Annotated in this window: 47 protein-coding genes (1 of these 47 running past the window's edge); 7 read left to right on the top strand and 40 right to left on the bottom strand. The window is 55.3% G+C overall.

The window, feature by feature from the left end:
- Positions 1–661 carry the 5' end (the start) of a helix-turn-helix domain-containing protein gene (locus ACI5FR_RS29930; protein ID WP_405461317.1) on the bottom strand. It extends 1,625 nt beyond the left edge of the window, so the window shows 661 of its 2,286 coding nt (coding positions 1–661); its start codon is at positions 659–661; its stop codon lies beyond the left edge, outside the window.
- A 25-nt stretch (positions 662–686) separates the two neighbouring features.
- Positions 687–1,481, bottom strand: coding sequence for an IclR family transcriptional regulator (locus ACI5FR_RS29925; RefSeq protein WP_405461315.1), 795 nt, complete (start codon positions 1,479–1,481; stop codon positions 687–689).
- A 237-nt stretch (positions 1,482–1,718) separates the two neighbouring features.
- Here ACI5FR_RS29925 and ACI5FR_RS29920 point away from each other — a divergent pair, with 237 nt between their 5' ends.
- A complete protein-coding gene (locus ACI5FR_RS29920) occupies positions 1,719–2,156 on the top strand; it encodes a copper amine oxidase N-terminal domain-containing protein (RefSeq protein WP_405461313.1) in 438 nt (145 codons plus the stop codon).
- Between the two features lie 38 nt (positions 2,157–2,194).
- Here ACI5FR_RS29920 and ACI5FR_RS29915 read toward each other — a convergent pair whose 3' ends face one another.
- The 3 genes from ACI5FR_RS29915 to ACI5FR_RS29905 all read right to left on the bottom strand — a co-directional run bounded on the left by ACI5FR_RS29915 (position 2,195) and on the right by ACI5FR_RS29905 (position 3,594).
- Positions 2,195–2,593: an ester cyclase gene (locus ACI5FR_RS29915; protein WP_405461311.1), complete on the bottom strand. Its 399-nt coding sequence runs from the start codon at positions 2,591–2,593 to the stop codon at positions 2,195–2,197.
- Positions 2,594–2,614: 21 nt separating this feature from the next.
- Complete coding sequence (locus ACI5FR_RS29910) at positions 2,615–2,968, bottom strand: ester cyclase (RefSeq protein ID WP_405461310.1); 354 nt, start codon at positions 2,966–2,968, stop codon at positions 2,615–2,617.
- Positions 2,969–3,042: 74 nt separating this feature from the next.
- Complete coding sequence (locus ACI5FR_RS29905; protein WP_405461309.1) at positions 3,043–3,594, bottom strand: NADPH-dependent FMN reductase; 552 nt, start codon at positions 3,592–3,594, stop codon at positions 3,043–3,045.
- A gap of 204 nt (positions 3,595–3,798) precedes the next feature.
- Between ACI5FR_RS29905 and ACI5FR_RS29900 the strand changes: the two genes are divergently transcribed.
- On the top strand, positions 3,799–4,566 hold the full coding sequence (locus ACI5FR_RS29900) for an ArsR/SmtB family transcription factor (RefSeq protein ID WP_405461307.1): 768 nt from the start codon (positions 3,799–3,801) through the stop codon (positions 4,564–4,566).
- Between the two features lie 58 nt (positions 4,567–4,624).
- Here ACI5FR_RS29900 and ACI5FR_RS29895 read toward each other — a convergent pair whose 3' ends face one another.
- From ACI5FR_RS29895 to ACI5FR_RS29800, 20 genes are all read right to left on the bottom strand, one after another.
- Entirely contained in the window at positions 4,625–4,894 is a 270-nt protein-coding gene (locus tag ACI5FR_RS29895) for a YciI family protein (RefSeq protein WP_405461306.1), read from the bottom strand.
- Between the two features lie 96 nt (positions 4,895–4,990).
- Positions 4,991–6,127: an alanine racemase gene (gene alr / locus ACI5FR_RS29890; RefSeq protein WP_405461304.1), complete on the bottom strand. Its 1,137-nt coding sequence runs from the start codon at positions 6,125–6,127 to the stop codon at positions 4,991–4,993.
- The gene (locus tag ACI5FR_RS29885) at positions 6,121–7,515 is read right to left on the bottom strand and encodes a UDP-N-acetylmuramoyl-tripeptide--D-alanyl-D-alanine ligase (protein WP_405461302.1); all 1,395 of its coding nucleotides are present in this window, start codon (positions 7,513–7,515) and stop codon (positions 6,121–6,123) included. The genes alr and ACI5FR_RS29885 overlap by 7 nt, the downstream gene beginning before the upstream one ends.
- The gene (locus ACI5FR_RS29880) at positions 7,512–8,597 is read right to left on the bottom strand and encodes a D-alanine--D-alanine ligase (protein WP_405461300.1); all 1,086 of its coding nucleotides are present in this window, start codon (positions 8,595–8,597) and stop codon (positions 7,512–7,514) included. The genes ACI5FR_RS29885 and ACI5FR_RS29880 overlap by 4 nt, the downstream gene beginning before the upstream one ends.
- Positions 8,598–8,740: 143 nt before the next feature.
- Positions 8,741–11,212 (bottom strand): carbohydrate binding domain-containing protein, encoded by a 2,472-nt coding sequence (locus ACI5FR_RS29875; RefSeq protein ID WP_405461298.1) that lies wholly within the window; start codon positions 11,210–11,212, stop codon positions 8,741–8,743.
- A 258-nt stretch (positions 11,213–11,470) separates the two neighbouring features.
- A complete protein-coding gene (locus ACI5FR_RS29870; protein ID WP_405461297.1) occupies positions 11,471–14,209 on the bottom strand; it encodes a DUF6528 family protein in 2,739 nt (912 codons plus the stop codon).
- Positions 14,210–14,916: 707 nt separating this feature from the next.
- Positions 14,917–16,296 (bottom strand): extracellular solute-binding protein, encoded by a 1,380-nt coding sequence (locus tag ACI5FR_RS29865; RefSeq protein WP_405461295.1) that lies wholly within the window; start codon positions 16,294–16,296, stop codon positions 14,917–14,919.
- A gap of 104 nt (positions 16,297–16,400) precedes the next feature.
- Positions 16,401–16,847 (bottom strand): GNAT family N-acetyltransferase, encoded by a 447-nt coding sequence (locus tag ACI5FR_RS29860; protein WP_405461293.1) that lies wholly within the window; start codon positions 16,845–16,847, stop codon positions 16,401–16,403.
- A 337-nt stretch (positions 16,848–17,184) separates the two neighbouring features.
- Positions 17,185–18,003, bottom strand: a complete 819-nt coding sequence (locus tag ACI5FR_RS29855; RefSeq protein ID WP_405461291.1) for a serine/threonine protein kinase — start codon at positions 18,001–18,003, stop codon at positions 17,185–17,187.
- A gap of 15 nt (positions 18,004–18,018) precedes the next feature.
- On the bottom strand, positions 18,019–18,453 hold the full coding sequence (locus tag ACI5FR_RS29850) for a hypothetical protein (protein ID WP_405461289.1): 435 nt from the start codon (positions 18,451–18,453) through the stop codon (positions 18,019–18,021).
- Positions 18,454–18,733: 280 nt separating this feature from the next.
- Positions 18,734–19,189 carry a hypothetical protein gene (locus ACI5FR_RS29845; RefSeq protein ID WP_405461288.1) on the bottom strand — a complete coding sequence of 152 codons (456 nt, stop codon included), beginning with the start codon at positions 19,187–19,189 and terminating at the stop codon, positions 18,734–18,736.
- A gap of 67 nt (positions 19,190–19,256) precedes the next feature.
- Complete coding sequence (locus ACI5FR_RS29840; RefSeq protein WP_405461286.1) at positions 19,257–20,456, bottom strand: MFS transporter; 1,200 nt, start codon at positions 20,454–20,456, stop codon at positions 19,257–19,259.
- Positions 20,457–20,718: 262 nt separating this feature from the next.
- Positions 20,719–22,218 carry an ABC transporter substrate-binding protein gene (locus ACI5FR_RS29835; protein WP_405461284.1) on the bottom strand — a complete coding sequence of 500 codons (1,500 nt, stop codon included), beginning with the start codon at positions 22,216–22,218 and terminating at the stop codon, positions 20,719–20,721.
- A 39-nt stretch (positions 22,219–22,257) separates the two neighbouring features.
- On the bottom strand, positions 22,258–23,154 hold the full coding sequence (locus tag ACI5FR_RS29830; RefSeq protein ID WP_405461282.1) for a carbohydrate ABC transporter permease: 897 nt from the start codon (positions 23,152–23,154) through the stop codon (positions 22,258–22,260).
- A 14-nt stretch (positions 23,155–23,168) separates the two neighbouring features.
- A complete protein-coding gene (locus ACI5FR_RS29825; protein ID WP_405461281.1) occupies positions 23,169–24,128 on the bottom strand; it encodes an ABC transporter permease in 960 nt (319 codons plus the stop codon).
- 211 nt (positions 24,129–24,339) lie between these two features.
- On the bottom strand, positions 24,340–28,128 hold the full coding sequence (locus tag ACI5FR_RS29820; RefSeq protein ID WP_405461279.1) for an Ig-like domain-containing protein: 3,789 nt from the start codon (positions 28,126–28,128) through the stop codon (positions 24,340–24,342).
- A 125-nt stretch (positions 28,129–28,253) separates the two neighbouring features.
- Positions 28,254–30,617, bottom strand: coding sequence for a helix-turn-helix domain-containing protein (locus ACI5FR_RS29815; protein WP_405461277.1), 2,364 nt, complete (start codon positions 30,615–30,617; stop codon positions 28,254–28,256).
- Positions 30,618–30,823: 206 nt separating this feature from the next.
- Positions 30,824–31,207 (bottom strand): VOC family protein, encoded by a 384-nt coding sequence (locus tag ACI5FR_RS29810; protein ID WP_405461275.1) that lies wholly within the window; start codon positions 31,205–31,207, stop codon positions 30,824–30,826.
- A 101-nt stretch (positions 31,208–31,308) separates the two neighbouring features.
- Complete coding sequence (locus tag ACI5FR_RS29805) at positions 31,309–31,587, bottom strand: ArsR/SmtB family transcription factor (protein WP_405461273.1); 279 nt, start codon at positions 31,585–31,587, stop codon at positions 31,309–31,311.
- Positions 31,588–31,739: 152 nt separating this feature from the next.
- On the bottom strand, positions 31,740–34,316 hold the full coding sequence (locus tag ACI5FR_RS29800; protein ID WP_405461271.1) for a LamG domain-containing protein: 2,577 nt from the start codon (positions 34,314–34,316) through the stop codon (positions 31,740–31,742).
- Positions 34,317–34,800: 484 nt separating this feature from the next.
- Between ACI5FR_RS29800 and ACI5FR_RS29795 the strand changes: the two genes are divergently transcribed.
- From ACI5FR_RS29795 to ACI5FR_RS29785, 3 genes are all read left to right on the top strand, one after another.
- Positions 34,801–35,106 carry a DUF5658 family protein gene (locus tag ACI5FR_RS29795; RefSeq protein ID WP_405461270.1) on the top strand — a complete coding sequence of 102 codons (306 nt, stop codon included), beginning with the start codon at positions 34,801–34,803 and terminating at the stop codon, positions 35,104–35,106.
- 86 nt (positions 35,107–35,192) lie between these two features.
- Positions 35,193–36,065 (top strand): AraC family transcriptional regulator, encoded by an 873-nt coding sequence (locus tag ACI5FR_RS29790; RefSeq protein WP_405461268.1) that lies wholly within the window; start codon positions 35,193–35,195, stop codon positions 36,063–36,065.
- Positions 36,066–36,117: 52 nt separating this feature from the next.
- Complete coding sequence (locus ACI5FR_RS29785) at positions 36,118–37,587, top strand: sulfatase family protein (RefSeq protein ID WP_405461266.1); 1,470 nt, start codon at positions 36,118–36,120, stop codon at positions 37,585–37,587.
- A gap of 283 nt (positions 37,588–37,870) precedes the next feature.
- Here ACI5FR_RS29785 and ACI5FR_RS29780 read toward each other — a convergent pair whose 3' ends face one another.
- From ACI5FR_RS29780 to ACI5FR_RS29750, 7 genes are all read right to left on the bottom strand, one after another.
- Positions 37,871–38,605 carry a LamG domain-containing protein gene (locus tag ACI5FR_RS29780; protein ID WP_405461335.1) on the bottom strand — a complete coding sequence of 245 codons (735 nt, stop codon included), beginning with the start codon at positions 38,603–38,605 and terminating at the stop codon, positions 37,871–37,873.
- 100 nt (positions 38,606–38,705) lie between these two features.
- Positions 38,706–40,229 (bottom strand): extracellular solute-binding protein, encoded by a 1,524-nt coding sequence (locus ACI5FR_RS29775; protein WP_405461264.1) that lies wholly within the window; start codon positions 40,227–40,229, stop codon positions 38,706–38,708.
- Between the two features lie 59 nt (positions 40,230–40,288).
- Entirely contained in the window at positions 40,289–41,155 is an 867-nt protein-coding gene (locus ACI5FR_RS29770) for a carbohydrate ABC transporter permease (RefSeq protein ID WP_405461262.1), read from the bottom strand.
- 33 nt (positions 41,156–41,188) lie between these two features.
- Entirely contained in the window at positions 41,189–42,142 is a 954-nt protein-coding gene (locus ACI5FR_RS29765) for an ABC transporter permease (RefSeq protein ID WP_405461260.1), read from the bottom strand.
- 363 nt (positions 42,143–42,505) lie between these two features.
- Complete coding sequence (locus tag ACI5FR_RS29760) at positions 42,506–44,107, bottom strand: response regulator (protein WP_405461258.1); 1,602 nt, start codon at positions 44,105–44,107, stop codon at positions 42,506–42,508.
- Positions 44,104–45,843: a sensor histidine kinase gene (locus tag ACI5FR_RS29755; protein WP_405461256.1), complete on the bottom strand. Its 1,740-nt coding sequence runs from the start codon at positions 45,841–45,843 to the stop codon at positions 44,104–44,106. Before ACI5FR_RS29755 ends, ACI5FR_RS29760 begins: the two co-directional genes overlap by 4 nt.
- Positions 45,844–45,954: 111 nt before the next feature.
- Positions 45,955–46,737, bottom strand: coding sequence for a helix-turn-helix domain-containing protein (locus tag ACI5FR_RS29750; protein ID WP_405461254.1), 783 nt, complete (start codon positions 46,735–46,737; stop codon positions 45,955–45,957).
- Between the two features lie 132 nt (positions 46,738–46,869).
- Between ACI5FR_RS29750 and ACI5FR_RS29745 the strand changes: the two genes are divergently transcribed.
- Together ACI5FR_RS29745 and ACI5FR_RS29740 are read left to right on the top strand one after the other, a co-directional pair.
- Positions 46,870–47,226 carry a Rieske (2Fe-2S) protein gene (locus ACI5FR_RS29745; protein ID WP_405461252.1) on the top strand — a complete coding sequence of 119 codons (357 nt, stop codon included), beginning with the start codon at positions 46,870–46,872 and terminating at the stop codon, positions 47,224–47,226.
- Positions 47,227–47,242: 16 nt separating this feature from the next.
- On the top strand, positions 47,243–48,316 hold the full coding sequence (locus ACI5FR_RS29740; RefSeq protein ID WP_405461250.1) for an amidohydrolase family protein: 1,074 nt from the start codon (positions 47,243–47,245) through the stop codon (positions 48,314–48,316).
- A 532-nt stretch (positions 48,317–48,848) separates the two neighbouring features.
- Here ACI5FR_RS29740 and ACI5FR_RS29735 read toward each other — a convergent pair.
- The 8 genes from ACI5FR_RS29735 to ACI5FR_RS29700 all read right to left on the bottom strand — a co-directional run.
- Entirely contained in the window at positions 48,849–49,325 is a 477-nt protein-coding gene (locus ACI5FR_RS29735; protein WP_405461248.1) for a DinB family protein, read from the bottom strand.
- A 108-nt stretch (positions 49,326–49,433) separates the two neighbouring features.
- Complete coding sequence (locus tag ACI5FR_RS29730; RefSeq protein WP_405461246.1) at positions 49,434–50,471, bottom strand: acyltransferase; 1,038 nt, start codon at positions 50,469–50,471, stop codon at positions 49,434–49,436.
- A gap of 128 nt (positions 50,472–50,599) precedes the next feature.
- Positions 50,600–51,565: a DUF4855 domain-containing protein gene (locus ACI5FR_RS29725; RefSeq protein WP_405461333.1), complete on the bottom strand. Its 966-nt coding sequence runs from the start codon at positions 51,563–51,565 to the stop codon at positions 50,600–50,602.
- A 38-nt stretch (positions 51,566–51,603) separates the two neighbouring features.
- Positions 51,604–52,566 (bottom strand): type 2 periplasmic-binding domain-containing protein, encoded by a 963-nt coding sequence (locus ACI5FR_RS29720; RefSeq protein ID WP_405461244.1) that lies wholly within the window; start codon positions 52,564–52,566, stop codon positions 51,604–51,606.
- A gap of 206 nt (positions 52,567–52,772) precedes the next feature.
- On the bottom strand, positions 52,773–53,753 hold the full coding sequence (locus ACI5FR_RS29715; protein WP_405461243.1) for a LacI family DNA-binding transcriptional regulator: 981 nt from the start codon (positions 53,751–53,753) through the stop codon (positions 52,773–52,775).
- 175 nt (positions 53,754–53,928) lie between these two features.
- Positions 53,929–55,716 carry a PAS domain S-box protein gene (locus ACI5FR_RS29710; RefSeq protein WP_405461241.1) on the bottom strand — a complete coding sequence of 596 codons (1,788 nt, stop codon included), beginning with the start codon at positions 55,714–55,716 and terminating at the stop codon, positions 53,929–53,931.
- 125 nt (positions 55,717–55,841) lie between these two features.
- On the bottom strand, positions 55,842–56,576 hold the full coding sequence (locus ACI5FR_RS29705) for a hypothetical protein (protein WP_405461240.1): 735 nt from the start codon (positions 56,574–56,576) through the stop codon (positions 55,842–55,844).
- 178 nt (positions 56,577–56,754) lie between these two features.
- Positions 56,755–57,671, bottom strand: a 917-nt coding sequence (locus ACI5FR_RS29700; RefSeq protein WP_405461238.1) for a helix-turn-helix transcriptional regulator, incomplete at its 5' end; no start/stop codon positions are given.

The following is a 57,671-nucleotide window of genomic DNA, read 5'->3' as shown; positions in this document are numbered from 1 at the left end:
CCCCTTCGGATATGTTGGAGGACGCCAGGAACGTATCGAAAATTTGAGGCGAGACGGCGACGACCAGATAGCCGAGCAAGGACAAATCCGTCTTGTTGTAGATCGCCTTGAACAGCAGCACCGACATCTCGTTGCCCTTCCACTTGACGAAGGACCAGTAAGGAGCGCCGCCCGATTTTTGGGCCAGGTCATACCAGCCTTGCTTGACGAAATTCTCGCTCGTGAGGTAGCTCGGGGCCATCGCCATGCTGACGTTCGTATCGAACACGTTCTGGTAACGGTCGACGAGATAAATGCCGCTGATGTTATAGACGTTGTCCCACATCTGCCGAATTTGCGCGAACACCTCGGTATAGGCGCGGATCCGTTCTTCGCCGCTCAACAGATTCATGTTGCTCATGAGCCGCTCCTGCACGACCGGGCTGTAGATGAGCAGCTGGGACGCCTTCTCGATGCTCTTCAAGTAGCTGTCCAAGCTGCCGGCGTACGTCTCGATCCGCTGCTGGATCATGCCGCCCTCCCGCTGCACGATCATGTTGCGGATGAAGGTGGAGGACAGGAGCGCGAAGGTGATGAGCGTAACCAGCGCCACGAATGCGAAGCTCAGCCATAGCTTCTTGACGAGCTTCAGGTTATGGAACCCGACGATAAGCCTGTTCATGGGACTCGTACCCCCCTTTTGTCAATTATCGTTCCGAGTGCCCCATTCTCCGGCTCAATTGCGCGGCGCTGCTGCGGACGACAAGGCTCAGCTCCTGCAGCTTGGCTTCCGAGATGCCGAACCCGCTGACGCTGATCGCCGCCACCACTTCGCCTCGTTTGCCGATCACCGGCGCCGAGACGCATTGCGCCCCGATCTGGGCTTCCTCGCGGTCTACGGCGTAGCCGACCCGCCGGACCTCCTCGAGCTCCCGAAGGAACTCCTCCAGCGAGCCGATCGTATGCGGCGTCACCTTCTCGAACGGGCAGTCCTTCAGAATCTCCCGGACTTGGGACTCGGGCAGCCAAGCGGTGAGGCTCTTGCCGAGGCCGGTGTTGTAGATGACCCTTCGCTGTCCGACCGCGCCGAACAAATACTGCTGATGGTCCGGCTCTACGTTAATCAAGTACAGGACACTGTCCCGGTCCAGGATGGCCAGGTGGGCGAGGTACCCGGTCTGTCGTACGAGCTCGGCCAGCACCTTCTTCCCTTCCACGGTCAGATCCGTGGAGTTCGTGTACACCGAGCCCAGCTCGAACGCCGTAGGGCCGATGAGGTAGCGGTCCGAATCCTTCAGCTGCTCGACGAACCCGTGGTCCTTCAGCGTGAGGAGGAAGCGATGCACCGCGCTCCGGTTCAGGCCAAGCATGCGGGCGATCTCGCTGACGCCGAGGGCGCGCTTCTCGAGGATGAAGCATTTGAGGATTTGCAGCGTACGATCCACCGATTGGATTTTGTAGTAGGGGGATTCCTTGTCGGAGAGTTCTTGCCGATCGATCATTCCGCTATCACTCCGTTTCCATTCGTTAGTCTCACATATATACAAAATATATCACAATATAACACTACGTAACATATAACGTGACAAAAAAGTTGTGACCTGCATATTCGTTGCACCTGAATCCAGATCGTTTCATCTCTCCGGAATCTGGTGTATTAGTTCCTAGCTGGACCCTTGGTCGCTGCTGTGATCGAAGTGGAGTCCAACCCAAATCTAGTATCTAAGGAGGCAGGTATCATGAAAAGAACCATGAAAAAAACGATTCAGTTGCTCATCGCCAGCATGGCCGGATTCGCACTGACCGCCCAAATCGCCTGGGCCGACGTGAACCCGGCGCCGGAGCAGGAGAAACCGGCCGTGGTAGTCGAGTCGTATCAAAGCTATAAGAACGAGCTAGGTACGACGATGGTGCCGCTCCGTGTCGTTGCCGAAGCTTTAGGCTTCCAGCTCACCTGGAACGATGAGACCCATTCCGTGAATTTGGTGAAAGGCGATCGCTTTACTACCGTGTATGAAGACAAGGACGCCTACTTCTACAACAGCATGGAGCCGGTGTCGCTGAATGGGGCGGCTACGAATGGGGGCGGGACGATGTATGTGCCCTTAGCGTTCTTCCGGGAGATCCTGCAGGCGACGGCAGTCGTCGATTCGCTTGGTGCGATCGCGTTCCGCTAAAAAAATAAGCCGCCCTCGGGGGCGGCTCTTCTCCGTATTCAACCCTTAAGCTGGCTCCACATGGTCACCATATCAATCCAGCCGCGGTGTACGGCAATCTTGCCATCCACGACGCGATATTGGCGATAGAGCGTGACGTCGATCTTTTTCCCCGTAGGGGCGTTGCCGAAAAAAACACCCTGATGCGTGCCGCGCACCGTCATGCGTACAAGCACCTTGTCGCCTTGGGCGAAAATGTCTTCCACCGTGTACCGTTTGTCGGGGAAGGCATCCAAGATTTTGCCGGCGAACTGCTTCAGCCCTTCCTTGGACTGATACGCGAGCTCTTGATAATCGGCGGACAAGTAGCGATCCACGCTGTCCATATCGCCCCCATTCCAAAAGGCCTCGATAAATGCCGTCACCGTGTCCGTGTTTTGCTTCTCTAATGTAGTCATCTCTTACACCTCTCCTTTTCGTTAAGCATTGGATCCGGTCTGAATTTGGGGCAAAAGCGTTCCGGTATCGAACCAGCCGCGATGCTCGGCAACCCGGCCGTCGAGGAGACGGAATTCGCGGAATTGGGTAATCCGAACGGCGCGGCCTGTGGGCGGATTACCCGCAAATGTACCCGAATGCGTACCTGTGATCACGATCCGGGCCGCGACCTTGTCCCCTTGCACCAGAAGATCTTCCACTTCGCAGCGCCGATCGGTAAAGGCTTCCCGAAGCTGGCTAACGAAAAATTGTTCCGTAACCTCCAGCTCTCCCTGATTCCACAAGGCTTCGATAAACGCGCTGACCGCGTGTGTATGTTGTTCCAGGGTATTCATCGCAAACATCTCCTTTTTTTCATAAACGTTACTATAAAGTCACATGTTGATCAAAAAATAACCGGTCCTAACCGTCACTTAACTGCCGCGACGTTTACGGCTAGCACCTTTGTCAGTTCCACCAAGCTGCTGACCACGTCCTGCACCCTGCTTCTCACTCCCTCATCCGAAGGAGCACCGTCGGAACCGAATGAATTGGACCCATAGCCGATCGAAATCCATGCGGGACAGTTAATCCCGTGCAAATTGCGCACGATGGTTTGCAGATGCGTCAGCGAGCTGACTCCCAGCGGACCGCCGGCGGAGCTCACGGAGAGCACCGGCTTGCCTTCGACTTGGCTTCCGTTCAAGTAATCCAATGCATTCTTCAGCGCACCCGACACGGATCCATGGTATTCGGGAGTTGCGAAGATCAGTCCATCCGCTTCCGCAACTGCTCGCTGCAAAGTCAGGACGTTCGGATGAAGGCGCTCGGCATCGGGCGAATACAGCGGCAGCGGAAGCTCCAGCAAATCGATCAGCTCGACCGAAACTTGATTAGTCGTCAAAACTCGTTCGATATACCGAAGAAGGTTCGTGCTTGCCGCGTCTTTGCGGTTGCTGCCTGCAATCAGAGTTATTTTCATAAAAAACATCCTCTCGTTCATAATGGGGTATGGATCGTCTGGCATCACGCTCCTGCATGCCGCCGGCTGACAAACAGGGTGGGATGTGATAATATGTGACTATATTGTCACTCGTGATGCTTTTATCATACGTTACTATATGGTAACATGTCAACAGCCAACAACGAATGATCTGCTCTGTCGTTTTCTAAGGAGGTGTAACGAGTGGACAACGACATCTTCAAGGCGCTCGCCGACCCGAGCCGCCGTACGCTGTTGGACCTGCTGCAGGCGTCGGACGGGCGTTCGCTGAACGAGCTGTGCACGCCTTTGAATATGTCCAGGTTTGGCGTCATGAAGCATTTGAATGTGCTGGAGGCAGCCGGCCTGATTACGACGAGGAAGGTCGGGCGGGAGAAGCTGCATTACCTGAACGCCGCGCCTATCCGCCAAATCTACGAACGATGGGTGAGCAAATACGCCGAGCCTTGGGCGATCGCATTAACATCCTTACAAAACGAACTGGAGCGTGAAACGAATATGGAGAATAAACCGCGGCATGTAAACCGAATCGCCATTAAAGCGACACCTGAGCAAGTGTGGCAAACCCTCACGGATCCGGCCAAAACTTCGAAGTTTTGGTTCAACTGTTCCGTCCGATCGACATGGGAAATCGGTTCGCCTTTCGAGCTCTGGAGCGGAGAAGGGGAAAAGCGAGTGGAAGGACGCATTCTCGAGTTGAACCGTCCCCATAAGCTGGTGTTGATGTGGCGGTTTCTTACGATTCCGGATGCGGCGGACGATGCCAATTCCCGGATTACTTGGGAGATTGAGCCTCATGCCGAGCTCCCTGGCGTGACCCTCGTAACGGTCGTACATGACGAGTTCGAACGAGCGGCCCGTACGGCGCAAATTCTGGAGAACGGGGTGCCGATCATCCTCTCCGGCCTGAAAACGTTGCTGGAAACCGGATCGACGCTGGCCGGCGAATAACTTAAAGGGGCTCTCCTATTCCTGGAGAGCCCCCTTTAAGTTCAGTACGTACCTTGACTTAGTCAAGCGGGAAAGCAAGCGGATTCCACTCGCGGAGCACCAGCGTCCGGGAGCCGTTCACTACAACCGGATCGGCCTCCGCCAGCTGACGGGCTTCTGCCTCCGTCTCGGTCTTGTACAGCACCATGCCGCCCTGCTTATCCGTGTACGGGCCGGCCATGACGACTTTGCCTTCCTTGAACAGCCGATTCAAATAGTCCAAATGCGCAGGTCTTGCCTGAGCGTTCAATTCCGGATCGACGATAGTCAACATTGCCACGTAGATCATTCGATTCCCACTCCTCACCTTGTTTTTCCGGACCCACGGTTGTACGCATACCCGACATTATTGAATATACCGCTCCGGCAACAAGGAAGGCAAACCTTATTTTCCCCTCCGGTACACCCGCTTCGTCCGGCTTGCCAGCATGGTCAATACGTGCTGGGGGATCGTGCCGATATAGGCGGAGGCTTCGTCGAGCGTAATCCGTTCTTTCGGCGGCCCGCCGATGAACGTAACCGGAGTTCCGGGCGGGAAGTAGCGGGGGAGTCGCAGCATCAATTGATCCATGCACACATTGCCGACGATCGGGACTCGTTCTCCATCTACCGCCAGGCAGAATCCACGGAAATCTCTGGAGACTCCGTCCGCATAGCCTAGGGGAATGGTGGCAATCCATTCGTCCCTAGGTGCCGTGTACGACTGGTCATAGCCAAGCGTCTGGCCGCGTTCGAGCCGCTTCACGTGCAAGATACTCGTATGGAAAGCAAGGGCCGGCTGCAAGTCCACGGGATCCCGGTCTCGGACTTCCGGGTCCCGGGTATCGATCCCGTACAATGCCGCTCCGACTCGCACCATATCGAGGCTATGCTCTGGATAATGCAGCGCGGCGGCACTATTGGAGCCATGCTCCAAAACGCCGTGGAAGCCCGATTCCCGGACCCACTGCCGCATCTCGCCGAACCGATCCCACTGCATCAGATGCGGTGTCGGATCCGTCCGATTGGCAGACGCGTAATGGGTGTAGATACCCTCTACGAGAATATCGTCCGCCCAGAGGAGCGGGACCATCTCCTCGTATTCCCTCTTGTCGCGGATGCCCAGGCGGCCCATCCCGGTATCCATCTTCACATGCACTCGCAGCGGTTCGCGCAATGTCTTGTACGGCCGCATGAGCTCCAGCCAGGATTTTTGGAAGACCGGCACGGCAATGTCATAGCGGACCGCGACATCGACCAGCTCAGGCAGAGGTGGGGTCAGCGCCAGGACCGGAGCGGCAATGCCGTGCTTGCGCAGCCGGACCGCTTCCTCCAGGTTCGTGACGGCCAGCCCGTCCGCACCGGCGCGCAGCGCCGCTAATGCCGTCTGGACGGCTCCATGTCCATATCCGTCGGCTTTCACGACGGCCATGAATCGGCACCCGTCCGGCACTCGATCGCGGATCGTCCGTACATTCCGTTCGATCGCCTGCAGGTCGACCTCGATCCATGTATGAAGCCGTTCCGGACGGAGCGTCAGCATAGGCGCACCTCCTGCTGGAGCGCCTCTACGATCCGTTCCATCCGAAGCGACCGAGATCCCTTCACCAGCACGAGGACGTCGGCCTCGGTCAAGCTCTCCAATCGGGCGATCGCTTCCTCCGGATGGCGGCAATGGACGACGCTTCCCGGCGGGAAACGGGATTCGGCTTCTTGTGCGATGAGCGCGGCCATCGGGCCGAGCGTCAGGAGCAGCTCGATCCGGCCCGCGTCCAGCTCTCTCCCGATCTCGCGGTGCAGTTCAGCCGCCTCCTCGCCCAGCTCCGCCATCTCCCCGAGTACAGCTGCGGTACGCCGTCCCTGGCCGAGCGTATACAACGTCTGCAGCGCCGCACGCAAACTCGTCGGGTTGGATTTGTAGGCATCGTTCAGGACGGTGAGGCGGCCTATCGTGATACGTTCCTGACGCATCCCGGTTGCTTCCACTTGCCGCAACCCGGCCTGAATGCGGTCGTAGGGGATGCCGAAATACCTCGCCACAGCGATGGCGCCCAAGGCATTGACCGCCTGATGCCGGCCCAGCATCGAGAGGTGCAATCGGGGACACCAAGGATCGGAGAGTGTGAAGCTGGTACCGTCGATCGTCTCGCTGCACGAGGTGAGATGCCAAGGGTGATGGGCCTCCTCGCCGAAGGAGGTTGACCGGAACCCGGACAAGGCATGCTCCTCCAGCAAGCCGGTCAGCCGGGGATTGTCGGCGTTGTATACGAACAATCCGCCCGGCTTCAACCCTTGCAGGATCTCGGCCTTCGCCTGCGCAATCTTATCGCGGGAGCGCAAGTCGCCCAAGTGGACTTCGCTCACGCTGGTGATGATCGCCGCGTCAGGCTGAGCGAGACGGGACAGGCTCTCGATCTCGCCAAGGCCCGACATGCCCATCTCCACGACCGCCATCTCGGTATCCTCGTCCAATTGCAGCAAGGTGAGCGGCACGCCGATGTGATTGTTCAAGTTGCCTTGCGTCTTCTGGGTGATATACGTCGTCCCTAGTAGGGACGCCAACATATCCTTGGTGGACGTTTTCCCATTGCTGCCGGTGATGCCGACAACCTTCACCCGCAGCTGCCTGCGGTAAACCGCGGCTAATTCCTGAAGGGCTGCGAGCGTGTCCTCCACGTACAGCAGCGGGACGCCCTCCGGCGGGTCAGCCTCACCGCGGTTCCAGAGGGAGGCGGCCGCTCCGCGCTCGATCGCCTCGCGGACATAGTCGTGCCCGTTGAACCGGGGCCCGATCAAAGGAATGAACAGGCTGCCCGGCCCGATGCTCCGAGTATCGGTCGACACTCCCGTGACCGGAAGTCCCTCATGACCGGCGTCGAGGGAGGAGTGCCGGATCATGACGGCGATCTGGCCCAGTGTGCGCCGGATCATATCGCCTCCCTCCCGTATCGGATCGACTGCTTATGCTGATGCCGCTCAAGCGCGAGTCCGATCAGCCGCTCGATCAGCTGCGGATACGTCGTACCGTCCGTCCGCTCCCAGAGGGCGGGAAACATGCTGATCTTCGTAAAGCCCGGCATCGTATTCACTTCGTTCAAAAACACTTCATCCCGGTCGGTCACGAAGAAGTCCACCCGCATCAGGCCGGCGCCGTCCAGCACTTGAAACGCCTTCAGGGCGTAATCCCGCAGCTGCTCGTGTACGCGGTCCGTCCCCTGCGCCGGGATACGCTGCACCAGGTTGCCGCTCATGTACTTTCGTTCGTAGTCGAAAAACTCCGGCTCCTTCTCGAATTCGCCCGCCACCGAGCAGACCGGGTGCTCGTTCCCGAGAACGGCCACCTGCAGCTCGCGGCCGAGCACTTCCCGCTCCACGACCAGCTTCCGGTCGTAGGCGAAGGCGGCGTGCACGGCATCCCGCAGCCCCGGCCGATCTGCGCAACGGCTGATGCCGATGCTCGAGCCCAGATTGGCCGGCTTGACGTAGCATGGATAGCCGAGCTCCTCTTCGATGCGGGCGACGATGGCGTCGGGGGCTTCGGCCCATTCGTGCCGCAGCACGGTCATGTAGGCCGCTTGCGGAATGCCGGCCTCGGCCAGCAAGCGTTTGGCCGCCGCTTTGTCCATCCCGACGGCCGAGGCCAGGACGCCGCTCCCGACGTAGGGCACATTGAGCAGCTCCAGCAAGCCCTGCAGCGTCCCGTCCTCTCCGTTCGTCCCGTGAATGACGGGAAATGCGACGCAGGGCTGTTCCGAGGCGAAATACCGGATCAGCAGTCCGCCCATCCCTGTCGCCACATCCCCACCGGTACATTTGATGCGCAATAGCTCGTAATGGTCGATTTGTCGTTCCACCCGGCCGTAGCTGCTCCAGACGCCTTGCGGCGAGATATAGATCGGGTGGATGTCGTACTTGGCTTTGTCCACGGCGTTAATGACCGTTTGGGCGGTTTTCAAGGAGACGTCATGCTCCGCCGATTTGCCGCCATAAATGACATATAGGTTCGTTTTCATCGTTCTCCTCCACCTGGTGTTGATGATCGCCGCTTGTCTAACTGGCACTATCATAACAACCAGTTGTTCAGATTCCCGAAAAAAAACCTAAAGAAATCTGAAGAAATCATGAAGGAAGGTTATTCCGAACCCTGTAATAAATTCTAGAACGCATACCTCCAAAGATCGTTGTCGTTCGAGAAATAAATATTACCGAATTCATCTTGCGCGAAATGAGTCGGATCGATGCCAGCAGGGGTGGGGATGGTGGTAACCGCGTAAGTATCCTTATCGATCACGAACAAATTGGAGCCGATGTTGCCGTATACATGATCTCCCTTGCCGATTTCCATGAAAGCATCCGCAGATACGAAGGAAGCCTGGGTGATCGTATAGTTGATCGGATACTTCTGGCCTAGATTGGTGATGGCATTCGTGACCGGATCGTAGCGCATCAGATAGCCTTCCGCCCAAAACAGCACTTTGCCTTTCGTATCCACGGTTACGCCCGTTATCGCCTGAATGTCGGAAGCGCCTACTCCAGGCAGCGTATACGTATTCGTCACGCCGGTAGCCACATTATAGCGGAAAAAGGTGGCTTGCTGCGTTGTCGGGGTGCTGCCGGCCCCGCCCCATACCGAAGTGCCGCCATAGACGTAGCCGTTCTGATAAGCCAGGCTGATGATGCTCTGGTTGGGGACGATATTCCGATGCGTGCTGTGCGTATTCGCGGCCACATTGTAAATGGTGAGCGCCCCGCCCAACTGCCCGTAGTCTGGAACGGTTCCCATATATACGTTGCCGTCTCCCGCAGCCAACCCGAACGGACGATCCTGCTGATCGGCCGCCAAGTCGAACAACTGGGTCTTTACACCTGTAACCGGATCATATTGAACCAGCTTACCGCCAGGGTAAATGCCTTGATACAGTTTATCGCCGTAGGTAATCATGTTCTCCGCTTGGCCAAAGCCGGTCAAGGTCTGGGTCAAATCGCTGCGAAGCGGAGAATATCGGCCAAGCCCCCCGGTCAAATACCCCGAAGAGTATATTTTGCCGTCCGGTCCTGCGGCAACGCTTCTTATGGACGTCGGAGTATCCGGGAAATTGAGCACCGACTCAGAGGTGGCTCCAGTCTGGATGTTATACTTCAGCATCGTCATGCTGCCGCCCTTCTTGCCCAGAGTAACAACGGTGGAACCGGGCCAATTCGTCTGATCCGTCAGCTGGACGATCCCGATCTCCGGCGGATTGTACCCTACGGACACACCCAGGGACGTACTGGTCTTCGTGGCAAGGTTGTACTCATACAACACGGCATTGGCCGTATAGTACACTTTGCCGTTCACCGCAGGGGAAACGCCGAGAGAGTGCACGGCCGGAATCTCTGCGTCCACCGTCACGGTCGGAGCCGCCGACCCGTTATGCACGACGTTCAGCACGAGCATCTTGCTGCTGCGTGCGAGTCCCGCGAATACTTTGCCGCCGGTTACATCCAGGGTATAGAGGAACTCGTCGCTCGCATAACTTGCCGGCAGAATATCGTACCGGTTCCCGGAGTTGTTGTCGAAGTAGACCAGTCGGGCTCCTACCCCTGCGCCTAGATAGGTCTTATTGTTCGCGATATCGTGAGCGATGCTGCGCACATATGTTCTTGTTATTCCGTCAAAAATCGGGTTGCTGGCCTGAATTTCAAAGAATCCGCCCACACTGTCCCATTTGAAAAACTTGGCATGATTCGCCGTTCCCCCATATACTTTGCCTCCCGCGCCGGGAGTAAGCGAAAAGATATGGGACTCGCCCAAAGCAACGCCCAGATCCACGGCACTCGTATTTCCTGGCGTGTATTGATACAGCTTCCCTGTGTTTACGGCTCCGACATAAATTTTGCCGTCCGTTGCCGTCGTAGCCGCCCAGGAAACGCCGGACCCGTTAAGTGGGATGCTTCCCGTAACCGAACCGCCGTTAATATCGACCACCACGAGCTTCGCCGGCCAGGTGACCGGGTCGGAAGTAGAGCCGTCCGCAACCGCGTAGATGACGTCTTGATTAGACGCATTTTTCCCGAAGGTGGCAGAATGAATGCCCGCTTCGCCGTATACCTGCGAGCCCAAATTCGAAAAATCGGCGGTTAGAAAAATATCATCCCAATACACGGTCCCTGTATTGAGCTTATTCGAGTAAACTAAAGCCGTCGCATAGGCGGCATTGGCCGGAGATAACGCCTTGACTTTCAGGTACGTCCATTCGTTTACCGGTGTACTTTTGGATACGAACGCGGTCGAAATATAATTTTGACTGCTGTCAAAAAAGCGGATGTACAGATCGGCCGCTCCGCTTTCGATGTACGCCCTGGCATAAATCATATAATACTTATTCGCCGATATGCCCACCATGGCGCTTTCCGCTCCGTATTGGACCGTTGTGCTCGTGTCTACGATTTTTACGCTGGATGTGCCGGTATATTTTTGGGTCGTACTGGCGGATGCCCCTCCGACCCCCCATGGCGTCCAGCTTGTGAGACCGCTTTCAAAACTGTAATTGGGAATTAACTCGTCCGCAGCGCTTGCGGAGTGGATGCCGAACAGACTTAGCAAAATCAGCAGGACAGTACTTACAAGACAAGCTTTTCTCTTCATAACTTTCCTCTCCCTTATCATGGATTAGGGACTGACTGAGCTGCGATCATGCTGAGACGATCCGGAACCGGTACGTAAGACTCCCCCTTTCCGAGCAAACGGTGATGATGAATCGGCTTACACGGTATATTGTAGGGCATTCCCGTTGATCATGATGGTCATAAGCCGTGACGGTACGGTCAAAAATTAAAAGCTGAACAATAAACCGTGAAAAATGAAAAAGAGCACCCAAGGGTGCCCTCTTCCATGCTGGAAATACTATTCAATCCGAATCCCGGAAAACCGGGCCAAGCTGTACAAGCTTGCCTCCGAAGAGTAGACGGCGATGCCGGCTCGAACGTTTCGGTCCATGTTCACGCTGATGCCGGATTGTCCCGGATTTCCGTTGATCGGGGTCCAGACACCGTCAAGGAGGTAATATCCGACGAAGCGGTTCCCGGTCTTGGCGAGCTTCAGCTCCGTCGGGAAGACGGTATAGTCGCCTTCGATCCGCTCCATTGCACCTCGCTCCGTCCGGGCAGACAGGACGATACGGCCTTGCGCATTTTGAGCCAAGTACACATAGGGAGCGTTCGGATCGGATACCGACCCGCCCCTGATCATGAGCCCAGCTTGACCGTCGCGCCCGGAGGACGCCTTGTATAGCGAGTAAACCGTACCAGTAACCGTGATCGGATTCGTCGTTGCATACTCCTGATACATAAAGACGAGATCATCGCCCGACTGTTCTTCCCCCAACCCGATCCCGGTCGCCTGAATGTCGAAGCCGTCATCCAGGGGGGTAATCAGCCCATAGGCAGAGCCGATAAACTCCGCTTTCCAAGGGGACGGCAGACCGTATACGCTCAGCTCATATAAGCCGGTTTCCACCTTGCCTTCCTTCGTGGTCACCGTAGCGGTTATGAGCGCGGTCCCTGTAGCGTGAGCGGTTACGAGCCCTTGGGCATTCACGGTTGCCACCGCCGGATCGCTGCTGGTGAACTGCTTCGACGTATTGTCCAACGGGTTGACGGTGCCGTCCGGATTCCAACCGACAACCGTCAATTGACCCGATTTTCCCACCAACAGCTTGGAAGGAGACAGCAGAAGCGACAACTCGCTGCCCGTTCGGGAATACACCTCGATCTCGGCGAACTGCATATGATAGTTGCCGTTCGGATCGCGGGTCAGATTCGTTCCCTCCACCTTCACATACCGCGCCTGTGTAGGAAGGAACTCATACCGGAGCATGCCGGCCGGCTTCGTCTCCTGATGACCGACGACCACAGTGGTCCAATGCAGATTGTCCTCGGAGAGTTGAATCGTGAAATCGGTCGGATAGCCGAGACCGGCATTCCGGCCGTCGGCCCTTGGGTACAGATCGACGGTGCTGACCTTATAGGCCGTGCCCAAGTCGATAGCGATCCACTCGGTATGATTGTTCTTGATCTCATTGTAGCTGGTCCAGCCGTTGGAGGCGGACGTCGAGGTGCGCAGTCCATCGACCGCCGCGCGCTTGAACCAGCCTGACCGGCCGTAATCGCTGGACGCGAGCACCGTCCGGTTCAAGGCCAGATTCGTATAAGGCCCTATGAGCGGCGGCTCCTGGGGCAGCTGCTGAGGCACCTGGTAGCGGAACCCCGGTGGAAGCGCGTAGAGCTTGCTCTCCCCCGGCGTGAATGCTGCGGTGAGCGTTCCATTCCGGGAGGAGTAGTTCGTCGCCAACTCGCTGCCGCTTACTTTCGAGACCTCTGTCACCCGCTCGATGGCGCGTTCCGGATCGAAGCGCAAGGTGATGTTCTGCGCCTCGGTTACGGAGTTGTTCGTGACCATCACATAGATTCTACCGGTCAAGGGGTCGACGTAGCGGGCAAACGTCAGATCGGCTTGGGCCTGAACGTCCTGAACGTCCTGAACGGGCTGGACGAAGAAATAGTCGGGCAGCGGATTGCCTCCGCTAGGAACACGCCCGACGTAGTACGTCTCCACCGGACTTCCACTCACCGCGGACGAGATGCGGGCGTCCATCGGTTGATCCCAAATTCGCGCTTTGTAGAAGGCGGTTCCCGTCGCTTTACGGGTCATGGCGGGATTGAAAAAATCGACCGTATCCGTGCACCATCCGTTTACCTTGCAATCGCCGGCCGGATCTTTATTGATATCCGGTTTCGTTTCAACCACTTGGCCGTTCGGCATGTTACCGACGGCTTTGACGAACGATCGGTCGATGCCGTCCGCAGGCGTCGTGAAGGTCTTGGCTGTTTTGTCATAAATGTATACGGCGGCATTCGTGCTGACCCACAGCTTGTCGGATTCGCCAGCAAAAGGGGTGATGTCGTGCCCCCAGGGGCTGGGGAGGATGCTTCTGCGGCTCGTCTCTTCGGTAAGCGTCGGATTCGCGGGCGTCCCGCCAACGACTAGGGCGGTCACGATATGCTCCTTCTTGACCGCATCGTAGCCGATCACCCAGAGCAGGCTGCTCTCCGAATCCCAATACGTCGCATGAGCGAAATCGAGATTAAACTGCGCATACGTATGGCTGTCCGGGCCTTGCGAAGCGGTGTAGACGCGAATCCACTTGCCGTCGCTCGCCGCCACGGCCACATTCCCGTCCGGCAGCAGCTCGATCGAGTGGGGGTTGCTGCCCGCGCCCAAGTCGGCGGCCCAGATGCGCGTGCCGGAAGGGTAGGCGGCGATCGTGCCCAGCTGTCCGGCCGTAGTGACGAGCACGTTGCCTTTCAGCTTGGCGTCGGTTGGTCCGTTCCAGAGACTTGCTTCTTTCTCGGAGTAGCCCAGTGCCGTCGTCGGCTTCCATGACCATTTCAACGCCTCGGGGCTGTTCCAGTCGGCCACGGTCGGATCATAGGCTTCGATCCGATTATTCGCTTGGTTCGTGGCGGCGATCCAGCAGCAGGCCGTATCCGCGGCTTCGGCGTTGCGGACGCCCGGAAGCCAGATCATGAAGCCGGTCAGTACAAGGATTGCGGCGGCCGCAAGAAACCAGCCTGTTTTACGCATAAATTCCTGCCTCCTTCGAATGAGAGAATGATCGACATTCTCTTTCATTCTAGCCCCCTGTCCGATGCGGTTTATATAGTAACTAATTGCGATTCCTTGCTCGATTTGGACTTCTTACTGTTAGCGATGCAACGAGTGGAAGACCCTAACCTCCCTCTCTTGGAGCGCGATGCCCCCGCTTTTGGCCCAGGAGATGCGAACCGGGAGAGCTATGTGTAATTCGATTTTGCCCACTTAGAGACGCAGCCGAAGCGTTTTTCGGGATGCAATTCGATTTTGCCTATTTAGAGCGCATTCTGACAGGGTAAGGGCTCCAAAAAACCGCTCCAATTCGTCAAAATCGAGTTAAAACTCGATCGAGAGCCAAGCTGCCCTCGCGCAATTCGGCGAGATCGAACTACAGCTAGCCATAAGCGCGATTTTAACCGAAAATCGAAGATTTTGGTGCAACCGTTGCAACTGCTACTTTCTCAACAGCCTGAGGTTTTCAGGTTGTTAGAAACGTACTGCTGGTTGTAAAGCCAAGTTTACAAATAAGCCGGGGAACTTCACTAATTTCGCGCCTTATTTGTAAGTTTTGCCTTACAAGATGGGGGCAAGAAGGCGATTCGCTGATCAGGCTCAGCCGTTTCGGTCAGGTGAAGGAATAAACCCGGAACAACCCCTAAATAGAAAGACCGCTGAACATCGGTTCAGCGGCCCTTCCCTCACAAATGGTCCTCGAGCCATTTGCACGTCGACTCCAGATCCTCCAGGCCCGACCAGTACAGCTTCAAGCGATTGCGGATCGTGCTAAGGTCCTCATGCTCCAGCCGAAGCTCGGAAAGTTGCGCATAAGTAGGGACGAGCTTCTCATACACGTCAAATGCCTCCGGCCGGTTGATGCGCTCCTCGCCCTTCCACTCCGCGGCCTTCCTCATGGCCGGAATACTTACCGTCGTCTGGCGGATGTGCAGCTGAGCTTGATAGGAAGTCAGAAATTGAACTAACGTGCGGGCCGCTTCTTTTTGCTTCGAATGTTTATGGACCGCAAGCCCGGTAATGAGCAAAAGCGTCTTGGACGTATGCAAACGTGGCAGCGGCGCGAGTGCGTAAGGGATCGCTTCATGCTTAAGCCGGTTCAGATTGAAGTAGGTCGTCATCATGATCGAGATGTTTTGCTGCAGGAACAGCTCTTCCGCATCCATATCGCTTTCCGCCAGAAAGGCAGGGAAGATGCCTTGGGTTTGGATCAACTCGAAGCTCTTCTGCAGCCCCTCCAGGAACGGCGTTCCGCAGATTCGGGCCTTGCCGGACGGGTCCCGCTCCAGCTTAAACCCGCTTTGAAGCAAAAAGATCGGCCACCGATGGTCGGAATGCGGGTAAAAATAAAACGGATATCGGTTATTGCGCCCTTTCAAAGACTCGGAATACTCGATGAGCTTGTCCCATGTCCAACTCTCGTCCGGCTGCGGAATGCCGCTTTCTCGAAAATGCTCGGGATTGTAGCAAAGAATTACCGGAGAAAAAATGAACGGCTGCACATACAGGGTCGAACCGATCGAAAAGGCGCGATGTAGAAAAGGGTATGTCTCCTCCGAAGGGACCACCTGCTCGAACTCGATGTCCGGCTCCTGGCCTCGGCCGCGAAACTGCTCGAAATTATGGTGATTGATCGTGATTACGTCCAGCAGGTCGTTGCTGAAGTAAGCTTTGACCGTCTCATAATAATTCTGGTAGATCAAGGGAATCGTCTGTACGCGAATGTTCGGATGCTGGGCGTGGAAGTCCATCAGCAGCTGCTCGAGCTCGGCTTCCCGGTACATGGAGGGATAGTAGCCGAACCTCAGCAGGGCGGGCTCCTCCGCTTCCCGGTAAATGACCCGGATGCCGACAGACGGCACTCTCTCGATTAACGATTCCGAGACGAGCTGGTCGAGCCCTTTTTGGACCGAGTTTTTACTCAGCTGATACTGCTCGGTTAATTCGTTCAAGGAAGGGAGATAAGCCCCATTCGGACGGAGGCCGCTGAGGATCTCCTCTCTGAGCCGGGTTACCAACTCCTCCATACGACGGCGAAACGAGCGACGACTTGGTTTTTCGGACAACTCCCCTTCCCCCCTTCCATCAGATGTTGCATCATGCCGGTTCCCTTGATCTTAGCAAAAATGGGAAGAGAACAACAAGATCGGAATCGCGTTTGAACCAACAATCAGTCGAACGTTTTTATGAAATTTTTTTGGTCCTTTGTAAACTTGTATCCACGTCGTTCATAGATCCTGTGAGCATTGACCCGACTTGGGTGGGATAACAGCTTAATACCCGAAAATCCATTGTTCTTGCCCCACTGTTCCAGGCAATCCATTAACAGGGTGCCTACACCTTGATTTCTATACTTTTCTTTAACTACGAATCCAAGCACGTTTACTAAGGGGTCCGAAAAAAGCAATTCATAGGGGCTCCCGTGGATGTAGCCGATTACCTCATTGTCTTGTTCACAAACAAAGACGATATCTTTTGTTTTCTTAGTAATGATTTCAATTTTCTCTTTAACTTTTTCTTCAGAAAATCCAGCTAGATTCGGGTTAAAGTCGATGTTTAGCAAATAAATATCTTGCCCATCCGTTACTTTAATTTCCCTCACTCTTCTTTCCGCCATTATGGGAACGCCTCCGTTCGATGTTAGCATATACGTTTCCTTGGCTTAGTGGCGTAATGAAACCTCATGACCTGTTACACGTAGTAAAAACTAAGCCAAAGGAGGAATGAAGAAAATGCTCAAGCATTTTTTCCAAAAACTGTTAGGTTCCGTCCGACACTCCAAGTATGGACGCCACCGCTACAGTTCCAGCGGACGGAAGCACCATTACGGTCACCGGAAATCGTCGGACCGAGGGTACGGACACAACAATCATGGCCACGGCTACTACAAAAATAAATATAAAAGCTCCAGCTGATTGTAAAAGCCACTGATCTAAAAAGCCGCATTTGCGGCTTTATTTATTTTCGCATCGATTCAGCCACTGGTCCAAATCCCGTATAAACTGTTGGGTATTCAAGTATGGAGGATCGATCTGAAGCAGTTTGCGAAGCATATGCCTGGTCATCGGAGATAGAGTCAGCTCGTCCATCCATCCTAAATGTTCACTTTCAAAAGTTGATGAATCATAGCCGGAATAAATCATAAAAAGAATAAAGTGGCCCACAGCAAATAAATCGTTTGAAGGCTCAGCAGTTCTACCTAGCATTGTCTCCTCATCCGATCTGAGTTCCCTGCGAATCGGCTCCCCCAACCGGTACGCTAAACCGAAATCAATGAGGTGGATCTGATCCCCGTCCATGATGACGTTCGGTATTCGGATATCGAGATGCACGAATCCTTGTTCGTGGACATAACTCACAATCTCCATCAATCTGCGTACGAAACAAAGCGCTTCTTTTTCAGAAAACACGGCCCCTCGCTCGAAGATCAAATCTTCCACCGTCTGTCCTTTCACGTGCTCAGTTACCATATACAACCGGTTCTGATATTCGAACGACGCTAAGAGTTTCTGAATAGAAGGATGCCGCAACCGCCCCAGAACGTCAATCTCCCGGTGCAACAATTCTCGGCTGACTGTTCCCTTGCTTGGCTTCGCTTGCTTTAGAACTACCTCTTGGCCGGAATCCATATCGAGACATATGTAGGTTAAGCCATAGCTGCCAACGCCAAGGAATCGTAGTATTCGGTATTTGTTAGCGATGAGGGTGCCTTCTCTTTTGGGATAGTCGATCCAAGCCTCGTATACCCCTTTCAAATACTCGAACAGACTCATGCGGCCTCCTGAATGCTAGTTTTTTTCAGTTTCCACAGCAAAACCCTGAATATTCCCGAGGCTTACTATATCCTGTTTCGTCATTCCTTTAGTATCAAGAATTAATTCTCCTGTTACCTGATAGTTAGCATTTGGGTTTAATAATTGATTGATTTGGAAGATGGTATCACCCGATAGTATGCGCGAGCGAAGCGAGTCAGGCAAATGCATTTTTACAACTTTAACATAGGTTTGTTCGGTACTATCATTCCAAATATTTGCTGTAAACGACAGTTTTTGCATATCAAGATTTGTTGCATTCTGACTCACCGAACCCATTCCACTATTCCAACTGCTAATGACAACACCCTTATGCTGTATTTCTGGTGACTGATGGTTTTGAAGCCACAATGCCCCGACAACCACTATCAGAAGTAGAATAATCAATCCAATCGGTTTCCTATTCGACATATAAATTCTCCTTATATAGAAGTCCCTTTAGAAGATCTCCGTACATTATAATTTCGCATTCATCATAACTGCTATTGATACTATTCCACCAGCCACTCATATCCTAATTCATACATAAATTTTCCCACACCATCCTGCCTGTTTCAACGAACAGCCCGGTAGCTTGAATAAAAAAGAGCAGATGCCGTAGCACGCTGCTCTCTGTTACATATTCTCAAGCTTATACCCTCAGTTGGCCAGTTCAAGCAGGAATGGATCTTTGTTCTGTATTCCAACTCACTCACATGTGGACTTTGGTCTCCCGGATCTCACACAAAGGCGTCCAGCTCCAACCGTCCTCCGTACGTTCCCAGGTACTCGTCATCGTATTGCCGTCGGGACCAAAAACGACCCGCACCCGCTCGAATTCACCGGTAAAGCGCCAAATCCCGTCCTGCAGGCTGCCTTTGTAGATCCGGGCATTCCCCATACTGTCGAAAGCATATATCATATATTGTCTGATGGAGGTCTCATAGCCTATAATCCGAGCACTCTCCAGCCTTTGCCCATAATCCATCCGTCCGCGGTGCGATATGAAAAAGGACCCTGGCAGCCATTCATAGTATTGTTCCGTTGCCACGGTCAATCCCGGCATAATAGCTTCGCCAACCCACTTGCCTGTGAAGACGTTGAGCTTGCTTACCGCAACGTCGGGTGAGCGTAACCGGGGTTGCTGTGTGGCGTAATAATCCGACATGAACCGTTCCTCCCAATGCTGTCTCTGGTTTATCCTCATTCTAGCATGGGAGGAGCGGGGACATTTCTTATCGATTGCGGCTTTTGAATTTATAACCAATGAATAGTCCGGTAAAGACAATGACCACCCCTGACCAGAAAAACCACTGTTGCACCCCGTATCGATCGACAACGGGTCCTGCCAGCACAAGCCCGATCGGCGACGAAAGCAGCGTGATGCTCGTGACGAACGAAATCACACGACCCAAGCGTTCAGGCTCATAAGCCTTCTGAATCATCGCCATATAAGGCCCGTTGAAGAGCGGTGCAGCCGCCCCCATCAAGAACGATAAGAACACGAATCCAATGAAAGCTTTACTATCGATCACACCGCTTAGGACACAGGTGAACCCGATCAAAACCAAACTGAAGCTCATATACGTCGTGTCTTTAAATTTCGAGGCGAGAACAGACAACAAGGCGCCCCCAACAATCATTCCAATGCTGAACACGGCCTCCACAATACTGGCGCTCGTTCCCCCACGGCCAAAATGGGACAGCGTCATAAGCGGAAACAAAGTGGCTAGGGGCATAAAAACAATCCCGAAAATCGCCGTGGCGATTGTAATGATCACGATCGGCTTGACGGTGACGAACTCCTGCCAGCCGAGCTTGAATTCGAGGAAAAACGATGACTTCTGGATCGTCTCCGGCTTCGGTTGATGAATCGTGACGAGCATCAGCATGAGATTGGCCAGCAAGGCGCCGATGACATCCAAGAACAGTACGGTTCCAAGGGACGTAGCCGAGTAGACAGCGATACCGAGTGCCGGTCCGATCACGTTGGAGAAGGAAAAGACCATTTGATGCCAGCCTGCCACCCGCGTCAATTGATCTTCCGGGGCGATAAGCGGAATGCTCGCCTGGAAGGCCGGAGCATGGAAGGCGGAAGCCGTCGAGCGGATCATTAGAATCGCGTACACAACGCCTAAGCTTGGTTCTCCCAAGAAGAAATAAGCGCCGAGAAGCAAGCTGCAGAACGCTATGGAGCTATCGGCTACAATCATCGTCTTCTTGCGGTTCCACCGATCGAGCCAGACTCCGATGAAGGGTCCCAGCAGCGCTTGAGGTAAAAAAGCGGCGAGTCCGGCGACCATCAGCACCGCAGCGGACTCCGTCTTTTCCGTCAAATGCCAGATGATCGAGAATTGTACCATTGAAGAAGTTAAGATCGAAAAGAGTTGACCGCTGAATATAATCGCAAACGTTTGTTTCCATTGAGTGTTCATAGGTAGGCCTCCTTTTATTTTCCGCCGGGTATGCTGAAAAAGGTACACTACAAATAAACCCACACCATTTAAGCAAAAAAATGGCGGAGTCGATCCGTATTGTACCTGGGCTTACCTCAAGCGGATGGAAGGAGTCAAAAGGAGCACCTCCATTACAAATTCACAAACCATCTTAGCAAACCGTGCATGAAGGATGCAAGGTGAATCATCGCTTTTTTGGAGCGAAAAAGGAGCTGCTTTGCAGCACGCTCCCTTCCGAACATTATCGATTCTTTTTCTCCGCCGCCCAAGCGTCCAACTGTTTCTGGAGCTCCGCCAGTACTTTGTCGACACCGGCTTTCTTCAGCTTATCGATATACTCGGGCAAGTATTTGGCCGGATCAATCGTCCCCGTGAACAGCAGCGGCTCATATTCCGCCCGGATGGCCGCTACGTTGGCATTCTCCGCCTTCACCGGCGCATCGTTGAAGTTGAACCCGAACGTCGGCTGCACGACGGCCGATTCGTTCAGCTTCCGGGTCACGGCCCATGTATCCGGCGCTTGGCCTTCGATCAGATAGCCGTTGAACACGTTGCCGAAAACCCAATTGGCAGCCGTGTACCCGCTGTTCGGATTGATTTTCACCGTGTTGTCGCTCAGCTTCGTGTGGTGTTTCCCTTCCAGGCCGAAGCTGAGCAAATTAAACAGCTCCCGGTTCGTATTGACCAATTCGAGCAGCATCATGGCACGTTCCGGATTGCTGGAGGTGCGGCTAATGGCGGTCAGCGTGGCGATATTGGATGTGCGGGTCGTCGTCACGTTCGTAAGCGGAATGCCGACGATCTCCCTTCCGCCATTTTTCGCTTTGATCTCCGCTTCATACCCCGGCTTCATCGAGTATTCGATGGATGCGGCGAATTTGCCGTTATATCGGCTATCGATCTGCTTGACCGTGGACGCATCCTCATTGATATAGCCTTTCTCGAACCAGCGGTGCATCAATTCTACGAACTGCTTGTATTCCGCCGTGCCTTCCATGAAGTTGGTCCGATACGACGGGTCGCCGATCTTCACCCCGTAATCGTCATAACCGTAAAAGAACGGATGAAACTTCGTGAGCGGACCGACGAGCATGAACGGAACGATCCCAGGCTCGCCCCGCTTGACTTGCTCGAAGAACGGCTCCAGATCCTCATATCGTTTCACTTTGCTGACATCCAACCCATATTTGTCGGCATATTCTTTAACCACATTGATGCCGTAACGGGAAGTTACCGTTTGATAGTTCGGAACCGCATAGATCTGGCCTTGATGCTTCGTCGCTTCCCACGTAAACGCCGGGATCGCCTTCTTCGTCTCGGGAGCGTAAGCGTCGATCAGCTTGTCGAGCGGCAGGAACGCACCCTTCTTCACGTTCTCGTCGTAGTTGAACGCCCAGTTCGCCGTCCAGACCAGGTCGAATTTCTCGCCCGCGGCGCTGGCTGTGTTCAGCTTCGTCGTATAGCTGCCGAAATCGATCGGCTTCAGCTTGACAGTGGCATGAATTTTGGATTTGGTGATTTTGTTGACCTCGTCTTCAATCAGCTTCTGGTCAGGCGGCACCTGGGCAACGCCGTAATACCAGGTGAGCTGGACGTCGGGCAGCGCGTCTCCGCCCGCCGTGGCAGCCGGTTGGGCCGAGCCTCCGGTTGCCGCAGGAGCGCCGCCGTCTCTGCTGCTGCACGCCGTGGCGAAGAAAATCGTACAAGCGATCAGAATGCCGACATACCGAGCCTTCTTCATTGAAACCCCTCCATCTGTTTATTCTATCATTGATTGGGACTACCCTTTTAACGAACCTACCGCGATGCCCTGCACGAAATACTTTTGGAAAAACGGAAAGACAAACATCATCGGGCCGGCCACCATAATGACCAGCGCCATCCGCATCGATTCGTTGGGCAGCTGGCTCATGTCCAGCCCCAAGTTCTGGATGTATTCGCTGTTATTGCGGAGAAAATCGAGCGTATTCATGATTCGGACAAGCAGAAGCTGGAGTGGAACAAGCTTGTCGTTATCGATGAACAGGAGCGCGTGGAACCACTCGTTCCAATAATTGAATGCGATGAACAGACCGAGCGTCGCCAGCGCCGGCGTCGAGAGCGGCAAGATCATGAGGAAGAAGATCCGCCATTCACTCGCCCCGTCCACTTTGGCCGATTCGATCAGCTCATGCGGAATTTTGCCCATGAATCCCTTCATAATGAGTACGTAGAAGGGAGACAGCATGCCGGGAAGGATGATCGCCCAAAGCGAATCTTTCAGATGCAGGTACTGCGTCATCAGGATATAGAACGGCACCAGACCGCCGGAGAACAGCATCGTGAAAAAGATATAAACCGTCAACGGGGCTCTCCACCGATAATCTCTTCTCGAGATCGTGTACGCGACCATGCTGGTGATCAAGAGACTCAGGATGGTACCGGTCACGGTGATGAAAATGGTGTTCCCGTATGCCCGCAGCAGCACGCCGGGTGTCCGCAGGACGAATTCGTAGGCGACCAAGCTGAAGCGGGACGGAAAGAAGGAATACCCGAACGCCGTCAACGCTTTCTCATCGGTCAAGGAAACGGATACGATCAACAGAAACGGCGCCACGATTGCGATGGACAGGAGGAAAAACACCGCATGGATGATCGCATTGCCTGCCTGGTTGCGGGTTGAAGCTACTCGTTTCAAGGATGCGATACCTCCTACCAAAGGGAATTTTCTTCATTGATTTTCTTCACCGTATAGTTAGCCGCCACCACCAGCACAAACCCGACCAGCGACTGGTACAGACCGACGGCGGCCGCCATCGAGATGTCGCCGCTCACGCTGAGCGCACGGTAGACGAACGTGTCGATAATATCGACCGAGTTGTACAGCAGCGGTGAATTGCCTGATACGAAAAAGTGAAGGCCAAAATCCCCGCGGAACATGCTCCCGATCGCCATAATCAACAGGATGGTGATGAGCGGGGCCAGCATCGGAATCGTAATCTTGCGCACCATCTGGAACCGGGTCGCTCCATCGATCCGCGCGGCCTCGTAATAAGACGGATCGATCGCCACGATACCTGCGTAATAGACGAGCGCCGAGAACCCGATCGATTTCCACAAATGGGCCAAAGTAAGGATCATCGGCCAGTAGGCCGGCTCCAAATACCAGCGTACTCGTTCCCCGCCGACCGATTCCAGCAGCCGATTGATGAAGCCGTAGTCATGATGCAGGAACATTTGCGCGAGGTACATAATGACGACCCAGGATACGAAGGTCGGAAGGAACATGACCGTCTGGTAATACTTGCTCCACTTTCGCGAAATTTCGTTCAGCAGAATCGCGACGAGCAAAGCGCAGAACGTCGTCACGATCCAAAACCAGACATTGTAAAGCACGGTATTGCGGGTGACAATATACGCCTTTTCGGTCAGGAAGAAAAATTTGAAGTTGTCGAGCCCAACCCACTCGCTCCCCCAGATGCCTTGGTCGTATCTGTAGTTCTTGAAGGCAATGATGACGCCGAACATGGTCAGATAGCTGAAGATGAAAATATAGAGGATCGCCGGCAGCGCGAGAAGGGTGAGCTCCTTATCGCCGCTGCGAAACTTCCTGCGGTGTTTCGTCTTGCCCTCGGCGGCGGCGAAACGCGCGACGACTTCGGATTGGCTCATGCGGTCTGTCCCCCCTTGTCGGATAAGATGGTTCGGATTCGTCGACGTTCCGCTCCCTCATCATGGCATACCGGCAAGCGCTTCAGATATCTCAAAAATTGAATATCGTATCAATTCCGATCGCCTAATTTGAGGTTTCCATCAAAATTCGCATCCTACCGATAACAAGAGCCGCCCTTTCCATATATCCGGGCGGCTCCGCAAGGCGAAGTTATTTGTCTTTAGCCGGCATTAACTCGATCGCGTTCCCCTTGGCATAGTTATACACGTTGAAATACCCTTCCGCCGCGATCGGATTATTCGGGTCGGCGTCCCATTCATTCAGGATCACGCGGGAACCCGATTTGAGGATAAATCGTTCTCCTGTAGAGGAACGAATGACGCCGATCTCGATCTCATATTCGCCGCCGGCTTTGAATTCCGTATTCGGGATAATCCGGACCATTTTCTGCCCCGGTTTCCACGTCTGGAATTCAATCTGGTCCTCCTTAATGACAACCAGGTAGCCTTTATTGCCGTTCACCCAGGTCGGATCGCCGGTGCGGTCGGAGCGCAGCGCGAACCCATACCAGCCTCCGCCGAACGCTCCCAGCTTGGCATTGAACCGAAGAAGCGCGCTGCCGAACTTCTGCTCTTCGTAACCGTATACGCCTTCTCCCGAGATTCGGATGTTCCCTTTATGAAAATCAACCGCATCCGAATCCGTCCATCCCTTCTTGTCCTTGACGGCCTTATTCAGCGATTGAATCGGGTAATCCGGCCAGGGGAGAACCGTAACGGCCGATTCGGCTTTTATTTGGTCATTCTCGTCGGATACGGCTGTCATGACCGCCGTTCCAGGCTGATGCGCCGACACCAAGCCCGTGTCGTCTACGCTCGCCACGGCCGAATCGCTGGACATCCACCGTACCTTCCGGTTGGAGGCTTCCTGCGGCCATACGCTCGCCGCCAGCTGGCTTCTCTCGCCCATCTGAAGCGACAGCGTGCCAGGCTTCACTTCGATTCCCGTTACCGGCTCCCGGATGAGCGAGAACTTCACGTCGTCAAACCGCATGTCCGTAAATCCTTCTACATAAAAACCGACTTTACCGCTAGGACTGTGGGACGGGTTCACCCCTAGCAGACGCAGCTCCCCGCCGACGTACAGGTTGACGTTCGCTCCTTGGACCACGAGCTTGATCTCATAAATCCGATCGGGCAGGAGATCGTCTTGGGTCAGGTCGACTTCCGCCAGCGTCTGCCACTTCGAGTCGTACAACGCCCATAAGGATCCCGCTGCCGTCTTCTTGTAGAAGACATACCCGCTGCCGTTCGTCCCGTTGCGTTCGTACATCAGGAAGTTCGCGCCGACAGGCATCGACGCAGGCGTCTTCAGCTTGTATTCGAGCACATAGTCGGTGAAGTCTCTCTGCGATTGGGCATTCGCTCCCCCGGCCAGCCGATACCAATGATTGCCTTCCGAATCCGCCTCAATGCTGTGATTGGCGTCTACCGGCCAGCCGTTACCGCCGGATTCGAAATCGGTGAAGTACATTACCCCGTCGCCGCCCACAACCGTCACTTCGCATTCGTCCGATAAAGCCGGGTTGGCCGCCGACCGCGCGGTGATCACCGCCGTTCCCGGCGCCAGCGCCTGCACGCTGCCGTTCGCGTCTACAGCCGCAACAGCCGGATTGCTGCTGCTGTATGTCACCGATGCATTGGTGGCATTCCAAGGGATCGCCTCGGCTAGGACGGCCGCGGTCTCGCCCAATCCCATCGTTATGTTCGCATAAGGAAATTCGACATCGAGGAGCTCGACGGTATCCGGCGCATGGGAGATCCCGACTTTCCCCTGCGTGCCGATCAGCTCGAACGGGATCTTGACGAAGCCGGGAATTTGGCTCCATACCGGTGCGTCCTCCCGCAGCCGCAAATCACCGCCGGTCAGATTCTCGAAGCCCGGATCCTGGTCGGTCACCCAGTTGCCGGCATAATTCAGCAGGCTGTACACATCCCTCGCGCCTTGCGAATTGACCTCCGAGGACCGCTGAACCGTCGGGTTGTAGATGACGTTGTTCGTAAAACGGTTGCTGTCCGGATAATAGCGGTTCTCTTCGAAGAAGCGGCCAAGCTCCGGATATTCGGTCAAGTACGGGGTACCGATGAAATTGTTATACCGCTCGAAGATCGCCTTCCATTGCGGCATATAGTCGGTATCGATCTTGTTGCCGGGCCCGTTGCCCATGAACATCTCTTGGTTGTCGTACGGAACGAACGTGTCGATGAATAGATTATTGTCCGCCTTAATGTAAGACCCGGCATTGCTTTTGATCGCGGCATTTCCCATCTTGTAGAAAATGTTCTGCTCGATTGTCAGCCCCATCGTCAGGTTGTCGGGATACACTCCCTCCACGCCCGGCTTGTGCTCTCCGATATGATGAAAATAATTGCGCCGGATGACCGTCCCCCGCTCCTGCGGGGTCGCTCCAGCATTCATATAGATCGCGCCGAGGTCGGAGAACAGTTTGCAAATGTCGTAGACGTTGTTGTATTCGACCAGATGATCGTTGCCGAAAATCAAGATCCCCGGATGCGGCGCATCGTGAATCTCGTTGCCGGCCGCCCGGTTGCCGACTCCCCGCAGGACGACGCCGGGATTGTAAGCTTTGTTGTAGAAAGCGAAGTCATGAATATGGGAGTTCGTCACCTGATTGTTCCCCGGTGTCAGAAGAGCCGCGTCCCCGCCGTTCAGCGTAACGGCCAGCGCCCCGATATGGTGAATGTGGGTGCTGTCAATCGAATGATCGACGCCGACCAGCGCACTATCCGGAACAGGAGCCATGAACCGGCTCGGCACGTTGACGTACACGGCGCCGCCCGCGAAGTTGGCAATGTCGAGATGCGAGATCGTCACGCCGGCGCCTCCGATAATAACCGCCGCCGTATCCCGGCCGTACTCCAGCATGAGCTCTTCGAACCGGATATGGGAAGCTCCCATCGTCGTGATCATGGGCCCCTTCAGCGTCGTCACCGTGATGTCGCCGTGTCCGGTCAGGAAGGCCGCGTTCGGAAGAACATACAATACGCCGTTCTTCCGGTCGATGTAATATTCGCCCGGCGCGTCGATCTCTTCCAGCAAATTCTCGGCGAAATGGAAATCGGGGTACCAGTTCTTCTGGATGCCGGACATTTCGCCATACTGCAGCGTAATCGACCGGTTCTCGGTATCGATGCTCGCGATCTTGTTGTACGACCACTCCCAGCTGTAGCCGAAGATGCCGTCCAGCCATATGTCATCCGCTTGCGTCCAGTACCTGGGACGATCGTACTCGTACTTGAAAGTCCCTCCTCTCAACTGAAGATCCGGATCGTCCACCGTCGGCCCGGGATCCACGATATCCCCCATTTGGACGGTTCCGTTGTTCGGCCACCGGGCCAGCGTCATGCCTTTCCCGTCGACGTACAGCTGCATCGGCGGCAGCAGGCTGATATCGCTCGCCTTCCAGTAACCGTGCCTGCTGAGCTGTCCATAGTCGGTCAACCCGTGGGCCGCCAGGTCGAACTGCAACAGTCGGCTGCGCGCCTCCGGATCGATGATCCGCTGCAGCACGGCCGGGTCGGTAACAGCCTTGAAGCCGGAGCGGTCCAGCTTCGTACCGCCTGACAGCCGAACCGTCTCGCCGGGATAGGCGCGATAGACGATCGGGGAATCGGGGGTACCGGAATCCTCCTCCGTCAGCTCGAACGATTCGCTCCTCGGATAAGTGCCCTCTCTCAAATAGACGGTTACGCCGCCGGCCGGCAATCCGAACTCGCTCTTGAGCGAACGAATAGCGTTCCTCGCCATCTCCAGCGTACGGAACGGATCGCTTGGCCCGCCTGAATTGGAATCGTTCCCATCCGGAGCCACATAAAAAGCCTTCGCAGTCGTCCCTTCCAGTGCATGACCGCTCGGGGCAGCCAGCCAGCCCAGCAGCAGCCAGGCCAAACATAGTGCCGCCCAATACCGTTTGCTCATCACCAACACGTCCTTCCGTGATTTTGTGTGGCCTTGCGGTATTTATTCTGGCTGGCGGCGGACGCGGCGGCTATCCCAAAACGAAGACAATGTCCCAAGAACCGTTGCAGAATTTGCATTTCGTATCAATTTATCGAACCGTCAAGCCGTCTCTCTTCCCCGAGCGCCACATTCATCCGGAATTCTCTCGGCGTCAAGCCGTATTTCTTTTTGAACAGCGTGATGAAGTAGCTCGCATTGTTGAAGCCGAGATAATCGGCGACTTCCTTCACGCTGAAGCTGCTGCTAAGAAGCATCTCGCGCGCCTTGTCCAGCCGGTACCCGTTAATGTAGTCGCCCACGGAAACGTTCTCGTATTGTTTGAAAATGCGGCCCACGTACGCCGAAGACATTTTGAAATACGACGCCACGGATTGCAGGTTCAAATTGATGTCCAGGACGTTTTTCTCCACGAACTCCTTGATCGCGTCTACAATGATTTTGTTCTTGTCTTCTTTCTGGGCTTCCCTCTCCGCCAGGCAGACCTGCTCCAGAAAGTGCTCGATCTTCTCACGCATCTCAGCCAGCGTATCAGATCGAATGACGCTGGTCCCCAGCGTCTGCATCGCGACCGAGTTGAAATGAGCGGCGAATACAGGCTCCCGAAGCACTTGCCGGATCACAAGTACGATTTGCTGAACGGCGAACGTCATATCGTCATAAGGCAAGGCGGCAATCGCCGCAAACCACTTCTCGAGCAGAGAGCGGATCGTCTTATCGTCTCGGGCACGGATCGCTTCTCCAAGCTTCTTTTCCCATTCGATCGGAATCGTATACTCCTGACGGGTCATGTTGCCCTCAACATCCCCCGGCGTGATAACGGATCCCGGGCCATACAGCAGCCGATACATCAACTGCTGAACCGTCACCCGGTACAAGGTACTGACCGCTCTGCAATCGGATAGAGGATGGCTCACCGCTGCAGAAAACGTTCTTCGGTAATAATGGCGGCAAGTCTCGACCGATTCCGCTAGCAGTGCCCGCAGGGCGTCCGAATCCGATCTGGCGCCAGTCGTCCGCACGATCGCCACCAGGAAATCGTTCTTCATGTCCAAAACACGAACCGGGAAGGAACCGGCAATCGTCTCTTCCGTGATATTGCACACGACAAACCGGAATAAGTCGTCCTGCACGGACGACCGGGAAGCCGGCGGCAGCGTATCCGGTGTCAGCACGGCTACCATCCAGACCGGTTCCGCTCCTCCTTCCTTCGTGAACAGATGGGGAAACGCTGCGCGACACTCGCCCAGCTCCTCCTCGGTCAGCGATCCGCTGTCGGTTAGCCAGCGCCGCAGATAATAGTCGTTTACGATTTGCTGATTGCGATTCTCTTCCTGACGGGCCAGTCGGAGCTTGTTCAGGGTAAGCTCATACACGCCGGATATGTAGCCCACTTCATCGTGAGCTTTGGGAACCCCCGCCAGTGGGACGAGCGCATTGCGTCGGAATTGCTCCGTCAGCTTGCCGATCGGCTGGTACAACCGGTTCGCGACCGCGGCGGACAGCACGACCGAGCTCAGTAGAGCAAGTCCAATCAAGAGGAAGGAGATATCGCGAAAGGACTGCACCCGCCCCATCACTTTATCGTAGGGCAAGAGGCTCATAATGCTCCATTCATTCACCCCGACGCCGATTTTGGAAATCAAGTATTTCTCTCCGTTAATCCGGCGGACCGTGAAAATGCCGGGTTCTGCTGCGGAAGCGGCCGCCGACCGCCAATTGGCATCCGCGAGCCTCATCGCAGCCTCGTTGTGATAAGCCAGTACATCCCCCTTCCGATCCAAGAGGACGATCCCGTCTTGCTGCCCACCGAGGATGTTCAGATTGGAAATATTATCAAACACCCATTGCGGCCTAATATTAACGATAACCGCATTGGGAAGCGCGCCGTTCGTCGGATGGCTTTCAAGGACGAAGAAGGAGAACAGATCCACATTCTCGCTCCGTTCATTCGTCTTCATGGGCACCATTCTTCCACCGGTCGATGGTCCGGATTGCAGCAGGATGCGATGCGACATCTCTTCGAGTTCATTCAAGTGCTCGCGGGACCATGTTCCGGAGCCCCCGACGTACATGCGCTCGGCGACGCCGCTGTAGACGGCGATGGAGTCAACGAAGGAGGTCGAGTCGGCGACCGTATCCAGCATGCGCAGCGTTTGGAATTTCGTGAAGGAATCCGGATCTTTGGCGTTCATCAAATAAATCATGCTCTTGTCGAAGCTCATCATAATCGCGATATTTTGAACGATCTCATGCAAATAATTGATGTTGTATTTGATTTGGGACAATACTTTTTCATTAGCATCCTTCTGTGTCTGCAGGACGATGTTCTTGGAATAGGCGTAATAGGCGATTGAGAAAAGGACGAGCAGCCCGACAACGGATAGGTTAAAGTACAGCACGATGCGCTGCAAATATTTACGGCCCTTCGGCAATCGGATGATACCCATCGGAGGGCACCCCCTTTTCCTTGTTAGACCCTATCATTCACGCATCGGGATTTCCTGTCAATCCTAAAAAATGCGAATCATGCAAGAAATGCGGCTTTTTCGAAAACGGAGTCGCTCTTTAGCGAAGCGGAAGAAAAATAAAGACCGAGAATCCTTGAAGAGGATATCTCGGCTTGGCGAGTTGCATCACATATTTCGTCATAAGGTTATTTCTGCGCAATCTGAATAAGGTTGCCGCATGTATCGTCAAAGACAGCTATTGTGAGTTCGCCCATTTTGGTCGGCTCCATGGTAAACTTCACGCCGTTTTCCAATAATCGTTTGTGCTCCTTATTAATATCTGCAACGCCAAACATTGTTGCTGGGATGCCATCGGCAAATATCTTCTTTTGATACTCTTTGGCCGCAGGATGGTCATTCGGTTCAAGTAAGAGCTCGGTACCGTCTTGCTCATCGGGAGAAACAACCGTGATCCACCTAAATTCTCCGACGGGAACGTCATGCTTTTTTACAAAGCCCAGTGTTGCTGTATAAAACTCCAATGCCTTGTCTTGATCTTGAACGAATACACTTGTAACGATGATTTTCATAATGTTTTTGCCTCCTTTGAAATTTGCGACGATGGTGCTCCGCTAACAATCTGGCTTCAATCAGAAATACCTATACATTCGTCAGAAGTTTATAAATAAAATTACTCTATCCATCCTTTCAGCAAATTTTTAAGGGGTTCGTTGTTGAATATAACCACTCGGTATTTTCCCTTTTTTTCTGATTTTACGAGCCCTGCATCTTCCAATGCAGCAAGATGTTTAGCTATCGCCTGTCGCGAAATGGTAAGGTCGTGCTTCATAATTAGACGTACCGTAAGTTCATACAACGTCAACTCGTTGCGTTCGGAGAGTTCGTCTAACATAAGCCGCCGAGTCGAGTCGCCAAGTGCTTTGAATATAGCGTCTTTGTCCCAATTCATATATTAAGTATAAGCAACCTACAGGTTGCTTGTCAAGTACAAGCAACTTTAAAGTTGCGTAAGATCATTTTAAATTATGCTGCCCGCCAACACAGCAGGCCATCGACTAGAGTCGATGGCCTGCCGTATTATTTACCTATTCGTGTACCTGCTTAACGTCCCAATTCGTAAGTATCAAGGATGTCGGTGCTGCTCAGCACGCGGTTGTAGACGTGCATGTCGTCGATCCAGCCCTTCCAGTAGTTCGACGACGTCTTGCTGACCCCGATGAGCAGTCCGCCGGCCTCGGAAGTTACCGTTCTCGCCGCAGAATTCTCCAGATTCCCGTTCATGTAGACCCGTGCCGTGGTCCCATCATAGGTGACAGCGATGAACACCCACTGATCGGGCGGAATGTTCGTCGTCCCGAGGAGCGGCGTACCGCCAAGATAGGTGCCGACGACGCCCGTGCTGTCGCGGTACAGCCAGATTCGGCCGTTCGTGCCGCTCTGCTGCAGGACATATTGCGCGGTGCTGGACGCTCCGTCCAGCTTCACCCATGCGGTGGCCGTGAAGTTGCTCGTCCCCGGATTCAAAATGCTGCCGGTGGAAGCGTAGTCGTTAATGCCATCCAGATACAAGGCGTTGTTCACCCGGCCGGCGACGAAGCTGGCGCCATTCACGAGCGTGGCGGGTTGGTTGACGCCGTTGGAGTCGTTCGCCGTCGTACCGGACGTCTCGTCGAACTTCCAATAGGTGCTGTTGTACAGGTCCTTCATCTCGGTGGCATTGAGCTTGCGGTTGTAGATGGAAATGTCGTCCAGCTGACCGTTCCACAGGTTGCCGAACGTTTTGCTCGCTCCGAAGATCATCCCTCCGGCCGGCTCGGAATTCAGGGCGATCGTACGCGATCCGTCCAGTTCGCCGTTCAGGAACAGGCGGACCATGGAGCCGTCATAGGTGACGCCGACATGCGTCCATACGCCAACCGGGATCGTGCCGGTCGAGAATGTGGCCGTACCGCCGAGGAACGTCTCGAGACGGCCGTCGAGGTACCGGTTCAGCCATATTTTGCCGTTCGTGCCGTCCTGCTGGATGATGTAGTTCGAGATGCCCGTATCGGCATTCAGCTTGACCCAGGCCGTGGCGCTGAAGCCCTGATAGCCGGACGGGGAGACCGGATCCAGAATGTGCGGAGCGGTTGCGTAGGCGTTCGTTCCGTTAAGGCTGAGCGCATTCCCGATCTTGCCCGCAGCCCAAGTGCCGTTTACTACCGTCGCGGTGTGAGCGAATTCCGTGCTGTCCGCGGCCGATGTCCCGCTGGACTCGTCGAATTTGTAATAGGCCATCCGTTCCAAGTCCGAGGCGCCCAATGTCGTGAACGCGGCGAAGCTCTGCGAAGGCAGGCGCACCTCAACGTTGCCCAGGTAATCCGCGGATACGGCCCCTTCGTCGCTGATCCCGCCGTCGCCGTTCTTGTTCCAGATGTATAGGCGCATCGGCTTGTTGGCACCCAGTCCGCCGATGGAGATCGTCGTACTGGCTCCCGTGTCGTTAAGCGCGTAGACCGCCAGATTGCTCGAATTGGGATCCTTCAGAGCGCTCACCAGCTTGCCTGTAACGGAGCCGCTCACGCTGACGATATTCCAGTGCGGGTTGGACGTATGCGTGAACAACCGGATGACATTGTACGCCGGCTTAACTGGATACCCGTCCGTCCCGTTGCCAATGACGCTATGGTATTGGGTGCCGTTGTCATATTTCGCTTTGTAGGCGTCCCACTTCGTCAGGGCAACGAACTTCTTGTTGATTGCATTCATAGTGAACCACGCGTGCTGGAAGGCGTTCACAAGCGTATCGCCGATCGGGGTGGTCGTGCCGTTCAAGCAGCCGGGATCTTGCGTGCACACCGTCTTGTCGCCGCGTACGCCGTACTCCATGATGTATACGGGTTTGCGGGCGGCGGCCGGCATCGCGTCGACGATCGCGCGTACGTCCGTCAGGCGGGTCAAGCCATAAGCCTTATTGTCGTAATCCCAATAGATGTGGACGGAGTACCCGTCGAGCACATCGCTCATGTTAGCGGCCATGTAATCGAACCACGATTGCTGGTTGTTGAAGGTTAAGTCGCCGCCGATGAATTTCAGCCCGCTGCGAATGCCGAGAGTCGTAAGCTGGGAGTGCAGCGTCCGGTAGAACGTTTCATAATCGCTTTGAGTGATGGAGGTTGTGTTCACTTCGTTCTGGATGGTCACATATTTGACGTTAGAGTAGCCCAGTGTCACTTTCAATCGGTACAGCTCGTTTGCGAAATCTTGCATTTGGGTGGTGACGTTCGTGTAGGGGCCGTGCCAATACGTGATGTTGATCTCCGCCCCGGTGTTCTGAGCGAGCAAGACCGTTTTCTCAAAAGAGGACATGTAATCCGGATAGTTGACGGTATCGAGCGCCTTGGAGTCAAAGAAGATGCGGACAATCTGGGAATCGAGCGCTTTGACTTCGTTCTCGAGCAGCGACACGTTGCTCGTGGTGATCCCGTCCACGGCGCTGATGGAGGCGTACAGATTCTGGTTGTACTCGGTACCGTGGCCGACAAAGTCGGACTGCAGCACCGTGCCTTGGTTGACGGTGAACTCGGATGCGGCGAAAGCTGACTGAGGAGGAAACGCCAGGATGGAAGAAGCTACGGTAAGGATGGCCAATGCGGATACAACTGATTTCCGAATGCGCTTGAACGACAGCATACTCATTTTCCGCTTCACGCTCCTTGGGGGGATGGTGATCGGAGACACCGAGATGTAACCAACTCTCTAGGGGACAAGAATCCAATGTCGCATGATTACATCTTGGCATGCATCCGACCGATTTGGAACTTGGATTCTTTGGGACGGTCCCGGTGTTGAGGACGGCAAGCTTTTTTCTTAATTCGCACCTCCTGACTCGAGCCATGCTGTGATAGGAATTACGCCCCTATTATACGGGTCCTGGAAGCCCGAAACTATGGCATTCCTTAGCGTACTATGTGTTTTTCTCACCAGATCGGCGGCTGAAAGAATAGACAAAGCCTGGATCACCAGCGAACCCCCACATTGGGCCTTCTCCAACCCCCTGCACCGCCTTTCGTCCTACTGTCCCGTTCGTATAATGCACCTGCATTGCATCTTTTTTCGCGGATCCCGGTTATACTCAGATCTAGTCACATAGTCCCGCCATCCCCGACAAGGAGTGATTCCTTTGAACCGAATCTGGATCGCCTTCATCCTAATTGCCAGTATCCTCGACGCCAGCCTGACCGACATAGGCCTGCGGCTCCACCTGATCGGGGAGGCCAATCCGATCATGAGCTTCCTGTACGACCACATGTATGTAGGCTTTTATGCCCTGAAAATCATCCTCCCGCTTTCCCTCTTCTTCCTGATGGCCAAAATCGGCAAAGGCATGCTTGTCCATGGATTGTTCAGGTTGTCCGTCCTCGTGTACGTCGGCATTCTGGGCATGCACTATTACTGGATTTCGGCCTCGCTTAGCCTTCACGCTTAAGCTCCTCCTGCGCTCCCGGTAAGAAATCGGCCCTCCTTGTGATACTATAGAAAGTAACCATTCTCGCAGTCCCAGGGAGCCGCGCCATGTCACTCAGCATTCAGGATGAGCTTCAATTCCGCTTATTCCAGGTCCAGACCTTCGCTTACGAGTCTCGTACGATCCGCGACTATACCCAGCCCTTCACGACTCTCTCTTATGTTGTCGAAGGGGAATTGGCCGTCACGGTCGGCGAGGTGACCCGTGCCGCCCGAACCGGCGACGTGATGATTCATCGGCCGCATATCCCATTCTCCCTTCAGGCGAGCCGGAGCGGACAGCACCGGTACGTCAACCTGGACATCCGGGTGCAGCATCACCTCGATTTTTTCCAGCTCTATCCGCTTGGACGAGTGGTTACACTTCGCGATGCTGCGGCTTATGGCCGCACGTTTCAACAGCTCGAGTCGGTATGGCATGAGCCCGACACCGTCATGCGCCACGTCCGCGCCATGTCGCTCACGCTGGAGCTCGTCAGCCTCCTCATCGACAGTGAGCCGCGCGGAGAAGCCGACGTCCGGACGGAACCGCAGGACCCTTCCCACCGGTTCCATGGCGTCATCAGGCATATGGTGCGCCACATAGGGGACAAGCTGACGAACAAGTCGCTCGCCCAGCTCGTTCACTTGCACCCGACTTACTTTCAACGCGCCTTCCGGGCCGCGTATGGCGTCAGCCCGATGGAGATGCTCCGCCGCATTCGGCTGCGCCGGGCGAGGCAGCTGCTCGAGGACCCGCAGATTACGCTGGAGTCGATCGCCCGGACTTGCGGATTTTACGATGCTTCACACTTGAGCCACTTGTTCCTGCAAGAGCATCAGCTCGCCCCCGGCGAGTATCGAAAACGTATCGTTTCTACAAAAACCGGGGTGTTTCATACAATGCCCGATTCCCCCGACTCCCCTTACAATGGGAGATAACTGGCTATACTAGTCGTTATACTCTACTGTCAGGTTAAGGAGTGGACCGCATATGCGAATTTTGTATCTGGATCTGGACTCGACCCGGCCCGACCACTTGGGCTGCTACGGGTATCACCGCAATACGTCGCCGAACATTGACGCGATCGCGAAGGAAAGCGTCCTGTTCACGAACTACTACACGTCGGACGCCCCCTGCTTCCCTTCCCGCACGGCGCTGACGACCGGCAAGTTCGGTATTCACAACGGCGTAGTAGGCCATGGAGGCACCGCAGCCGACGTTCGGCACGAAGGCATCGACCGCCAGTTCAAGGATCGCTGTGCGACCGACAACCTCGCCGCGGTGCTGAAGAATAACGGCTTCCGCACGAGCCTGATCAGCCCGTTCGGCGAACGGCATTCCGCCTGGACGTTCTACGCCGGGTACCATGAGATTCACAACACCGGCAAGAGCGGCATCGAGTCCGCCGAGGAAGTCACCCCTACGGTGCTCCGCTGGATCGACCAGAATGCCCATGACGACAACTGGTTCCTCTACGTCAACTATTGGGACCCGCACACCCCGTATCGCGTGCCACTCGATTACGCGAATCCGTTCGAGAACGATCCCTTGCCTGAGTGGCTCACGGACGAAGTGTTCGAGCGGCACCAGCAATCCGTAGGTCCGCACGGCGCGCGCGACATGTGGATGTACTCCAACCGCAACATTTGGAAAAATGTCGAGTACCCTCGCTATCCCGGCGAACTCCTGAATCGTGAGCAGCTGAAGCAAGCGATCGACGGGTACGACATGGGCGTGCGCTATATGGACGAGCATATCGGACACGTAATCGACGCCCTGCGGGCGAAAGGCGTCATGGACGACCTCGTCGTCATCATCAGCGCGGACCATGGCGAGAATCTGGGCGAGCTGGGCATCTACGGGGAGCACGGGACCGCGGACCAATGCACATGCCGCATCCCGATGATCATCCGCTGGCCGGGCGCGCGCCAAGGCGCCGTCGATCATGGACTTCACTATCACTTGGACTTGAATCCGACCCTGACCGAGATGCTAGGGGTGAAAGCTCCGGCCAGCTGGGACGGACGCAGCTACGCGCCGGTCCTCCGCGAAGAGGCCGACTGCGGCCGGGATTATCTCGTCGTGTCCCAATGCGCCCACGTCTGCCAGCGCAGCGTGCGGTTCCAAGACTACTTGTACATCCGTACGTATCATGATGGGTTCCACCTGTTCCCGACGGAGATGCTCTTCGACCTGAAGAACGACCCGCACGAGCAGGTCAATCTGGCTGAGACGCGCCGGGACTTGTGCCGGGAGGCGGTGTACTACTTGAACGAATGGCATGACGAGATGATGCACAGCATGCCGTTCGATACCGATCCGCTATGGACGGTCATCCGCGAGGGCGGGCCGTACCATGCGAAGGGCTTCCTGCGCAACTATGCCGTTCGGCTGGAGGAATCCGGTCGAGGCCACGCCGTACCGGAGCTGAAGCGGCGGCATCCGCGGGAGTTTGAGTGATCCGTACCGTGTATGGAAGCGGCGGTAACGAAGGGGGAGACGGGAGAGGGGAGACGGGAGAGGGAATTTCTCCTCCATATTTTCGGATTTGAGGGGCAACTAAATATATGAAAGGGAAAACCTCCCTCACTTCGCACACGAATCGGCCGAAAGTAGCCGATTCCGCTGAAAATGAGGGAGGTTTTCCCCTGTATGGCGGATTATTCACCGTTTTCGCCTCGGAAAGAGGGAGGTTTTCCCTCTCCCAATCGATTCGGGCTGCTTGACTAATACACCTATGCCGCTAAGGCACCAGTTCGGACAGCTCCTCTTCGCCAAGCGCCGCGCCGTACACCGCAAGCCCCCCCAACGAGCCGTAGAAGAAATTGCCCATCTCCCCGCTCCGGTCCACGCCGCCAACGGTAAAGTCCGACCCGTGCTCCCCGCCGTCGAACAACCCATGGAAGTAGGGAAACGGGTTGAACGCCAGCCGGGCATCTAGCTTCCCGTCGAGGTATACGCGCGAGAAGTTGCCGTCGTAGGTGAAGGCGACCTGCACCCATTCGCCGTACCGGACCGGAGTGGACCCGATCGCGGTCGTCATGCAGTATTGGAACCCGGGCGTCGGGCCTCCGGAGCTTGATACGTGGCCGCACACTTGCTCGGCACTGTCCCAGATGCGCAAGTTCAGGAACATACAATATTGGCGCAGCCGTTCCGTCTCGTTCCACATCCCGGCGACCGCTTGGCAATGGCCGGATTCGCAGCGCTTCCGCTTGATCCAGGCCACGATCGACAGCTTCACGCCATAGCCGTGAAAATTCAGCGCCGGGCAGTCGGCCCGCGGGATGCGCAGCCACTGCCCCAGCTCGAAGTCGAGCGATCTTGGGCCGAACACGCCGTCGGAAGGACGGGCCATCACTCCAGCCATCTCCTCCAACTTATAAGGGTGCGGTCCCTGAGCCGAGAGATCGTCCTCCCCCTGAAAATCCCAGAATGTGAGCAGCGCCGGATGTCTGACGACAAGCTTACTGTCCATATACAAGCACGATCCCTCCTTTGATGGGTCAAGTGTAATGAAACCGGAGCGTCGTGCCTATTGCCAAATCATCGTTTTTTTGAACGATTCTAAGCTCCGCCTATTTTTTCTTCGTATACCAGTCGTTCATCGCGTCAATCGCCGCCTTGCCGCCCTTCGCATTAAACTCCTGCCCGAACTTGTCGAACTCGCCCAGGTCGCGCTTGTTCATAATGAACTTGAGCGCGTTCTCCTCCGCGAAGTTGCGCAGCTCCGAGTATTTCGTATCGTACGCTTCGATCGACGGGGCATACGCCGTTTCTTCCCGAATCTGCTTGAACTTCAGCAGCGGCTCGTAGTACGGCAGGAAGCCCTTCAGCTCCAGCCGCGTGAAGAAGCTCGGATCGGAATCGCCGAAGAAGTACAGCGTCCGCCACGGAATATTGTTGCTCTGCTCCGGCGTCATGACTTTCTTGCCGTTCTCCACCTTGTGATCGATGCCCTCGACTCCGTAGGTGAGGAACTCATCGATTTCCTTGCTGATGACGAAGTTGAGGAACGCCGCGGCGCCTTCCTTGTTCTTCGCTTGCTTCGGAATGACGACGTAAGCGCCCGGGAAGCCTTCCTCCGGAAAGCCCGACTTGCCGTCCTTGCCCGTAACCGGGGCGATGTATTGCAGCGTGCCGCCGTTTTTCTTGTCCTTCATGGCGGTGTCGATCGTTAGCGCGTCTCCCCAATACGTGGTGGAAAAGGCTGCGGTTCCGTTGATCATTTTGTCCTTGACGTCCTTGTTGATCGCGAATTCCTGATCGATCAGCCCTTCGGCGTACCACTTCTTCATCGTGGTCAGGAAGTCCTTGTACTCCGGCTGCACCCAGGAGAACTCGAGCTTGCCGTTCTTCACGACCGTAGATGTGCCGACTCCATAGGCCGAAGCATACGGCAGGAACGAACCCATGAACGAACCCGGGTTGCCGCCCGTGCCGGTCAGAGGTGCGATATTCTTCTTCTCCTTGATCGTCTTCAGCGTCGTGTACAGCTCATCCACCGTCGCCGGATCCTTCAGCCCGAGCTCCTTCATCATATCCGAGCGGGTTAGAATGCCAGCACCCACCTTCTGCGCGACCCGGACCGGAACCGCGTACGTTTTACCGTCATATTTGGAAGCGTCCATGATTTCCTTGGAAATAAAAGAGTTCAAGTTCGGGATGTATTGCTTGATCAGGTCGTCGAGCGGCTCGAAGGCGCCTTGCTGCGCCAGCTTGAAATAATCCGACTTGCCCGGCACGAAGAGCAGATCCGGCACGTCCCCGGAAGCGAGAATAATCGAGACCTTCTGATTGGCGTTGTCCTTCGGCAGTGATTCGTACTTCACGTTGAAGCCGGACTTCTCCTTCAAATAATTGACCAGCCGGTTGTCGTTATAGTTGTCGCTCCCCTTGAACTGCTCCATCCCCGCATGATACGTTCGCATCACGCGTACGTCCTTGTTCTTGATCGCGCTCGCGCCGGAAGCGCCCGTGCCCGTACCCGCTCCCGTTCCCGGACTCGCCGGTGCCGGGTCGTTGCCGCTGCCGCAGCCCGATACGAGGCCCGCCAGCATGACCGCGACCAGCCCTATGCCTGCCGTTTGCTTCATTTTCATCCCATGAACCTCCCTATTTGGTTTGAACCTTCATATGTTTAGACGGGCCGGGGCTGCCATCACCCTTTGACCGCGCCAAGCATAACGCCTTTGACAAAATACCGCTGGATGAACGGATAGACGAACAAGATCGGGACGACCGCACAGAGGATGGCCGCGGCACGTACGGTCTCGGGAGTGACTTCGCGGAACACATCCGGTACGACGAGCTCGGACGACTTCTCGTCCGTCACGAGCTGGAGCAGGAACATCTGCAGAGGCATGAGGCGCCGCTCGGTGATGTACATCATCGCTTGGAAAAAGGCGTTCCAGTAGCCGACCGCATAGAACATCCCGACGGTAGCCAGAGCCGGAACGGACAGCGGCAAGTAGACCGAGGCCAAGATGCGGATGTTCGACGCACCGTCGATCCGAGCCGATTCCTCCAGCGCGTCCGGGACACCCGTGAAGAAGTTGCGGATCAGGATCAGGTTGAATGGCGCCAGCGCGCCCGGCAGGATGAGCGCCCATAGCGTATTCAATATACCCACCTGCTTGACGACCAAGTAAGTCGGGATGAGTCCGCCGCTGAAAAACATCGTGATGACAAACAGCAGCATGAGCAGGCGCGTGTAGGGCAAGTTGCGTCTCGACAGCGGATACGCGGCCAGTATCGTCAGCGCCATGCTGATGATCGTGCCTACAACCGTGATGAAGACGGAGTTCAGGAAGGAATAGTAGAACTGCTTGTTGGACAACACGTACTCGAAGGAGATGGTCGTGAAGCCCCGGGGCCACAGCAGGATGTCCTTCGCCAGCACATGCCCCTCGCTGCTGAGCGACTTGGCGGCGATATGCAGGAAAGGGAACAGCATGGATAGCGATACGAGCGCCAAGATCAATACATTGAAGTACCCGAATACGGTTTCTCCTCGGGTTCGGATCATCGGGGTCACCGCCTTAGTAGGATTGTTATGGGGTCAGAAAATCCCGTCCTCACCCATCCGCCGCGCCAGCGTATTGGCCAGCACGAGGAGGAGGCAGCCGATCACGGATTTGAACAACCCGGCGGCGGTCGTCAGTCCGAACTGCATCGTGCCGAGCCCGACCCGGAACACGTAGGTGTCGATGATGTCGCCCACGTCGTAGACGGTCGGATTGTACATGACGAGCACCTGCTCGAATCCGGCATCCAGCAGATGGCCGATTCGGAGCAACAGCAGGATGATGATCGTGGAGCGGATGCTGGGCAGCGAGATGTGCCAGATTTGCCGGAGCCGGCCCGCCCCGTCGACCGTCGCCGCCTGGAACAGCTCGTCGTTGATCCCGAGCAGCGCGGCCAAGTAGATGATGGCGCCCCAGCCGACTTCCTTCCAGATGTCGCTGAACACGAGAATCCAGCGGAACAAGTGCTCGTTCGACAGGAAGAAGATCGGCTCGAACCCGAGCGCCTCGATCGCCTTGTTCACGATGCCGCTGCTCGGCGACAGCAGGTCGACCGCCAGTCCCCCGATGACGACCCAGGAGATGAAGTGCGGCAAGTACGTGAACGTCTGCACCGTCCGCTTGAACCGCGGCAGCCGGAGCTCGTTCAAGAGCAGCGCTAGCACGATCGGAGCCGGAAAGCCGACAACCAGCTTCATTAGGCTGATCATGAGCGTATTGCGGATCACCCGCGGGAATTCGTCGAAGAGGAACAGCTCGCGAAAATATTGCAGCCCCACCCACTCGCTCTTGAACACGCCCTGGATGATGTTGTAATCCTTGAACGCGATAATGACGCCGTACATAGGGCCGTATTTGAACACGAGCAGGAATATTAAAGCGGGAAGCACCATCAGGTACAAGTCCCAGTAGCGGAGGAGCGGGTGTCTCTGCGCGCGCTTGCCGGTTCGGACCGCCGCCCCCGCCGATGGATGTGTTGCCGTTTTCATGCGCTTCTTCCTCTCTGTGTGGCGTGTCTTTATCATAGGGCGTCGCGCCGGATATTCGTATCCATGTCCTTTTACTTTCGTCGCAACTATTTTTACGTCTTGCTGTAAAAGCCGCCGTTCCAAGCGAAAAAGCGCTCATATTTTGGTGGTAGGTAGTTAACAGCGAAGCCGGACGTAACGGTCCGGCTTCGAGTTATTTTATATACCCCCAGGGGCAGACGGAGTGGAGGGGGAAAAGAAGACTTCCGGCGAGTTTTGGCTTGAAGCTTCAACCATAAAATAGAATCAAGGAAGCTTCAAACAAGATGTTTGAGCCCAAGGAAGTCTCTTTTCCCCCGGAACGGCCGCTTTTGAAGTTCACTGTTACACCTTGTATACTTCACTGGGCCGGATGCCCCAAAACTTTTGGAAGTTTTTCGAGAAGTAATTCACGTGCTTGTACCCGACCTGCTCGGCGGCGTCGTACACCTTGAGCCCTTTGGCCAGCAGCTCCTTGGCCCGCTCCATGCGCAGCCGCAGCACGTAGTCCGAGAACGACTCGCCGGTCACCAGCTTGAACGTCCGGCTGAGATACGAATAGTTCATGTACAGCTTCTCGGCCGCCAGATACAAGCTCAGCTCCTCGTCGTGCAGCCGCTCGTGGATGAAGCGGACGACCTCGTCGATCGTGAGCTGCGTCCCCGTGCGCCGGCGCTGGGCGATCGTATCGCCGATCCGGCCCGCCATGCGCTGCAGCCAGGACAAGATCTGCTCCCGCGTCAGCAGCCGGTTGAACTGCTCGAAGTCCTCGTAATCGGCCTTCAGCGTCTCCCGCAGCGTCCAGCCCTGGGCATGGACGAGGCGAGCCAGGAGGCACGTCAAGCGCAGCAGCACCTCCTTGCCTTCGGCCACCGGCCGGCCGGGGGAGAAGCCCGCTTCGACGAGACGCTCCACCGCCTCCTGCCGCCGGGACGGGCCGCCGGTCTCGATCGCCAGCTCGAGCTCCCGCTCCAGCTCGCTCAGCTGTGTCCACGAGTCCTCGGAAGGGCTCGTCTCCCGGTACGGAATGGCCACGTCGTTGCCTAGCACAATACGCTCCTGCAGCGCTTGCCGGCTCATCCGGTACGCATGGGGCAGGCGAAGCGCATCCGTCACGCACGGACCGATGCCCGCGCTGGCCGTCAGCTTCAGACAGTCCTTGACAGTCGCGAGCAGGAGGCCGATCTTCGGGTTGATCCGCCCGAACAGCGCCTCCTCGCCCTCCTCGGCCGAAGCGAAGAAAATAACCGCAATCAGCCCGTCATCGTCCTGCACCATCGCACAGTCCGTATCCTCCAGAATATCCCGCGCGATCGTGTACAGGGAGAACTGGACGAGCGGACGGTCCCGAACTTGAAACCGCTCGTCGCTCTCCGCGATCGGGTCCATATCCAGGATGACGGGGAGCAGAAGCTTCTCCCCGAGCCGGATCTGCAGATCGCGGCTTCTTCGCTCGAGCTCCCAGGCGGAGTACCGGCCGTTCAGCCAGCTCTTGTAGAACATCTCCCGGAGATGGGGCAGGTGCTCCTCCCAACGCTGCTCGAGCAGCGCGAGATTGTGCTTCTCGGCCAGCTCCTGCTCCCGCAGTTGCCTCGCTTCGAGCACAGCGGCCTGAATCTCGTCATTGTCCGCCGGCTTCACCAGATATTTCAGTACGCCGTACTCGATGCTCTCCCGGGCGTACTCGAAATCGTCGTGACCGGTCAGAATGACGATCTTGATGTGCGGATGCTCGCGCTTGATTCGCTTGGCCAGCTCGAGCCCGCTCATCTCCGGCATCCGGATGTCGGTCAAGACGATGTCGATGTGATCCTTCTGCAGGATGGCGAGCGCCTCCCGGCCGCTCCCGACCGCCTCCGCCAGCTCGATCCGGTGTGTCCTCCAGTCGATCCCTTCCGCGATCCGGTCCCGAACGTGATGCTCGTCCTCAACGATGAGCAGCTTCATGATGCCTCCTCCTCTCGCAGCGGAATGTGTAGCGTGACCTGCGTACCTTCTCCTTCGACGCTGGTTACGGTCAGCTCCGCTTCTTCTCCGTAATACATTTTGAGCCGGGACTTCACGTTCTTGAGCCCATAGTAAGCCGTAGAAGCGTCGCGCTGCGGTGAGCGATACGACTTGCTCGTGATGCGTCCCAATTGATGCTGGATGTCCGTCAGCTTGTCGGGCGGGATGCCGGTACCCGTATCCTCGACATCAATCCTCAGGTAATGGGAGTCGACGCTTGTCCGAATACGCAGCTCACCGCCCTGCATGCTTTTCTCCAGCCCATGGACGATGGCGTTCTCCACGATCGGCTGGAGGATGAGCTTGAGCAGCGGGATCGGCTTCGTCTCTTCTTTAACATCTATCTCTACGTTGAAATGGTCCGACCGAAACTGCTGCACCCGGATATAGTACATGAGATGCTGGATCGTCTCTTCCAGGGTGAACGAGTCTTTACCTTTGCCCAGGCTGACCCGGAAAAACCGAGCCAGATTGATCACCATCTCGCTGATCTCGTGAATCTGGTTTTTCAAGGCGACGGAGTAGATCGAATCGAGCGTGTTGTACAGAAAATGGGGATTGATCTGCGACTGCAGCAAGCTGAACTCCGATTTGGCGAGACGCAGCTCCTTCTCGTAATCGTCCTCGATCATTTGGCGCTGGGCTTCGGACATCCGGTTGAAGCCGTTCATGACGTACCCGAATTCGTCCCGCCGTCGATGCGACACGCGTGCCTTCAGGTTGCCGCTGCTGAACTGCTTGAACGCCGCCGACAGCTGATGAAGCGGCTTGGAGATGCCGGAGTAGACGAGCCACGCGATCCAGACGGCCAGCAGAACGCTGATGACGATGATGAGGTAAGTAAACTGCTGAAGCTTGTGCGACAGCTGGAACAGCTCCGACTGCGGCTGCTGCTGCCGAATCGACCAGAACCCGCTCTCCGTCTCGATGGAGAACAGTTCCGCGCCTTCATCCGTCTTAGCGCCTTGGCGATTCGTTTCCAGGACGAAGTCATCATTGTAATACAGCGAAATGTTCATATTTTTCGACGTTTGGAGGTGTTGAATGATTTTGCCCAAGGCGGTCTTGTCCACGGTCAGCACGAGCACATTCGGCTCTTTGTTGTTCCCGAACACATCGAGCAGACGGGCGTAGTAGATCGTGTCTTTGTTCAAGTAAGCCGATTCCCCTGCATTCGCAGAGGTCGGCACGTGCACTACCAAGCCGCCGCTTGCGTCCAGCGTACGTTTGAACCAGAGCTCGTTTTTCACTCCTGGCCATTTCACCCCGCCGTTCAAGGTGGAGACCCCGTTCTCGCTGTCCCCGTGGATAATGAACGCCTCTTTGACCGCGCCATTGACGTTGGTGAGCGCCGACAGCTGCTGCTGCACCGTATGCAGCTCGTACAGATGATCCGGGTTCAGCGGATTGTCGACGTTGTTCCACAGCTCCACGATGTTCGGGTTCGAGCCGATTAGCAGTGTCTGCTGGTCCATATTTTGCGTCAGCTGGTTTACGTACTCGAGCGTCGTGAGCAACGCCCCCTTCGTGCGGTCCCCGATCTGCTCGTTCATAATCGTTTGCGAATAGTAGTTCGCGAAAACGCTTACACTGACGAGCGGCAGCAGGATGAGCAGAAACGTGAACGTGAGCTTGAACTGAATGGAATGGAGCCGATCGAGCGCCTTCATCGCCATATGTCGTCCTCCCGGGCTCGGTGTTGCCCTCAGTATAAAGGATGGTTTCGAGCGTTGTCATGAACGATTCTACGCCATTTGCACAATTCTAAGCTTGAACGGCCAGCCGGACTACGGTTGAATTCTCAGCACTTCCCGCTGCACGGACGAGGGCGGATAGCCCATAATTTTTTTGAACACGCGGTTGAAATGGGCCTGGTCGCTGTAGCCAAGGTAGTCCGCCACGTCCCCGATCGTCAGCTTCGTATTGAGCATGAGGTCGCGCGCGGAGTGAACCCGGACTTGGTGAAGGTAGGTGATCGGCGTCATCCCGGTCACTTCCTTGAACGCTTGGGTCACATAGTTAGGGGCGCGGTCTACGAGCTCGGCCAGCTCCCCAATCCGGATCGGCTCGCGGTAATGCTCGAGGATATAATCCTGCACCTCCCGCATGAGCCGCAGCTTGATCGACGCGAACCGGTCCTCCGCCGAATCCTGGGCGTAATAGCCGAGCAGCTCCATCGCGATCCCGGTGCAGATCACTTCGTCATGCTTCTTCCGGCGGAACCAGTGCTGGGCCAACACGGTGAACCGCTGCTTCATGTAGTCGAGATTGCGTGTCCGCACCTTGCCGTACGACGCGGGGACGATGGCGGGGAACGGTCCAGGCGACTCGAGGTGGAAATGCACGGAATATTTCTGATGCGGCCCCTCGGGTGCGTTATGCCCCGCTCTTAGGACCCCCTTCGGAATATACAGGAAATCTCCCTTCTCGAGCAGCACCGTCTCCCCGTCAACGATATAGACAGCCTGTCCCTGAACGGTCAAGATCAGAATGTCGGTAAGCGTCGCCGCTTCTTCCTTCTGCCAGTCGGGATGCATGTCGTCGAAGTACACCGATACGAGCTCCAGCATGTCCGGACGCCCCTCCTTTTTTCTATCATTATACCTTAGAATCATACAAATAACAGTTGTTTTCGCAATGGTGCCGACACTTGTTCTCCTCTACAATGAAGTCAACTGAACGCTAGAGAGGAGCTGGATCGCATGGCCGTCTATCCGGTCGCCAGCGTAGGGGAACTCCCGGAAGGTACGTATCGAATCATACAAGTGGAGGATCGCTCCATCGGCTTGTACAACGTGAAGGGCGAGTATTATGCCATTCATAACTACTGTCCGCATCAGGGCGCGGAATTGTGCAAAGGGCCGGTGTGCGGAACGACGCTGGAATCGCAGGTGTACGAATATATCTACGGACGGGAGCAAGAGATTGTACGGTGTCCGTGGCATGGGTGGGAGTTCGATCTGAAGACCGGGAAATCGCTGTTCAGCGAGAAGGTCCGGGTACGGTCCTACCCGGTTGTGGTGGAGAACGGCACGATCGGTGTCGTAATTGGACGATAAAGGAGGGGCAAGACACATGACAGCAAAGACTGACCGGCTGCCCGTAATTGACTGCGACGTGCACAACACTTTTCGCAGCGGACGCGATCTCATCCCGTACTTGGATGAACCTTGGCGCAGCTACGCGCTCACATCGGGCATGCCCGGTGCCGGGCTGCCCTATGCTTCCCCGATCGGGAACAAACGCAAGGACGCCAATCCCCCGAACGGCTTGCCCGTCGGGTCGGACCCCGAGTTCATGCTGTCGCACTATGTGGAGCCGTTCGGGGTGGAATACGCCATGCTGTGCTCGGATTCCGTCATTGGCGTATCCGGCTTCGCCGATGTCGATTATGTGGCCGCGGTGTGCCGGGCGTACAATGATTACTTGATCGCGGAGTGGCTGCCGAAGAGCCCGAAGTTCAAGGGCTACATGTGCATCGGCACGCAAGATCCGGAGCAGGCGGCGCGAGAGATCGACCGCATCGGGCCGCATCCGGACATCGTCGCCGTCTGCGTGTCGGGCGGTTCGCCGCGGCCCTACGGTCAGCGCTTCTACCACCCGATCTACGAGGCGTGCGCGCGCCATGGGCTGCCGTTCCTGATGCACCCCGGCAGCGAGGGCGCCGGCATCTACAGCGCCCCAACGGCCGTCGGCTACGTCTCGAACTACTTGCAATGGCACACTTGCCTGCCGCAGACGTTCATGGCCCATCTGGTCAGCTTCGTGTGCGAGGGCGTGTTCGAGAAGTACCCGGACTTCCGGGTCATTCTCTGCGAAGGCGGCATTACATGGCTGCCCCCGCTCCTATGGCGGCTTGACAAAAACTTCAAGGCGCTGCGCACCTCTACGCCTTGGCTGAAGCGTCTGCCGAGCGAGTACGTCCGCGATCATTGCTTCATGACGACCCAGCCGATCGAGGAGCCGGACAACCCGAAGCACCTCGAGCAGATGTTCGAGATGTTCGACGCCGAGAACATGCTGCTGTTCTCGAGCGACTACCCGCACTGGGACTTCGACGATCCGACGAAGATCCTGTCCCGGCTGCCGCTCGAGAAGAAGCGCAAAATTTTCAGCGAGAACGCCAGGCGGTTGTTCCGGTTGCCTTAGCTGTAGCAAGTAAGAGGGAAAACCTCCCTCGCCTAAGCTCGCAAATCCGCATTTTTCGCTCATGAGAGGGAAACATCCCTCTCTTTTGGCATTTTTCCCTCAAATCGCGCATTTTTCCTTTAATACGAGAGAGTGAGACTGGCAGGCATCTCTTGCAGGTTACTCTTGCAGAAAGCTCCTGATGCTGAAATTCGATTTCGTCAAATTAGAAGGCAGCGTGGTCCTGAATAGGCGCACGCAATTCGATTTTACCTACTTACAAGTCTAGTTGGCAGCGGGTCTGTTCGAAAAGTACGCTCCAATTAGGCAAAATCGAACTAGACATCAGCAACGGCAGTTCCGATTCCCTGCAATTCGACAAAATCGAACTACGACGCCTCTGGACCTAGCAACCGCAGGCTCGCCCCCAAAATACCTCGTGCAATTCGCCAATGTCGGCGATTTCCAACAACAGCATGCTTCAAAAACGAAGAAACCCAACGTCATACTGCGATGACATGGGTTTCTCCAAATCGAATCTCTCTCGTTTAACTCACACGCCCAGCAGCTTCTTGTACAGCTTAATGACGCTCATGTGCATGCCTTCATGGTACAGGTTGAAGCTAAGGAACTGCTCCGGCGTCTCCAGCGTCATGCCGGTCGAGGTCGTATACGGATTCGCGAGCCGCTCCGAGAGGCGATCACCCAATGCCTCCTGGATGCGACCCAGCTGCCCGCTCATCAGCTGCTCCAGCTCGGGGAGCGTCGGGACACGCACACCGTCCGGCCTAGTGGGCGGCGAGGTGTTGAACTCGAACTGCTCCTTGAATCCTTCCGGCAAATACAGCGGCAGCCCGGTATACAGAAAAGCATACCGCTCCAGCACGACGTAGATGTGCCCCGCGTTCCAGCGGATCGAGTTCCGGAAGCCATCCGGGATGCGGTCTGCCGCCTCTTCCGTCACCCCCTGCAGCTGCTTCAGCACCTGCCCCCGCACAAAATTCAACTGTCTGAATAAATAAGCGTCCATGGTCATCTCTCCTCCTGGCGGATTTGTCCCCGTGTACCGTATTGTAGTGGATGCCGCAGCGAACCTCAAGCTCCCTTTTCTCCCAAGTCACGCTTTCATGCCACTCCATCACTTCCCGACCAAGATCCGGACCCCCTTCAGCCCTCGAAGGAATCGGGTAAGCAGATAGGAAACCAAAAGCGCTAGCGTAAACCGAATGGCAACCGCGGCATGGTAAGACCAACCGGACGGATAGGGCAGCTGGTCGAGCAAGGATAAGAGGGCCGGATGCATCAAATAAATTCCGAACGAGGCTTGACCAAGCGCCCTCAAAAGCCGCATCCCCCATCGCCCCTCATTCAACCGCTGACCGATTCCTAATAAAAACCAGGCCGCGAAGAACGAATAACCGTACACGATCGTTTCTCGCACCCATAATCCCGCATAATCGCTTTCATACAAGTGCCACATCCCAACAACCAAATGAACGACTAACAATACAAGTGCAGCCCCCAGTGTGAACGGCACGTACTTCGACAAGATCGGTCGCCAACGCTCGTAAGCGGCCCCCATGACACAACCGACAACGAAAAAGGCGAGATAAGTCGTGAACAGCCAAGACTTGTCTTCCCATCCCGCTTCGTAAAGCACCTTTCCGGCTGCCGCTTGGATGATCACCGCGACGGCGACCAGCAGGAACGAAGCACGCGAATACGGTCGCAACGCAGCTAGGATAATAGGGAACAGCAAGTAATATTGAATGATTAAAATCATGAAGTACAAATGATAATGGGCCGTGCCGGAAACGAGCTGCAGCAGCATCGATCCCACGGACAGCTCCTCGTTGTACAGGAAGAGATGCAGCGCTTGATACAAGAACGACCACAGCACATACGGAACAACCACATGCATCCATCTTCGCTTGTAGAACACAACCCCGCCCTCCAGGTTCCAAGCTCCCATGTACCGGTTCGTCAGCGCAAGTCCGCTCAGCAAAATAAAAACGGGAACCGAAAAATGTCCCCATTTGTTCAGGAGGCTATAGATGAAGTGCAGCGAGCTGCCTTCCGAAAAGCGAACGCTGGCCTGGGAGGTGGCGTGAATACTGACCACGCCTGCTATCGCTACCCCTCTTGTAATTCCGATTTCATTCCAATATCGTTTCATCACCGTTTGTCCCCCTATAGTTTGTATTGTATAGGGGAATTCCCAAATTATGCAAACGAAAAGGAACTATATTCTGCCGGTCCTCCGACGCAACAGAATATAGTCCCGCTTCCAGCCGCGATTAGCAATTATTTCCGCGGTTGATAAGTGCCCTTGATATAGTCATAAGTACGGTCATACACTTCGCGGGCAACAGGATCGGTGGAGGCAACGGCCTTCTGCAGCGTCTTCACCTGCTGGTAGAACGCGTTGTACGACTGGGTCATGTAATGATATTCCTTGCCCTTGTTCAAGTAGGCATAATATCGGCTGCGAAGCGCTGCATCGGTCAGGACGGCGTCGCTGAGCTCCATCTCCACGCCCATTCCATGATCGTAAGCGGCTTGCGCAATCGTGTCCAGCCGGTCCTCGGCCGTGTTCTGGAACATGTAGTTCGGCTGCATCACGGCAGAGTCGAAGCCGAGCTTCTTCCAATCGCTCCAGCCGCGCGCGAAGTAATACGGAATCCACTGGAACTTTGCACCCTTCGAATGCACGTAATCCGACGTCCATTGAATGAGCTCGTCTTCCTTGTCGCTCAATTGGTGCGCTACGAATTCGTTGTACCAATAGAACGAAACAAGATTCAGATCCGAATAATGCCCTTCGTCCCAACGGCGGTACACTTCGTCGATAAACCATTTGACGACTTTCTTGCGGTTCTCTAGCGCGGCTTCTTCCCCGACTTGGCTCACATTCATGTTCTCGCTGATCCCGTCGCCGTCGACATCGCCGAAGTCGCTCTGATCGGTGCGCGGGTACGGAATCGCGATCACGACCTTCGCTTCGTAATCCCGGTTCGGCAGCTCGGCCTTCGCTTCCTTCACCGCTTCGTTCAACGCCCCGATCTCATAATCCGACCGGAACAATCGGTTCAGATGCTTTTCGAAATGCCCTTTGTTCGTAGGCTTGCCCGTCGTCGGCCCGTAATTCGCTCCGTCCATCAGCGGGGCATAAGGCATGAACAAAAACCCGTCGAACATGAAATCCTTCCGGTTCATATCTTGATCCAGATACGATACGTAAGGCTTGTAGTCTTCCTTCTTGAACGAAATCCAATCGGACGGCTGGTACTGCCATTCCCCCGTATAGATCAGGACTTCGTTCTTGATGCCCCCGACTTCCTTCGATCCGGCGGTCGGATAGCCGCGTTCCGGCTTAGGACCGTTCGCCGACGGACCGCCCAGTACCCGCCGGTATTTTCTCCGAACTGCCCCTGGGTCCACTCCGGGTTGATCACGTCGTCCTTCTTCCATTGGCGCAGCGTCTCGAGCGCTTTCTTGGCTTCCGGCAGTATCCCGCTCCAGACGATCTTCCCGTCCCGAATCGTCCAGAATTCGTTGTAGATCCCGTAGGCGCCGAACACGTCGGTCATCGCCGATTTGGACATGCCGTATGTATCTTTCTTCCCGTTGCCGTCAGGGTCGTTGTTGCGGAATTTGTAGACGGCGTCCTTGAATTCTTCCAGCGTCTCGGGCACCTTCGTAATCCCGACTTTATCGAGCCAAGTTTTGTTCCATGCTGTGGCGAGGCTGTATTGCCCGTTGAAGTTCACGTACGGGATGCCGATATATTTGTCTTTTTGCTTGAAATAAGTCCAGATTTTCGGGTCGTATTTATCGATGAGCGCCTTGTACTTGGGCATATAAGTCTTGAGCTCCTCTTCGGTGAAGCTCGTAATGATGCCCTGATCGTAAAATTTCTTCAGATCCGCCAGCGAATAAACGGTCATGAAGTCGGGAATTTGACCGCCCGCGATTTTGGCCCCGAGCAGTTCGTCCCGTTTGTTCACATCCATGTTCCAGATATTGAACTTGACGTTGAATTTCTCCTCGAGCAGCTTCTTGCTGGGTGCATTGTCGTCGACCGGTCCGTATTGGTACGTCAGCCACTCCAATGTAATCGCTTTCTTTTCTTTCGTTGCGGTGCCCTGCGCGCTTGGTGCGGATGTCGATGTTGAAGCAGGCGTTTGTTCCTCCTTGCTGCAGGCGGCGAGGCCCGAGGCGGCAAGGATGGTTAGAGCTCCCGCGGTGACGGCCTTCCAGCTCTTGTTCAAAAACACAACCTCCCTCTACTGTCAAATACTAGCTGATTTTCTCAGCTACACCCCGATCATAACACCGGTTATTTTTAGTGTCAATAATCCATAACTAACGTTATTAGTAACGCTCGACGGCTCCTAAGACATAGCAAAAAACCCGACCGCTCCATCACCGGTCAGGTTATTCAAGGATCCGCTTCCGCTCTACGCGGAAGGGTTTCTTATCGGCACACGGACGTCGTCCCGCCCTCGAACAGCTTGATATTCGTCAGATAAATCGTCTTCCTTTCTCCGCCGCCATCCTTGATCAGCTCGATCAGCCGATCGACTACGATTCCCTTCTCCTTCACGTCGATATAATACGTCGTCAGCGGCGGCATGCTCATCTTGACCACATCGGTCATCCCCCAGCTGATGAGGCTGATCTCTTGCGGCACTTGAACGCCTCGATCCTTCAATCGCTGCAGGGCGCCGAATTGGATCAGCGTATTGACGCAGAAGGCGGCGGTGTAAGGAATGTCGAGCAGCTCCATCCGCTGGCACAGCTCGTAGCCGTTCTCTTCCTTGCTCACCTGGACCAGGGACCGGTCGTAAGGGATCCCGGCATCCTTAAGGGCGTTTTTGTAGCCCTCGAGCGTCCTCTGATGCACGAGCTGATCCAGCCCACCGCTGAGCAGCGCGATATTCCGGTGACCCAATTCGATCAGATGGTTGGTGCATTCCATGGCGATTCGGACGACGTCCGGCTCCACGCTGTTCACGCTCGGCTTCTCCAGGCTGCTGAACACGACGTAGGGCACGCCGGATTGCTCGAGGATGTCCAGCACCCGGTCGTCGACGTCGCCTGTAATCAGCACGCCCTCGATTTCTTTATTGCCGAGGCAGCTCTCGAGCCGCTTGTAGTCCTTGGCATTCGCGCCGATCATCATATACAAGAGCCGGTAATCATGCCGGCTGGCCGCCTTCTCGACCAGCTTCAGATCGGTGGCGTACAGCGGATCTTCCGTGTCGCGGTTGTACAGAATGTAGCAGATCTTCGGCGACACTTCGGCCTCGCGGTAGCCGAGCTCCCTCGCCGCGCGGATAATATTGGCTCTCGTCTCTTCCGAGATGGTGCTGTTCGGGGTGTTGTTCAAGACCAGCGAGACGGCGGTTCGGGAAATGCCCAAGTAGTCCGCGATTTCTTTTTTGGTTACAGCCATGCGCCCCTCCCCAAGAAGCTTCTCATTGTGATAACGATCGTTATCCCGATTCTCCGCACGCTTCCTGATTTACTGTGATCATTATACTATACCCGGCTTGCATAGGAAAGGGGATCAGGCCGATCAAGGGACAAATTTAGTTAATCTTCGACAAAATGTGAGTAACGGACGTTATTTAAATGGAGATGGGAAGCTCGATCCTCACCGCGGTTCCTTGTCCGATTTTGCTTTGAATGGACATTTTCCCCCGATGCGCCTCGATAATGCGCTGACAGATCATGAGCCCTAATCCGGTTCCATTCTCCTTCATCGAAAAAAACGGCTCTCCCAATCGCGACAGCTTATCCTCCGGAATCCCGATTCCGTGATCGACAATATGGATGAGGATGCCCTGAGTCGGCGTACATTTCACCTCTACCTCGATCGTTCCGCCCTCCGGCATCGACTCCATCGCATTTTTGAGAAGATTCATCACCACTTGTTTGATCTGATTGGAGTCGCAACTGATCGGCTTCAAGTCGTCTTCCAGAGTCAGGTTAATCTGCACACTGCAGAGCAGCGCTTGCGGCTGCATGAACAGCACCACATTTTCCACCAACGACTGAATCCTCGTAATGGTATGGGCGGCAATATGAGGTTTAGCCAGCGTCATGAATTCGTTTACAATATATTCGATGCGTTCGAGCTCCCCCATCATGACATCGACATACTGCGTGTTCCTCGCCTTCAACAGTTGAGTGAACCCCTTCAGGGAAGTTAAGGGATTGCGGATTTCGTGAGCGATTCCGGCCGCCAGTTGGCCGATCGCCGACAGCTTCTCCGACCTTCGCATCATTTCCTCGGCCTTCTTGCGTTCGGTCATATCCCGGATGACGATCTGAATGACCGGATAGCCCACATGCTTGTAAATGTAAATGGACGCTACTTCGACATCGAGGGCCGTCCCATCCAAGCGGATCACTTTCATCTCGATAAAATCGAGGTAGTCATTCGTTTGAAGCAGCTGATTCATCCGCTCGGAGATCATGGAATGGTAGCTCGGGCATATAAAATCATAGATCGAACGGCCGACAAAATCGTCCAGGCTCTTCCCGGCAAAAAGCTTGACCCCCATATCGTTCACAAACTGCACGATTCCCTCCCGATGCAGAACGATCGGCTCCGGGGACAGCTTCAGTACGCGCCGATACTGCCGTTCCCGCTCCAGAAGCTCCATCTCCACCTGCTTGCGCTCGGTGACGTCGCGGAACAACAAGAGGACCGAAAAGGCTTCTCCGAAGTTCACGGCGACCGCCCTCACCTCGACGTCCAAGACTTGACCGTCCAACCGGATCAGCTTCTTCTCCATCATCTCACTCGCCGCCCCGTCTTGGAGCAACTGCCCGACCCTTCGGGTTAAATCGGTGACGTATTCCGGATGTATAAAATCGTAGATCCGTCCACCGATCAGCGAATCCGCCGTTTCCGCACCTACCAGTTTAGCCGCTGCGGAATTGGCGAAGGAGATTCTACTGTCCGTGAACACAACAATCGGCTCCGGCGAGCTTTCCACCAAGATCCGATATCGCTCCTCGCTTTCCTTCAGGGCTTGCTCGGCTCTTTTCTTTTCCGTGATGTCCCGCTCTACCCCGACAAAAGCGATTATGTTGCCCGATTCGTCCTTCACCGGCGAAATGGTGACCGCCGCATAGAACGTGCTTCCGTCCTTGCGCAGTTTCATCGCTTCCAGGCCCGAGAATTGTTCTCCATTCAAAATGCGTTTGTACAGCTGATAAGCCCCGGCTCTATCGCGCACCGGTGTCATAGGCAGCACCTTGCCGATTATTTCCTCTCGGGTCCACCCATGGAGCTCCTCAAATTTCTTGTTGATTTCCAAAACCCGTCCTTCCAAATCAACAACGACAATCCCATCCGAGGTAAGGTGGAAAATAGACTCAAGAAGTGTGGTGTATTTGCTGTACAAGCGCGTTTACCTCTTTGTGAATTATTTTTCTGACGATTAATTCATCATTCTCCGTCCTCTCTTAAAACCCTGTTTGTGATATCAAAAAATAATCAAAATAACCGATTGCGAGAGGGAAAACGGAATTACCCGGCTTGCCCCACGAAGTAAAAGAGCCCGATTCCGCACAAAACTCCTGTGCTCCACCCCAACAGGACGATCGCGGAGGGTCTCGAGCCTTCCCTAAGGACACGAATGCCAAAAGGAATGAGGGCGACACACAACCCTAGTGAAGCGAGACATGAGAATACAGTGCTTCCCTTGAGGATACCGAGCGGCAATGAGGCCATAAGAGCTAAGGCAACGCTCGGGAACAGCTTCAAGGTCCGCGAGCGATACGCTCCGATGGCGAGCACGATCCACCCCAGCATGATCGACAAATTGAACGTTTTAAAAAGATGAAACGCCCCGTAAGCATCCGCTACCGTTTGTGTAGCCAGCTCTAGGTTCTGTACACGAACCAGTTGAAAAGCGAGATGGTCTGCGCCTGCGTGAAAGATTCTCGCGGTTAGGCCGAGCATCGCGAATAGCGCTCCCCAGAATGCCCACTGCGGACATCGGCCGCCGATCCTACGCGCCAAGTGAAGAACCGCCGGCAACAATGTGACGTGCCCGGCGGCGAAGAAGCTATAGGCAGCGGTCATAAGCCTGGGATGATCGAGGTAGGCGGCCAACTGATCCGGAAAGAAAAAATGAAACGGGTATCGGAGAAGAACCCCGACGAGAAGCAAAAGCGGTCCTAGAACGAGTGCAGCTCCGCCGAGCCAGCGCCCCGGAAATTCATATGTGCAGGTCCCTTCCTGCGGAATAGGGTTGGACATCGTATCTCACCTCCAAGCAAGCATACCAGAACGCCCCCTCCCAGACCTTACCGGGACCTTACATTTTACTTCATTCGGCTTACATAATCCTCACCTAGGTGTTTCCCGCCCTCTCCAATGGGAGGAGGACACGGAACCGAAAGGTGAAGCTTAGAGTCGGATTGGCAGCGGCACGCCATCATGACAGCTGCTTCCGGTATTCGCTTGGCGAAATCCCCCCATATTTTCGGAACGTATTAGTGAACGTGGCGGCGTTCGAATAGCCGGTTTTCTCCCCAATCTCCGCGACCGACATGTCCGTGCCTCTTAATAGCTCCTTCGCATGCGTCAGCCGTACTTTGTTGAGGTATTCGACAAAATTGACGCCGAACTGCTTTTTGAACACATTCGAAAAATATTTGGGCGACGTCTCCATGAGCTCAGCCATATGGTCCAAGTGCAGGTTATGCATATAATGCTCTTCGATATAGCGGGCGATCTCGGTTCGGTTCAGCTTGTTCTTGGACGCGATCCCGGCCAGGTCCTGAATGACCCGAATCGCCTGGACGAGTCCATCCCGCAGCGCCTCATAGTGGAACGCCTCTTCCATGCTCTGGTTCAATTGCGCTTCCAGCGCAAGCAGCTCCTGGTCAGTGGTCGAGCTAGGTTCGAGTTGTTTGATAAAGGAATAGAACATGGTTTTCAATACGGGGACCAATTGCTGATAATGCACGCGCTGCTTGACGTTGGCCGCGATAATTTCATCCACGATGCGAATGCAGCTCGCAACATCGCCGACTTGGAGGTAGCGGGCCGCTCTCTCGATCTCGTCCAGCGGAACGTGAACCTTCCCTGCCAACCGGATGGCGAGACAGTCGATCACGGGATCGTCCAGATGAATATTCCGGTATGTCATCCCGTCCTCCACCTCTTGATAAGCAATCGGACAATTGGCCGTCTTGGCCGTGTGGAGTCTGCTCACCGCAATGACAGGCAAGCCATGCTGCCACTCTGCGGCCCCCCATTGCCGGGCCAACCCCCGCAACTGTTTGATCGCGTGCTCGCGGTCGGACGGTTGACGCATACTGATGACCGCCAAGTACCGCCGATTCGTGA

It is taken from the genome of Paenibacillus sp. HJGM_3 (assembly GCF_045062745.1).
Taxonomy (GTDB): Bacteria; Bacillota; Bacilli; order Paenibacillales; family NBRC-103111; genus Paenibacillus_AA.
The sequence above is the reverse complement of the archived record's forward strand: the minus strand, read 5'-3'. Positions and strand labels throughout refer to the sequence as shown.

Bases quoted from the DNA above. Each gene is read 5' to 3' on its own strand.
- ACI5FR_RS29925 (WP_405461315.1), bottom strand. From the start codon at position 1,481: ATGATCGATCGGCAAGAACTCTCCGACAAGGAATCCCCCTACTACAAA.
- ACI5FR_RS29920 (WP_405461313.1), top strand. From the start codon at position 1,719: ATGAAAAGAACCATGAAAAAAACGATTCAGTTGCTCATCGCCAGCATG.
- ACI5FR_RS29915 (WP_405461311.1), bottom strand. From the start codon at position 2,593: ATGACTACATTAGAGAAGCAAAACACGGACACGGTGACGGCATTTATC.
- ACI5FR_RS29910 (WP_405461310.1), bottom strand. From the start codon at position 2,968: ATGAATACCCTGGAACAACATACACACGCGGTCAGCGCGTTTATCGAA.
- ACI5FR_RS29905 (WP_405461309.1), bottom strand. From the start codon at position 3,594: ATGAAAATAACTCTGATTGCAGGCAGCAACCGCAAAGACGCGGCAAGC.
- ACI5FR_RS29895 (WP_405461306.1), bottom strand. From the start codon at position 4,894: ATGATCTACGTGGCAATGTTGACTATCGTCGATCCGGAATTGAACGCT.
- alr (WP_405461304.1), bottom strand. From the start codon at position 6,127: ATGCTGACGCTCCGTCCGGAACGGCTTCATACATGGATCGAGGTCGAC.
- ACI5FR_RS29885 (WP_405461302.1), bottom strand. From the start codon at position 7,515: ATGATCCGGCGCACACTGGGCCAGATCGCCGTCATGATCCGGCACTCC.
- ACI5FR_RS29880 (WP_405461300.1), bottom strand. From the start codon at position 8,597: ATGAAAACGAACCTATATGTCATTTATGGCGGCAAATCGGCGGAGCAT.
- ACI5FR_RS29875 (WP_405461298.1), bottom strand. From the start codon at position 11,212: ATGAAGAGAAAAGCTTGTCTTGTAAGTACTGTCCTGCTGATTTTGCTA.
- ACI5FR_RS29870 (WP_405461297.1), bottom strand. From the start codon at position 14,209: ATGCGTAAAACAGGCTGGTTTCTTGCGGCCGCCGCAATCCTTGTACTG.
- ACI5FR_RS29860 (WP_405461293.1), bottom strand. From the start codon at position 16,847: ATGGCGGAAAGAAGAGTGAGGGAAATTAAAGTAACGGATGGGCAAGAT.
- ACI5FR_RS29855 (WP_405461291.1), bottom strand. From the start codon at position 18,003: ATGAGTCTGTTCGAGTATTTGAAAGGGGTATACGAGGCTTGGATCGAC.
- ACI5FR_RS29850 (WP_405461289.1), bottom strand. From the start codon at position 18,453: ATGTCGAATAGGAAACCGATTGGATTGATTATTCTACTTCTGATAGTG.
- ACI5FR_RS29845 (WP_405461288.1), bottom strand. From the start codon at position 19,189: ATGTCGGATTATTACGCCACACAGCAACCCCGGTTACGCTCACCCGAC.
- ACI5FR_RS29840 (WP_405461286.1), bottom strand. From the start codon at position 20,456: ATGAACACTCAATGGAAACAAACGTTTGCGATTATATTCAGCGGTCAA.
- ACI5FR_RS29835 (WP_405461284.1), bottom strand. From the start codon at position 22,218: ATGAAGAAGGCTCGGTATGTCGGCATTCTGATCGCTTGTACGATTTTC.
- ACI5FR_RS29825 (WP_405461281.1), bottom strand. From the start codon at position 24,128: ATGAGCCAATCCGAAGTCGTCGCGCGTTTCGCCGCCGCCGAGGGCAAG.
- ACI5FR_RS29820 (WP_405461279.1), bottom strand. From the start codon at position 28,128: ATGAGCAAACGGTATTGGGCGGCACTATGTTTGGCCTGGCTGCTGCTG.
- ACI5FR_RS29815 (WP_405461277.1), bottom strand. From the start codon at position 30,617: ATGGGTATCATCCGATTGCCGAAGGGCCGTAAATATTTGCAGCGCATC.
- ACI5FR_RS29810 (WP_405461275.1), bottom strand. From the start codon at position 31,207: ATGAAAATCATCGTTACAAGTGTATTCGTTCAAGATCAAGACAAGGCA.
- ACI5FR_RS29805 (WP_405461273.1), bottom strand. From the start codon at position 31,587: ATGAATTGGGACAAAGACGCTATATTCAAAGCACTTGGCGACTCGACT.
- ACI5FR_RS29800 (WP_405461271.1), bottom strand. From the start codon at position 34,316: ATGAGTATGCTGTCGTTCAAGCGCATTCGGAAATCAGTTGTATCCGCA.
- ACI5FR_RS29790 (WP_405461268.1), top strand. From the start codon at position 35,193: ATGTCACTCAGCATTCAGGATGAGCTTCAATTCCGCTTATTCCAGGTC.
- ACI5FR_RS29785 (WP_405461266.1), top strand. From the start codon at position 36,118: ATGCGAATTTTGTATCTGGATCTGGACTCGACCCGGCCCGACCACTTG.
- ACI5FR_RS29780 (WP_405461335.1), bottom strand. From the start codon at position 38,605: ATGGACAGTAAGCTTGTCGTCAGACATCCGGCGCTGCTCACATTCTGG.
- ACI5FR_RS29775 (WP_405461264.1), bottom strand. From the start codon at position 40,229: ATGAAAATGAAGCAAACGGCAGGCATAGGGCTGGTCGCGGTCATGCTG.
- ACI5FR_RS29770 (WP_405461262.1), bottom strand. From the start codon at position 41,155: ATGATCCGAACCCGAGGAGAAACCGTATTCGGGTACTTCAATGTATTG.
- ACI5FR_RS29765 (WP_405461260.1), bottom strand. From the start codon at position 42,142: ATGAAAACGGCAACACATCCATCGGCGGGGGCGGCGGTCCGAACCGGC.
- ACI5FR_RS29760 (WP_405461258.1), bottom strand. From the start codon at position 44,107: ATGAAGCTGCTCATCGTTGAGGACGAGCATCACGTTCGGGACCGGATC.
- ACI5FR_RS29755 (WP_405461256.1), bottom strand. From the start codon at position 45,843: ATGGCGATGAAGGCGCTCGATCGGCTCCATTCCATTCAGTTCAAGCTC.
- ACI5FR_RS29750 (WP_405461254.1), bottom strand. From the start codon at position 46,737: ATGCTGGAGCTCGTATCGGTGTACTTCGACGACATGCATCCCGACTGG.
- ACI5FR_RS29745 (WP_405461252.1), top strand. From the start codon at position 46,870: ATGGCCGTCTATCCGGTCGCCAGCGTAGGGGAACTCCCGGAAGGTACG.
- ACI5FR_RS29740 (WP_405461250.1), top strand. From the start codon at position 47,243: ATGACAGCAAAGACTGACCGGCTGCCCGTAATTGACTGCGACGTGCAC.
- ACI5FR_RS29735 (WP_405461248.1), bottom strand. From the start codon at position 49,325: ATGGACGCTTATTTATTCAGACAGTTGAATTTTGTGCGGGGGCAGGTG.
- ACI5FR_RS29730 (WP_405461246.1), bottom strand. From the start codon at position 50,471: ATGAAACGATATTGGAATGAAATCGGAATTACAAGAGGGGTAGCGATA.
- ACI5FR_RS29715 (WP_405461243.1), bottom strand. From the start codon at position 53,753: ATGGCTGTAACCAAAAAAGAAATCGCGGACTACTTGGGCATTTCCCGA.
- ACI5FR_RS29705 (WP_405461240.1), bottom strand. From the start codon at position 56,576: ATGTCCAACCCTATTCCGCAGGAAGGGACCTGCACATATGAATTTCCG.